The organism is Nocardiopsis listeri NBRC 13360 (genome assembly GCF_001570765.1).
GTDB lineage: Bacteria > Actinomycetota > Actinomycetes > Streptosporangiales > Streptosporangiaceae > Nocardiopsis > Nocardiopsis listeri.
Map to the genome: position 1 here is coordinate 53544 of NZ_BCSH01000007.1, position 56664 is coordinate 110207.

The following is a 56664-nucleotide window of genomic DNA, read 5'->3' on the forward strand; positions in this document are numbered from 1 at the left end:
TGCTGGCCTTGACGTTGACCCTCACCCGGGCCCGCACCCGGCTGACCCGGGACCCCGAGGGGGCGCGCGATCTCATCGCCGAGGCCCAACGCGAGTCCAAGGAGGTCATGACCGAGTTGCGCCAGGTCGCCCGGGGGTTGCATCCGCGGGTGCTGACCGATCACGGTCTGGGCGCGGCCCTGCCGGTGGCGGCGGGCCGCTCACCCGTACCGGTCCGGCTCGACCTGGAACTGGAGGAGCGTCCCTCCTCCCGTGCCGAAGGGGTCGCCTACTACGTGGTCAGCGAAGCGCTGACCAACGTCGCCAAGCACGCCCGCGCCGGCCAGGTTCGGGTGACGCTGGAGCGGATCGCGGATCGACACGGTGATTCCCTGCGTCTGACCGTCACCGACGACGGCGTGGGTGGCGCCGACCCCGAGGCGGGCACCGGCCTGTACGGGTTGTGGGACCGGGTGGACGCCGTCGACGGGGTCCTGACAGTGCACAGCCCCGAGGGTGGAGGAACCGTCCTGACCGCACACATCCCATGGGAGGCCTGACCGTGAGCGCTGAAGAGACCGTGCGAAGTGGGCCCCGAGTGATCATCGCCGAGGACTCGGTGCTGCTGCGCAGCGGGATGGCCCGGCTGTTGGAGGACGCCGGGGTGGAGGTGGTGGACTCGGTGGGCGACGCCGACGCGCTCATCGGCGCGGTTGAGGCACACCCGAACGTGGACCTGTGCCTGGTGGACATTCGTATGCCGCCCACCTACTCCGAGGAGGGCATCCAGGCCGCGGTGAGGATCCGTCGCTCCCATCCGGAGGTGGCGGTGCTGTTGCTGTCCCAGCACGTGGTCAGCCGCTATGCCGCCGACCTGCTCGGAGCGGGCGCGTTCAAGGTCGGTTATCTGCTCAAGGACCGGGTGGCCGACATCGAGGAGTTCACCGAGGTACTGCGCCGGGTCGCCGACGGCGGGGCCGCGATCGACCCCGAGGTGGTGTCCCAGTTGCTCAGCGGCAACCGTGACCGCTCCCTGGAACGGCTCACCCCGCGCGAGACCGAGGTGCTGGAGGTGATGGCCGAGGGGGTCAACAACGCGGGCATCGCCGACCGGCTCACCATCACAGAACGAGCGGTGGAGAAACACATCCGCTCCATCTTCCTCAAGCTCGACCTGGGCCGGGACGACCACGACCACCGCAGGGTGTTGGCGGTGCTGCGCTATCTGCGCGGTTCGGCCCGGGACCGACCGACCACATCAAGGAGGGCCGAGCCTTCCGGAAGGAGAACGACGTGACTTTCAGGGCACGGGGTCTGTACGCCTCGTCCAGCAAGGAACCGAGGCGGTTCCGGTGGGGCCCGTGGATGCTCCTGGGCGGAGTGCTCGTGGTGGTCCTGGTGGTGCTCACCGGGTTGTCCGTGCTGGGCAACGTGGTGGCCCATCAAAGCGACAGGACCGACTCCTTCGACGGTGCGAGCACACTGAACGTGAACAACCACACCGGTGGGCACATCGAGGTCGGTGCCGCCGAGGGCGACGAGATCGTCATCGAACGCACCCTTCGGGGAGGGCCGCTGTCCGAACCGATCGAGCGCATCGACGAGGGCGGTGACGGCCTGGACGTCGATGGCCGCTGCGGAGGATTCCCGCTCTTTTCGGCCTGCTCCATCGACTACACCATCCAGGTACCCGAGGACGTCACGGTCGCTTTGGAGAACAACAGTGGGAACGTGGAGGTGCGCGACCTGGCGTCGGAGCTGTCGGTGAACTCCGTCAGCGGGGCGATCGAGGTCTTCGACCATGAGGGGTCGGTCGATGTCGAGGCCACCTCGGGCACGATCTCCCTGTCCGACATCACCGGTTCGGTTCGGGCCCACAACGTCAGCGGTGACATCGAGGCCGGCGGTGAAGGAGAGCGGTTGGAGGTGTCCACCACCTCCGGGAGCGTGGACGTGGAGGACTTCACCGCCGAGGAGGTCGTGGCCGAGTCGGTGAGCGGCTCCCTGGAACTGGGTGGCGGGTTCACCACCTTGGAGGCCGACACCACCTCCGGCGGAGTGGAGATCACCACCGATACCCCCTTCGAACTGATGGAGGTGGAGACCGTCAGCGGCGGTGTCGAGGCGAGCGTGCCGGCGGGAACCTACGAGATCGGTGGGGAGTCCACCTCCGGCGACCGTGAGTTCGACGTGGACACCGCACCGGAGTCCGACAGTCGTATCGAGGTGAACACCACCAGCGGTTCGGTGCGGGTGGGTCGTTAGGAGGCCGGGCCCCTGACCCGGGCCCGGGACGGCTCACTCCCTGGTTCGGCGTTCGAAACGCAACGCCGCCCAGTCCGAGTCGATCGGTTCCCGGGCCGTGGGGCGCCACCCTGCGTCGGTGAGGGTGTCCCAACCCTTGTCCGCGGTCAGGTCGGTGATGATGGTGCCGCCGCGTTGGGGGAAGCACACCCACCACCGGGTGGCGGGGCCCACCAGGTCCGACACCGCCGGCCCCTCACGGTCCACCGTGCCCCGATCGAGGGCGAACAGGTGCACGTGATCGTAGTCCACGCCCTCGATCACCCCCAGGTCGATGTGGACGTCGGGCGGGGGTTCCAGCAGACGCAGATAACGTTCGGGCGCGTTGAGGACGAGCAACCGGTCCCCGGCCCCTACCCCCAACTTCCGGGCGAGTGTGGACGACATTCCTCCTCCGTTCACGTTCCTTGCCCGGCCACCGTATGTTTTCCGGGCACGGAAACCGAATACCTTCCCCGCCCGGCCCCGGAGAAGACCGTGTTTTTAGGATGTCTTCATGACACAACACAACGGTGGCCCACGCTGGGGCGTGGTCGGTACCGGAGGCATCGCCCACGCCTTCCTGGAGGGCCTTCGGGCCGTCCCCTCCGCAAGGGTCGTGGCGGTGGGTTCCCGGACCGCCGAACGCGCCGAGGAATTCGGGTCCGCCTGGGACATCCCCCACCGCCACGCGAGCTATGAGTCATTGGCCGAGGACCCCGAGGTCGACGTGGTCTACGTGGCCACCCCCCACCCCTGGCACCACACGGTCACGTTGCAGATGCTCCACGCCGGCAAGCACGTGCTGGTGGAAAAGCCCATGGCGATGAACGCCCTGCAGGTCACCGAGATGGTGGCCGCCGCAAAGACCAACGACCGCTTCCTGATGGAGGCGATGTGGACGCGTTACCTGCCCGTGCACGAGTTGGCGCGCACCCTGGTGGCCGAGGGCGCCATCGGGGAGCTGGGCGCGCTCTCGGCGGACTTCGGGATCAATGCCCCCTACGACCCCGATCACCGGTTGTTCAACGCCGATCTTGGCGGTGGTGCCCTGCTCGACCTGGGGATCTACCCATTGGCGTTGGCCTCCCAGTACCTGGGTGAGCTGACCGTGGTGGGGGCGACCCGACGACTTTCACCGGATCGCATGGTGGACGTGCACACGACCTTGTTGGTACGTGGCGAGGACGGGGTGAGCGCCACGGTGGAGTGCGCCTCGCGTAGCGCACTGCCGGGCCGGGCGGTGCTCTCCGGTACGGGCGGATGGCTCGAGATCGAACGGTTCTGGGCCGGAACCGACCTGGTCCTGCATCGGGATGGTCACGAACCCGAACGATTCCACCGGCCCTTCCGCGCCAACGGCTATGAGTACGAGGCCGAGGAGGTCGCGCGCAGGATCGCCGCGGGGGATCGGGAGAGTCCACGAATGCCGTGGTCGGAGAGCCTGAGCCTGGCCGGGATCATGGACCAGGTCCGTGACATGGGCGCCCTGACCTACACCCGACCCACGGTCAAGGCCGTCCCCCTGGGATGAGTCCGAAGGCTCCGGTCCCGGTGGGGGTGGCCTGAACGGTCGACCTCGCCGGGGCCGCCCCACGTAGGGGCCGGCCGCCGGTGGGTGCGGGGGAAAGGCCGCCCAGGTAGCGGCCCAGCAGGATGCCGGCCAGGGGTAGGGCGCTCATGCGCACCACCATCAACACGGCGTCCTTGGGCCCCACCTGTTCGGCGAAGTAGGTGTCCAGGTCGACGTGGCCGCTGCGCGGGGCGACACCGTAGACGCATCCTTCGAACATGCGGTAGGCGTCGCGCACCAGCAGGGTGCGAGGGTCCAGGCGAGGACCGTCACCGAGCCAGCGGGCGGCGTCGGTGGCGATGCGGGCGATCATGGCGGGCACGGGTCGGTCGCGTCGGGGGTGCACACGGGTCCGCCCCAACCCCTTGCGCCAACCGGAGTAGACGGCCGGGTGGCGGGTGCGCAGGACGACGTAGGTGTTGCCCCAGGGGCGGGCGATGAGCTCACGGGTCAGGAAGTGGGTCATCAGGGCGCTGGAGAGTCCGAACCTGCGGTGAGCGGGAACCACGCCCGCGGCGTCCAGGTACAGGGCGCGGCGTGAGGCGAAACGGTGCCGGTGGTAGCCGCCCCAGCCCACGGGTGTGCCGGCCGGGTCCAGGATCAGGGCCAGGCAGGAGATCTGGTCGAAGAACCCGGAGTCGTCCCGGGCATGCCAGTAGTCGGAGTGGTCGGCGCCGAAGGACCGGGCGGCCAGGTCGCGCAGGAGCGTCAGCATCCTGTGGCGACCGGGCCCGGTGAGCTCGGCGGGGGTGTCCCAGCGGGCGACCTGGTAGCCGTTGACCAGAGGTCGAACGGTGGGGGGAGCACCGAGGTCACGCAGGTCCTGGTTGATGGTTCGGGTCTGTTCGGGCACGCGGAAGCCCTACTTTCATTACTCTTCGAAAGCGAACGACTCCTCAACGTAGCGCCTAGGGAGGTTTCGGGGGTCGGGTTCCATCATTCGGAGGTTTCCCCGGCTATCGGGACAGGGCTCCCTGGACCGGTTCTCGATGTCGGTCGGGAAGCACGGCCGGCCGATGGTGACGATGCCCAGGGCGTAGGCGACCACGAACAGGTGCGGCCAGACCATGCGCGGCCACCGCAGCGACAGGAAGCCGCCGAAGACGACGTAGGCGCAGAACGGGTGGTGCACGACCATGGCGGTGTGGCCGATGAGGAGGATGCCGAAGCGGTCCATTCCCAGAACCCAGGGATGGATGACGGGGCCCTACATCGGTGCTCCTACCCGGTATCGACGGGTAGGAGCACTCAGGGACTCAACCGAGCGTCTCCCCGTCCAGGAGGACACGAGTGCGCTCTCGTGCCTCGGGCAGGTCCACGTCCAGTGCCCGCAGCACACGCAGGGCCGTGCCCTCCTCGACCCGGACCAGAGCCCACACCAGGTGGTGGAGGCCCAGGTGTGGTCGTCCTCGGCGCCGGGCCTCCTCTCGTGCCAGGCGCAACACCGTGCGCACCCGCGGGGTGAAGGTCGGGGCCTGCGCGCAAGTGGCCCCACCGGGTGCGATGGCGCGCACGACCTCGCGTCGCAGCAGGTGCGGGGCCGGTTCCAGGGCGGTGCGCCGCCCCGTCTCCTCCGCCTGACCGGCCACTCCGATGACCAGGTGTTCGGTGCCGAGGAACGGATGACGCAGGGCCATGGCCTCACGCCCGGCCAGTTCCACGGCCCGCAGTACGGCTGGGGAGGGTTCGGGTTCGCCGGGTGGGTTCTCGGACACGGGCGCCTCCACGTCGAGGGTCGGATCCTCAGCGATAACACACCGCGATGGGCCCTAGCCCGCGGGCCGAAGGACTCAGTTCCTCGGTGTTCGGTCCTCTCCGGCGGTGCGCAGCAGGCGCCCGCCCAGGTGGGCCATCGCCTCACGTAGCTCGTCGGGTTCCTCGACCTCCATGTCCACGTCCAACATCGCCAGGTAGCAGGCCATGGCGACCATGTCCTCACCGGCGCACAGCAGCACACAGGAGTGTTCGTCCACGGCCTCGATGGGGCCGTAGTGAGCGGCCCGACCGCGCAGGGCCTCCTGTGCCGGCATCTCCAGTCGCACCCTCGCCTTGACCGGCCACATGTGCAGGTTCATCCGTTCGGCCAGGTAGGAGGCCACTCCCCGGCCGGGCGGATCGCGAGGGGGCACCCTGGGGCCGGTGGGGGTCAGGGGACGCATCCGATCCACCCGGAAGGTCCGCCAGTCCTCCCGCGTGGTGTCCCAGGCCACCAGGTACCAGCGCCGCCCCCGCGAGACCAGGCGGTGCGGTTCCACCATCCGTCGGCTCAGAGCGCCCTGGTGGCTCTCGTAGTCGAATCGCAGCCGTTCACTGTCCCGGCAGGTGGCCGCCACCAAGGCCAGGATGTCGGCGTCCACGGTGGGGCCTTCGGAGGGCATCGGCACGGTGAAGGTGCCCAGCGCGTCCACTCGGCGACGCAGCCGGGAGGGCAGGACCTGCAAGAGCTTGGCCAGGGCGCGCACCGAGGTCTCCTCGATCCCCGAGACCCCACCCTGGGCGGCGGTGCGCAGCCCCACCGCGACCGCCACGGCCTCGTCGTCGTCCAACAGCAGCGGGGGCAGGGAGGCGCCGGCACCGAGTTGGTATCCGCCGCCGGTACCCATGATGGCGTGGATGGGATAACCCAGCTCGCGCAGTCGGTCCACGTCGCGGCGCACGGTCCGCGGACTCACCGCCAGGCGTTCGGCCAGGTCGTTGCCGGGCCAGTCCTTGCGGGTCTGGAGCAGGGACAGGAGTTGGAGCAGTCGGGCCGAGGTCGACTTCATGTCTTGAGTGTGCCGGCAGTGGCGGTCAGGAACCGTCCTCCACCCTGAGGGGATTCGGTGTGGGGCGGGGGCGGCTCAGGAGCAGGTGTGCCAGGGCCGCGGTGACCTGTAGTGCCACCGCCAAGACCAGACAGAGCGTCAGGGAGTGGTCGGCCAGGGGGCCGGCCGACGCGGCGCCGACGGCGAAGGCGCTCACCTTCAGGCTCGCCGCGGTGGTGAACACCTGGGTGCGCAGGCGCTCGGGGGCCTCCCGGTGACGGACCGTGAACAGAGCGGTCAACTGAGGCCCCTCCGCGGCACCCACCACCGCTACCGCGAGCAGCAGCCACGGCGCGGAGGGAGCAACCATGGCCCCCACCACGCCCACCGCCTGCACCAGAACGCACAGCGGCACCATCGAGTCCGGGGCGAGCCGGGCCGGGCGACGGGCCAACGCCAAGTTGGCGACCAGCGAGCACACCGCCATCACCGACAACGACATCGCGCCCTGGGCCGCCCCGCCCAAAGAGCGTTCCCCCAACAGCGGAGCGGCCACCACCAACACCCCGGTCCCGGCGATGGAGACTGTGGAGACCACGGTGACGCGCAACAGCGCCCGGTTGCCCAGGACCACGCGCGCCCCCGCGACCAGGTCGGTGAGCAGGGGGGACGGCACGGGCGGTGTGCTCCGGGCGGGCAGGGACCAGGCCACCGGGGCGGCCAGGGCGATGAGGGCCACCGCGACCGCGATAGCGAAGCCGCTGCCCGCTCCCAACGCCACCGTTCCGGCCAGCGCCGGACCGAGCAGGGATGCGGTGCTGAAGGTCATCGCGTCCAAGGCGTTGGCCCGTGCCAGGTGGGTGGGGGCCACCAGGCGCGGCAGCTGGGCGGTCCATCCTCCCGACAGGGCCGGACCCAGCAGTCCCACGACCAAGGCCAAGGCCAACACCGGTGCGAACGGCAGGGGTTCCAGGAACAGGGCGAGGGCGATCAGCCCCAACGCGTTCAACGCCAAGATGGCGGAGAGCAGCCGGCCCGGGCGCACGGCACGGTCCAGCAGCACCCCCACCGCGGGCCCGCCGATCGCCGCGGTGGCGGTGACCCCCGCGAGCAGGGCCGAACCGGTGGTGGCGCTCCCCGTGACGGCCACCCCCAACAACAGAAGGGCCGGCCCGGAGGCCTCGTCGCCGGTGCGGGCGGCGGCCGCACCGCACAGGTAACGCACCAGAGCGTAACGGTCACTCATGCACAAGACGCTACGAAGTAACCAGTGAACACACCATGGGCGTTACCTTGGAGGCATGACCACAGCACCCCACCCGGTGGGTTCCACCCGTGCACTGGCCGAACGCACCACCGACCTGCTCAACGCACTGGCCGAGGAGGACGTGGACACGAAGCGGATCGCCGACCTGTTCACCGCACACGGCGAGACCGACCCGGATCTGACCTCGGAGGACGTCAGCGCTCTGCGCGAGGTCGCCGTCGAACTGCGCAATGTCCTGGCCGCTCCGACCCTGGACCAGGCCGCCCGACGCGTCAACGTCCTACTCGCCCGGGAAACACACCCGCCCCGACTGTCCGACCACGACGGCACCCACCCCTGGCACCTGCACGTGGACAGCGACGACGAAGCTCCCTGGGACGAATGGTTCGTGGCCTCCACCGGCCTGTTCCTGGCCCGCCTGATCAGCGAACGCCAACGCCACCCAGGCGGAGTGTGCGCCGCGCACGCGTGCGAGCGGGTGTTCGTCGACACCGCGCACGGCGGCGCGCGACGGTTCTGTTCCCGCCGCTGCGCCACCCGCGCACGTGTGGCCGCTCACCGCCGCGCCCACGCCTAGCCGTTTTGTCAACCACGGGGGGTTACCGTTCGAGCACCGTCAGGCCCCGTTCCTCGGAAACCCGGGGAGGTGCCGCAGGTGGGATCCGAGGAGCTGACGGCGAGCGGGGTGCGGGTGGGCGTGCGTCCGGTACGCGGTCAGTCGACGCACTTCGCCCTTCCCGGGCACAGCACCCGCGCCTGGCCGGTGGTGCGGTTCGGAGAACGCGACTACTTCGTGAGCGCCGCCGCCCCCGACCGGGTGATCACCGCCGACACCTGGGAGCCCGAGGCGGGGTTCGACCACCGGGCGACGGCCTCGGGGCTGCTGAGCAATCTGTCCACGGCCCTGGAATTGGCCGAGGCGACCGTGGTCCGGACCCGGGTGGGGTTCCGTCCGGGCACCCACGATGGAGTGCAGTTGTCGGGGTCGATCGAACGGCTGCCCGGTGTGGTGGTGGCCACCGGGCTGGGCTCTCAGGGGCTGACCTTCGGGCCGTTCCAGGGGACGGTGGCCGCGCGGCCGGCGATGGGGGAGGACCCGGGCCTGGACCTGTCGGCCTTCGTGCCCGATCGCACGCAGAAGCCGGGCCGAGCGATCGGGTCCGGGTTTTGAGTAGGCGTACTCAAGCCCGGCAGTCGGGTGTTCGCGCACCATGAAGGCATGAACACACCCCTCCCTCAACCCCGGTCCACCTCACAGTTCTACCTCCAGTCGATCATCGCCTTCGCGGTGTCCACCGTCGGTGTCGGTGCCGGAATCATCTTCTTGCCCGTCGACCTGTGGATGCGCGCCTTCCTGGGCATGAGCGTGCTGTTCGTGATCACGTCCGCGTTCACCCTGGCCAAGTGCGTGCGGGACCGCCAGGACGACGAGATCGCGGCCGAGCAGGCACAGCTGTACCAGCAGATGCCGATCTGGCAAGGAGACCCCGCCCGACAGCGCGGTTGAGAGGTCCCAGCAGTGGGCACCGTGGGGAAGCGCGGTGCCCACACGCGTGTCCCGGGACGGGATTCCCGCGGGGACCGCCGATGAGATCGCTATCAGGCAGGTGAGGACTACCCTCTGCACGGTTATGGAAAGTATTCGTAGTAAAGTCCCCGCAGTCTGTTGAAGGCCAAACATCGGAGCGTGTTCGGCCACGTCAGCGTTGCGTTCTCGCATGCCTTGGACCCGTTGGGCACCGTGGTGCCCGACGGGAACTCAGGTGTGCCCGGGGGAAGGAGCTCCAAGTGAGCCATGCCAGCACGGGCGGGGTGGGCCACCAGGACGGTGGTGCCAACCTCGCCCACGTGACCATGATCGCGGCGGCCGCCGCGATGGGCGGTTTCCTGTTCGGTTACGACAGCGCCGTCATCAACGGCGCCGTCGACGCCATCCAGGAACGCTTCCATGTGGGTCCGGGGGTCCTCGGATTCACCATCGCCGCCGCTCTGCTCGGATGTGTGGTGGGCGCGGGCACGGCCGGCAACATCGCCGACCGCCTCGGCCGCATCCGTGTCATGCAGATCGCCGGTGTCCTCTTCGCGATCAGCGCGATCGGCTCGGCGCTGCCCTTCAGCGTGTGGGACCTGACCGTCTGGCGGATCGTGGGCGGTGTGGCCATCGGTATGGCCTCGGTGATCGCGCCCACCTACATCGCCGAGGTCTCTCCGGCGGCCTACCGCGGACGCCTGGCCTCACTGCAGCAGCTGGCCATCGTGCTGGGCATCGCCGCCTCCCAGCTGGTCAACTACGCCATCGCCGCGGGAGCCGGTGGCAGCGCGCACAACGCGATCGGCCCGATCCAGGCCTGGCAGTGGATGCTGGCCGTGGAGGTGCTGCCCGCCCTGATCTACCTGGGGCTGAGCCTGGTCATCCCCGAATCGCCCCGATACCTGGTGCGGGTCGGCAAGACCGATCAGGCCCGCAAGATCCTGGCCGAGGTCGAGGGCGGCGGAGACGAGCGCGTCGACGGGCGCATCAACGAGATCCGCGAGGCGCTGGGCTCGGAGGTGCGGCCCAAACTCCGCGACCTGACCGGACGCTACGGTCTGTTGCCCATCGTGTGGATCGGTATGGCCGTCTCCGCCTTCCAACAGTTGGTGGGCATCAACGTCATCTTCTACTACTCCAGCTCGCTGTGGCAGTCGGTCGGTGTGGCGGAGTCCGACTCCCTTTTGTTGAGCCTGTTCACCTCGATCGTCAACATCGTGGGTACCGTGATCGCGATCATGCTGGTGGACAAGATCGGCCGCAAGCCGTTGCTGCTGACCGGTTCGGCCGGTATGACGGTGGCGCTGGCCGGCGCGGCCTTCGCCTTCAGCAACGCCCGGGTGGAGGGTGACGAGGTCACGCTGGCCTTCGGGTGGGCCGCGACGGCGCTGGTCGCCGCGAGCTCGTTCGTGCTCTTCTTCGCCCTGTCATGGGGTGTGGTGGTGTGGGTGCTGCTGGGGGAGATGTTCCCGCTGCGCATCCGCGCGGCCGCCATGGGCGTGGCCACCGCCACCCAGTGGTTGGCCAACTGGTTGGTCACCGTCAGCTTCCCCTCGCTGCGCGACTGGAACCTGTCGGGGGCCTACCTGATGTACGCGGCGTTCGCGCTGATCTCGTTCTTCCTGGTGCTCAGGTTCGTCAAAGAGACCAAGGGCAAGACCCTGGAGGAGATGCAGGGCTGAGGCACGCGGCCTGATCCGGTGCGATAACGGGGGTGACCGGACATCGGTCACCCCCGTCGCGCATTACTACGAACAGTGGTCCCCGGACTGTCGGCGTGGGTGTCGTGGGCAGCACGAAACCGCATCCGGCCTGGGATTTCACGGTGCGAGACCCCGAGGGCGACCTGTGGTCCTTCGGCACCTACCCGGGGGAGCCCGCGCCCTGGTCCGACTCACGCGACCGGCACGACGGCACCTTCGAAGGTGCACCGCACCGGCCGCGTGAGTGCGACGATCGGGGCTCAGTCCCGTTCGGGCTCGCGCCCCTCCAGCAGGTCGTGGACCTGCTCGGCGGTGGTCTCGCGTAGTTCCTCGCCCAGGAACAGCCAGCGGGTGATCCCCACCGATTCCAGGAACGGCAGGTCGTGCGAGGCCACCAACAGGGCGCCCTCGTAGGCGGACAGGGCGTCGGTCAGCTGCCGGACACTGGACACGTCCAGGTTGTTGGTGGGCTCGTCCAACATCAACAGCTGTGGGGCCGGGGCGGCCAACATGGTCATGGCCAGGCTCGCCCGGAAGCGTTCCCCGCCCGAGAGCGTGCCGGCCGGCTGCGCGGCACGCGCACCACGGAACAGGAACCTGGCCAACTGGGCGCGGATGTGCTGCCCCGACACACCGGGGGCGGCGTCGGTGACGTTGTCGACCACCGACCGTTCCTCGTCCAGCAGGTCCAGGCGCTGGGGCAGGAATCGCAGTGGCACCATCACCCGCGCTTCGCCCTCCAACGGGTCGAGTAGCCCGGCCAGGGTGCGCAACAGCGAGGTCTTGCCCGCACCGTTGCGGCCCACCAGGGCGACCCGCTCGGGACCGCTCACCAACAGGTCCGCCCCACGCAACCGGCCATGGGCCGGACGCAACCCGCTGACGCGCACCACGTCTCGCCCGTTGGGCACGGCGGTGTGCGGCAACTCCACCCTGATCTCGGCGTCGTCTCGGACCGCTTCGGCGGCCTCCTCCTTGCGTTCGCGTGCCTCCTGGAGGCGGTCTTCGTGCGTCCCCTTGAGTTTGCCCGCCGACTCCTGGGCGGCCCGCTTCAGAGCGCCTTGGACGATCTTGGGGATGCCCTTCTCCGCGGCGGCCTTCTTCGCGGTGCGTTGACGTCGGGCCAGCTTGATCTGGGTCTGGGCGAGTTCCTTCTTCTGTTTTCGCACGTCGGACTCGGCGGCGCGCAGGGTCCGCTCGGCGGCCTCCTGTTGGACGCCCAGGGCCTCCTGGTAGGCGGACCATCCGCCGCCGTACCAGGTGACCTCGCCCTTGCGCAGTTCGGCGGTGCGGTCCACGCGCTCCAGCAGGTCCAGGTCGTGACTGACCACGATCAGGGTGCCCGAGCGCCAGGAGTCCACGGCCTCGTACAGGCGTCGGCGGGCGAACAGGTCCAGGTTGTTGGTGGGCTCGTCCAGCAACAACACGTCGGGGCGTTCCATGAGCAGTGCGGCCAGGCGCAGCAGGACGGTCTCACCGCCGGAGAGTTCGCCGACGGTGCGGTCCAGGCCGATGCCGTCCAACCCCAGTGTTCCCAGGGTGGCCAGTGCGCGTTCCTCCACGTCCCAGTCATCGCCGATGACCTCGAAGTTGGCTTCGGAGGCGTCGCCGGACTCGATGGCGCCCAGGGCGACGCGTTTGTCCGCGATGCCCAGGGCGTGGTCGACGGCCGGTTCGGTGTCGAGCGTGATGTTCTGCGGCAGGTAGGCCAGGCGGCCGTGGACGGTCACCGAGCCGCGGGCCGGGCTCAGGTGTCCGGCCAGGAGCTTGAGCAGGGTGGACTTGCCCGAACCGTTGGCACCGACCAGGCCGATGCGTCCTCGGCCCGTGGACAGGGACAGCCCATCGAAGACGGTGGTGCCCTCCGGCCAGGCGAAGGTCAGGTCGGAACAGGCCACCGAGACGTCGGTGGTGACGGGTTGAGACATGGTTTTCTCTCGCAGTCGGAAGCGTTGTGGAAAAGGGCTTCGTATGCGAGCACCACGCGGCCTGGGGCCGGGCAGAAGGCGAAAGAGGTCCTGTGGAACGGGGACGGCTCATGCACCGAGGTTGCAACCACGCTGAACAGACGGCCAGTGGCCGTACCGCGTGATGATCGCGAACCTCAGATGCGCAACGTCCACCTCATTCGTCGACGACAGGACGTTCGTACCCTACCCATCCACCGGTGGGTGTCAATCCTTTTCGCGGTGGCAGGCGGGTCCTCAGCGTTCCAGGTCGATCTTGCGCTGTAGGAACTCCTCACGATCGATCTCACCCCTGGCGTAGCGCAACCGCAGCTCGTTCTCGGCCGCGTCCAAGGGTGGGGGAACGGGCGGATACGGACGCGTCCGCGCGGCCCGCCCGGACCGGTGCTGTTGGGTGACCCGCCCGACCTCTCCGATGGTGAGCACGAAGAAGAAGGCCAGCGGCAGGACGATCAGGATCATGATCATCGCGGTGAAGACGGCCATGTGCCACTCCCTGGTCCGCACGAGGGGCCGGACCCCTCGTCCTCTATCTTCCTGTGTACCCGGACAGGAGCCCGCGCACCAGGGCTCGCGCCGGATCTGTGGACGACCGACACCGCGCGCAGGTGAGGACATCGACCGCCGTAACCTGGAATGTCGCAATCCGGCCGCACCGGCCGCACCGGCCGCGAACGCCGCGCCGATTGAGAACGCTGCGCCGATTGAGAACGAAAGGGCGGGATGCGGGTCCTCCTCGTGGACAACCACGACTCCTACACCTTCAACGTCTTCCAACTCCTGGCCCGTGTCCTGGGCCAAGAGCCGCTGGTGTTGACCAACGACGATCCCGCCTGGGCCGGTTTCGACCCGGGCACGGTGGACGCCGTGGTCGTCTCTCCAGGCCCCGGACGCCCACAGACCACCCGTGACCTGGGGAGGGTCCCCGACCTGTTGGCCCATACCCACCTGCCGGTGTTGGGGGTGTGCCTGGGTCATCAGGCCATCGCCCACCTGGCCGGAGCCTCGATCGAATCCGCGCCCCAGCCCCGGCATGGCCACCTGAGCCGGGTCCGACACGACGGCGACGGGCTCTTCAACGGCATCGCGCAGGACTTCACCGCCGTGCGCTACCACTCCCTGGCCGTGGCCGAACCCCTGCCGACCACGTTGAGGGTCACCGCGCGGGCCGAGGACGACGTGATCATGGGGCTGGAACACCGTGAACTGCCCCGCTGGGGGGTGCAGTTCCACCCCGAGTCGGTTGCCGGTGAACACGGCGCGGAGTTGATGGCCAACTTCCTGGACCTGGCCCGCCCGCACAGGCGCTCACGCGCCCTCCCCGTACCGCCGCCACCCACGCGTGACCCGCGACGACCCACGCAGGCCCCCGAACCCGTGGTGGTCGAACTCGACCACATGGTCGACACCGAAAAGGCCTTCGCCCACCTGTACGCCGACGCCGAGTACGCGTTCTGGCTGGACAGCTCCCGGCCCGAGGGACCGGCTCGGTTCTCCTTCCTGGGCGCGGCCCAAGGCCCCACCGCCGAGGTGCTCACCTACGACGTGGGGCGGGAGGGCGTCCGTGTGCACGACGCCCATGGAACCCGCACCGAACCGGGCACCGTCTTCGAGGCCCTGGAACGCCGCACCGACGCCGCCCCCTCCCCGCACGGGCTGCCCTTCGACTTCACCGGCGGCTACGTGGGCTACCTGGGCTACGAACTCAAGGCCCACACCGGGGGAGAGCGCGCCCACAGCGCACCCACCCCGGACGCGGTGTGGATGCGCTGCGATCGTTTCGTGGCCGTGGACCACCACCAGGGACGCACCTACGTGGTGTGCGCCGACGGGGCACCTGACGCCCACTCCTGGGTGGAGCACACCCGCACGGAGTTGCTCGACCTTCCCGACCCGCACGAACCCGCCCCACCCGCCGACCCGGTGGACCTGCCCGCCCTGTTGGAGCGCCCCCACGCCGGATACGTCGACGACGTCAAGGAGTGCCTGGCCCACCTCACCCAGGGAGAAAGCTACGAGATCTGCCTGACCAACCGGGTCCGTCTGCCCGAGCGGGGCGGGGACCTGGACTTCTACCGAAGGCTGCGCGCGGCCAACCCCGCTCCCTACGCCGCCTACCTGCGCCTGGGCGAAGTGAGCGTGCTCAGTGCCTCCCCTGAACGCTTCCTGCGCGTTGACTCAGACCGCGTGGCCGAGAGCCGACCCATCAAGGGCACCGCGCCGCGCCACCCCGACCCGCGCGTCGACGCGCGGGCGGCCGAGCGACTGCGCACCGACGCCAAGACCCGAGCCGAGAACCTGATGATCGTGGACCTGCTCCGCAACGACCTGGGCCGGGTGTGCGAGGTGGGTTCGGTGCGGGTACCGGCGTTCATGTACACCGAGTCCCACACCACCGTGCACCAGCTCGTCTCCACCATCGAGGGCCGGCTCCGACCGGAGGTGTCGACGATGGCGGCGGTGCGCGCCTGCTTCCCCGGCGGCTCGATGACGGGCGCGCCCAAGGTGCGCACCATGGACATCATCGATCGGTTGGAGTCCTCGGCGCGCGGGGTGTACTCCGGGGCGCTGGGGTACCTGTCGCACTCCGGTGAAGCGGATCTGAGCATCGTCATCCGCACCGCCGTGCGCGCCGGCGGGGAGCTGACCATCGGGGCGGGCGGGGCGATCGTACTGGACTCGGATCCGGAGGAGGAGTACGAGGAGATGCTGTTGAAGGCCCAGGTCCCGGCCCGCGGCCGGTGAGACCGCACGGGGCCGCCCCCGGCCACCGGGCGGTGCCCGACCGACGTGGCGAATGAGAACACGTTCCAGTTCGGTGTTAGGTTCCGGGCATGCGAGTTGACGAGTATCTGCGACACGACGCCGTCGGACTGGCCGAACTGGTCCGGGCCGGGGAGGTCACCTCCACCGAACTGCTGGACGTGGCCATCGAACGCGCCGAGCAGGTGAACCCCGCGCTCAACGCGATCATCCTGCCCATGTACGAGGAGGCGCGCCGCCTGGCCGCGACCGCGCCCGAAGGCCCCTTGGGCGGGGTGCCCTTCCTCCTCAAGGACCTCTTCCAGGACTACGCCGGATACCCCACCTCCTGTGGGAACCGTGCCCTGCGCCACGTTCCCGCCTCCGGCCACGCCGAGGTCGTGCACCGCTGGCTGAAGGCCGGCCTGGTGCCCTTGGGCAAGACCAACGTCCCCGAGTTCGGCGCCAAGGCCGTAACCGAGCCCTTGGAATTCGGCCCCACCCGCAACCCCTGGAACACCGGCCACACCCCTGGCGGCTCCTCCGGTGGTTCGGCGGCGGCGGTGGCCGCGGGGATCACCCCCGCCGCCGGAGCCAACGACGGTGGCGGCTCCATCCGCATCCCCGCCGCGGCCTGCGGCCTGTTCGGGCTCAAACCCGGGCGCGGACGGGTGCCGTTCGGACCACTGCGGGGCGAACCCATGAACGGTGCCTCGGTCAACGGTGTCCTGACCCGCACCGTGCGCGACAGTGCCGCGCTGCTGGACGTCATGGCCGGTTCCGAACCGACCTCGCCCTACCCCATCGCTCCTCCCGAACGCCCCTACGCCCAAGAGGTGGGCCACCCCCCGGGCCGACTTCGGATCGGATTCAGTCAACGCTCACCCCTGGGCACTCGGGTGCACCCCGAGGCGGTGCGCGCCGTACGCGAGGCGGCGGCGCTGTTGGAGGAGTTGGGCCACGAGGTCGTCGAGGCCGAGCCCGCCATCGACGGCCGCTCACTGACCGAGGACTTCCTGACCATGTGGTATGGGTCCATGGCGGCACTGGTGGACGGCATCAAGGCCGACACCGGCTGCGCCGACGACGACTTCGAACCCGACACCCTGATGTTGGCCGCCATGGGGCGGGCCCGCAGTTCGGCCGACTACGTGCGCGGTCACGACCGCTGGAACCAGCACATCCTGGCACTGGCCGACTTCCACTCCCGTTACGACCTGCTGTTGACACCCACCATCGCCGGGCCCCCGGTGACCATCGGCCGCCTGGACCCGCCCACCTGGCTGCGCACCGCCGAACGTCTGTTGGTGCGCACCCGCACCGAACGGATCGTCACCGCCACCGACATGGTGGCCACCGAGGTGATGAACAACCTCACCGCCACCCCGTTCACGATGACCGCCAACCTGACCGGTACCCCCGCTATGTCGGTGCCCCTGCACTGGACCGACTCCGGGCTGCCGTTGGGCGTACAGTTCATCGCCGCCGCGGCCGGTGAGGGCCTGCTGCTGCGCCTGGCCGCCCAACTGGAACAGGCCCGCCCCTGGGAACGGCGTCGTCCCACCGGGGTACCGTTCCCCACCTCTGTCAGCTCCCGCGACGGAGCAGCCTCCTGAGGACCACCGCGGCCAGTACCGCCCACACCGCGCAGTAACCACCGAAGAGCGCCCCGCCGGAGTCGGTGAACACGGCCCGACCGGTCATGCCCACCGCTCCGGCCACGGCCACGACCGTGAACAGACCGACCGGCACCGCGAGCGGCCACCTGGGAAGCCTTGCGGCGAAGGGGAGGGCGCACAAGACGAACAACGCCAGCACCGCGACGCCCACACCGGCGTTGGCCCACTGCGCCGCGGCCACTTCCCCCGGCCCGTAGTCGGCGTAGGAGGCCGCCTCGACCTCGGGCCCACCGGTCACCCCCAACCGACCACTCAGGGCGTAGACCACCTTGGAGACCACATACGGCAGGGTCCAGGCCGCGGTGGCCCAGGCCCATGGCGCACGTGTCCGGTGGCCGGGTTCGACACTTTCGTTACCGGTCGGGGTGTCCATGCACCCAGTCTCCACCGTTGACTTCCTCCCCACGGCTGAAGCAGGGCGTGTGCGCCACTAAGAAGGATCACCCCGTCTCTACCCCCCGATCGCAGGGGATCGTGCGTTCGTGCCTCCCTCGCGCGGGGCAAGCACCGACCCGTTCCAGGGCGGTCAGTCGTTCTCGGCGACCAGGACGATCTTGCCGGTGGTGTGCCCCTTCTCGCCCAGGGCGTGCGCCTTGGCGGCCTGGTCCATCGGGAAGGTCGCCTCCACATGGGCCCGCAAGGCGCCTCGCTCCACGAGGTCGGCGATGGAGCGCATCCCCTCATGGTCGGCCTCCACCAACATCGTCTCCGCCCGAACACCCGACTCCTCGACCTTGGCCGCCTCGTCGGGGTCCTGACCGGGCAGCAGCGAGACCAGGACACCACCCGGGCGCAACAGGTTCAGGGATCGGACCCGGGTGTCGCCCGACACCGGGTCCAGGACCACGTCCACCTCATCGACCACCTCGGCGAAGTCGACCTCGCGGTAGTCGACGACCTCGTCCGCGCCCAACTCGCGCAGGAAGTCGTGCTTGGGCGTGCTCGCGGTGCCGATGACGTGCGCCCCGTGCGCCTTGGCGATCTGCACCCCCAAGTGGCCCACCCCACCGGCGGCCGCGTGCACCAGCACCCGCTGTCCGGCACCGACGCGGGCGGTGTCGACCAGGGCCTGGTGGGCGGTCAACGCGGCCAACGGAAGCGCCCCGACCTGGACGTGGCCGACCCCGGAGGGCTTGTGGGTGAAGGCACGCGCCGGGCCCAGCGCGTACTCGGCGTGCGAACCCACCCCGTGCGGGTAGGGCAGCATCCCGAAGACCTCCTCGCCGGGCTTGAACAGGGTGACGCCATAGCCCACCTGTTCGACCACACCGGAAACGTCCCAACCCAGGACGAGGGGGAGCCGGTTCAAGAACACGCCCTGGGCGCGATGCTTCCAGTCGGTGGGATTGACCCCGGCGGCCCGGACCGCGACCAGGATCTGCCCCGGCCCGGGCTCGGGTCGAGGCACCCTGGCCCATTCCAGCACCTCGGGACCGCCGTAGGTGCTCTGTCTGTTGGCGAACATGGTCGCCGTGGTGTGCTCGCTCATGTTCCCCAGGCTGCCCGAACGCACCCGCGCGAACACCTTGACCTTGCTCTCCGGCGATCCCATTGGCCATCGGTGGGCCCGCACCGCTACGTTCGAGAACCCGTGGCACAACCGCCCGAACCACAAACCAGAGCACACGTTCGGAAGAGTGCGAGCACCATGTCCAAGATCCTGTTCGTGATGACCGGTGTCGACCACTGGACCCTGGCCGATGGAACCCGGCACCCCACCGGTTTCTGGGCCGAGGAGGCCGTGGCGCCCTACGAGATCCTCACCGAGGCCGGACACCAGGTCGTCGTGGCCACCCCTGGAGGGGTCGAACCCACCGTCGACGAGGCCAGTCTGACCGCCGACGCCAACGGTGGCGTCGAGGGCGCCGAACGCGTCGCCTCCGCCCTGGCGTCCATGACGGAGTTGGGCACGCCGATCCGATTGGAGGAGGTCGACCTGGACGACTACGACGCCGTCTACTACCCCGGTGGGCACGGGCCCATGGAGGACCTGGCGGTCGACTCGCTCTCCGGTGACCTGCTCACCGCCGCCCTGGAATCGGGCAAACCGCTGGGCGTGGTCTGCCACGCCCCTGCCGCGTTCTTGGCCGCCGAACGCCCCGATGGCACCAACACCTTCGCCGGCTACCGGGCGGCGGCCTTCACCAACGCCGAGGAGACCCAGGCCGGGCTGGCGGACAAGGCCCGCTGGCTATTGCAGGACCGCCTCACCGAGGCCGGCGTCCAGGTCGAGGAGGGCGAACCGTGGGCGCCCCACGTCGTGGTCGACCGCACCCTGGTCACCGGCCAGAACCCGGCCTCTTCCGCGCCCCTTGCCCGGAAGCTGCTCGAACGCCTGGGCTGAAGGCGCCCGCCCGCACCGGAGCGGAGCGGGAAGCAAGAGGACGCCCTGGCGCGCCCACGCCCGACGGCCAGGGCATCGGCCCGGTCCGTCCACCCACGAAGCGCCGATCGACGTGGGAAGACGGACCCGGCCGGGAGAGGGTCAGGGATGGGCCCGTGTGATGGCCCGGGAGGTACTGCGGTCGTGCGTGGACACCCAGGCCACCCCGCAGGTGAAGGGCATCTCCACACACCCCTTGGACAGACACGGCGCCCAGGATCGGCGGCGGGGGACCGGCGATTGGGCGGCCACGCATTCGGGGTCGGTCTCGACCGGGCCCAGGGTCGCCAGCAGCGCGTGCGCCCGGTAGGGGCCGAAGGCGGCCACCGCACGGTCGCGCAATCGTTGTTCCAGTACCGGACCCAGCCCGTCACGGAAGACCTGTTCCTCGGAGAAGGTCACCATGGCCAGATCCAGGGCGGCGCGCTGATCCCGCGTCAGGTCCGGATTGGCCAGGTCGAAGCGGCGCAGGTGTTCGGCCCACAGGTCGCGTCGTCGTTCGGGGGAGAGCTCGGCGAAGATCAACCTGCGTCGCACCAGGGGATGGGCGGCGAACTCGTCGAAGTCGGTGGGCAGCCGGGAACGGTGCTCCTCCACCCACTCGCGGGCCAACGCCTGGTCCGATCGGGCCAGCTCCGGGGTACGCCGGGCCAGGGTCAGGTCCCACACGGCACGCAGGCCGGCGATCACCCGCCCCCACCGGTGGTGGTCCTCATGGGGCGCCCGCCGACTGCGACCGAGTTCGCCCAAGACCTCCACGACCCGCAGGCTCGTCCGCGCGCCCAACCCGCGCACCAGCGGTGCGATCATCGCCGCCCCGCGCCAACAGCGCACCCGCCGCCCGTACCTGCGGATCAGTGTGGGCACCCACGGGGCCGTCGGTCCCCACTGCCCGGCCCGCCAGGCCCGCACGTCGGTATGGGTGAGCGGCAGGGTCTCCAACCTGCCCGCCGAGGCCCTCGCCACCGCGGTGGAGATACTCGCGCACCGCTCACACGAGGAGTCGAACGCCAACACGTACCGAACCCGAACGTCGTCCATCTGCTCCCTTCCTAGCGTCACCACACAGTCTTGTGGCCGGGAAGGCCATTTGGTGCGGGTTTTCGGAACTCGACTTCGACAATCGAGAACGCCTCAAGCGCAAAACGGCGCGAACTCGGACCAATTCGCGCTCGTTCTGTTCTCGAGAGAATGATTTTCCGAGTTACGGTCGGTCCCTGGATCCTCGACCGACACAGCGCGAAATCCAGTGGCACCCGAACACGAAGGGAACACCATGGGCCGAGAAGCCGGCGAAGTGGACGAGGCCATGGCGGCCGAACGCGCCCTGCTCTCACCCCGAGTGCGCGCCTCACCGGAGTCGTCACGGGAGTTGCTGGACCCCGGGTTCGTGGAGGTGGGCAAATCGGGTCGAAGGTGGGACCGCGAGACCATGCTCGCGGAACTTCCCTCGATGACCCCTGCCGAGCCGATCGAGGCACTGGACATGCGCGGGGAGCAGATCGCACCGGGCGTGGTCCACCTGACCTACGCCACCGAGTTCGAAGGAGTGCGTGCCCTGCGCGGCTCGCTGTGGCGACACGATGGCCATGGGCACTGGCGTCTGTACCATCACCAGGGCACCCCGGCAGCCGAACGGCGCTGAGCCCTCTGGCCCGCCCACACCGGTGATCGACGGATGTGCACGCGAGCCGGCCCGGATGAACACCAGCGGTTCGCGCGACGGAGCGTGCACATCCTCCGACCGCACCCGACGCATCGGCGTCTCCGACGCCGAGCACCTGACCCGGGGACGCCCCGCCCGCATCCCACAGAACCCGCCTTGCGCCCTCTGATGGGCGAAACGGCGTTGTCCACAGGTGCCGGCGCGGAAATCGTGGCCTCGAAGCGGTCCACGGTACGGTTACGGGCATGGGGCACACACCGGCACGGCCGTCCACATCGGCCGAGGACTACGTGAAGGTCATCTACGACCTCCAAGAGCGCGGCACCGGACCGGTGACCATCTCCGGGATGGCCGAGCGACTGGCGGTGTCCAACTCCTCGGTTTCGGGGATGCTGCGCAAGCTCAACGAACTCGGGTTCGTCCAACACCAGCGCTACGGCAACGTGAGCCTGACCGAGATCGGAACCAAGGCCGCCTTGGCGGTACTGCGCCGACACCGGCTGCTGGAGACCTACCTGGTGGCCGAGCTGGGCTACTCCTGGGACGAGGTGCACGACGAGGCCGAAATCCTCGAACACGTGGTCTCGGACAAGTTCGTCGACCGCATCGCCTCCCACCTGGGAGATCCGGTGGTGGACCCGCACGGTGACCCCATCCCCACCCGCGAGGGCACCATCGTTCAGCGCGAGACGGTGTTGTTGTCGGAGGCCGAGGCCCACACCCAAGGGGTGATCGTCCGGGTCAACGACATCGACCCCGAACTGCTGCGCTACCTGGCCGACATCGACATCGGCATCGGCATGCGCGTCACCGTGGTCGAACGCCAGCCCTTCGCCGGGTCGATCCAGATCTCGGTGCGCCCGGAGAAGGGCGGCGAGGAACGCGACCAGGCTCTGGGACTGGTCGCGGCCGAAGCCCTGTGGATCAGCCCCGAGGATTGACCGCCCCGGCCCCACTGTGGCCCTGGTGGTTTCGCCCTCGAGGACCTGCCGGTGATGAAAGCCCCGCCGCGTCGAAAGCTCCTCGGGGTAAGAACTCGCCCAGACCGCCGGAGAGCACGGGGCCGGCAGGGATCTCCCGCCCGGCCCCGGATCGGGTACGACCTAGGCCAAGGGCCGGGCACCGGGTTCGCCGGACTCGATGACGAAACGCGCCCGGTCACGAATCGGGGCGTCCGGTTCACTCACCCGGTCCACCACCCGGAAGTCGGCCGTCCACTCGGTGGGGGTGACGGTGTTGCGCACGTATCCGCGTTTGCGGTTGATGAACTTGATGTGGGGGTTCTCCCGCAACTGGATCGCGTCACTCGGGTCGTTCTGTTCGACGCCGTCGCGGCCGCTGGTGAAGGACGTCCCCACCAGTTCGGTGGCCACCGTCGCCGAGTCGGGGTCGTCGAAGTCGGCCTTGACGTCGACCACGTAGTTGGCGTGCACGTCCCCGGTGAGCACCACGGCGTTGCCCACCTCGGCCAGTTCATCGCGCACCGCGTCGCGTTCGACCCGGTAGTTGTCCCAGGCGTCGTCACTGAAGTCGGTGAGCGCGCCTTCGGCGAAGTCACGCTGGGAGAAGAACACCTGCTGGGCCAACACGTTCCAGGTGGCGGTGGAATCGCCCAGTCCCTGGGAGAGCCAGCGTCGCTGATCGGCGCCCAGCATGCTGCGGTCGGGGTCCCCGCGCTCCTCGTCCGCCACCTGCACGTCCCGGTACTGGCGGGTGTCCAACAGGTGCATGTCGACCAGGTTCCCGAACACGAGCCGGCGGTACAGGTGCAGGTCGGGTCCGGCCGGGCGTTGGGCCGCGCGCAGGGGCATGTGCTCGTAGTAGGCCTTCAACGCGTTCTCTCGACGCTGCATGAACTCCTCGGGCGGGACGTCCTCCCCGTAGGAGGTGTCGTCGGCCCAGTTGTTCTCGAGTTCGTGGTCGTCGAAGACCACCGCCCAGGGGAAGGCCGCGTGTGCGGCCTGCAGGTCGTGGTCGGTCTTGTACTGGGCGTGCCGCAGACGGTATTCGGCCAGGGAACGCACCTCCACCGGGGGCAGGTGGCCGCGTCCGATGTCGCCTTGGTCCCCGGTCTCGTAGATGTAGTCGCCCAGGAAGGCCACCAGGTCCAGGTCCTCCCGGGCCAGGTGGGCCTGGGCCGTGTAGTGGCCTTGTGTGTAGCTCTGGCAGCTGGCGATGGCGAACGCGAAGTGGTCCAGGCGAGTGCCCGGGGCCGGGGCGGTGCGGGTACGTCCGACGGGGCTGATCTCACCGCCGACGCGGAACCGGTAGAAGTAGTCGGCGCGAGGACGTAGACCCTGTGCCTCCACGTGCACGGAGTGGGCCTGATCGGGACCGGTCTCCACCGTTCCGGCGGCGACCGTACGAGAGAAGTTCTCGTCCTGGGAAATCTGCCATTGGACCTGGACCACACGATCGGGCATGCCGCCCAGGCCGTCCTCGGCCAGGGGGTCGGGGGCCAGCCGAGTCCACAGGACGACGCTGTCGTGGAAGGGATCACCGGAGGCGACCCCCAGGGTGAAGGGGTCGGAGATCCTGGGGCCTCGGAGGGTCGAGGTGGCCGCTGACGCGGATGACGCACCGAGGGTCGTACCCAGCGCCGCGGCACTCAACGTGACGGCGCCCATGAGCGCCTGCCGTCGGGTCGCGTTCACTCCTGGTTCGGGGGAGGAGACGGAAGGGGTACTGAAGTGGGGGGTACCCGGCATGTGGGGACTCCTGGGGGGATCGGAGGAAAAGGACCGTTGACCATCTCGCCATGAGTCCGAGGAGGTTCCAACCACCGGAGAATGAACATCTCGCGACTTTCCGTGTTTTTCTCGTGACTTAAAGTAACGAACTTGGTCCGTAGGATCCTCAATGCCCCTCGTCCTCATGGGAGCCCTTTCGTGGGATACACGCTCGAAGCCGTCATCGCCGGTGCCGCACTGATACGCGAGGCGACGGTCGACCTGCCCCGAGCCCAACGATTCGGACTATCGCAGGGGTTGGCCCTGGTTCCGTTGACCGACGCGCTACACGATTCCCGGCCTTTGGGTGAGCGTCCCTTCCGTGAGTTCCACCTGTTGCCCGCGTGGCTGTCGCGATGGGCGACCGAGTGGTCGCGTGGTGGGCCACTCGCCTATGTGGAGATCGACTCCTTCGGCGGAACCATGGCCCAGGCGGCCGCCGTGTGGGAGCACGGCGAGCTCACCCTGGGGCCATTGCGCGTGGGCGCGGACGAACCCGCTCCTGCCGAGGGATTCCCGCTCTCCAAGGCCCTGCGCCGATTGGGCGTGACCGTGGGTCCCCACGACCAGGACGAGTTCACCGCCGTGGGGTTGGGCGCCCATCGCCACACCGAGGACTGGGCCGAACACGCCTGCGACTGAGCCGGGTCAAAGGCCCTCACGCGCGCGTCCCGGGATTTGGCCGACCGCACCACCACGCTCCCGGCCCCGCCCGTGGCGCCGCGCACCAGCACACGCTCAACCCTGGTCATGATGGCCGACAGGGGGATCACGGTCGCCACCGAAGCCCAAGCCATGGCCGCATCTCGCTGGCCGAGCACCTACCTGATCCAGGCCTTCGAGGCCGGACCCGGGAGAGCGCCCCTACCTCCGGTGCCACCTCTGGAGTCGCACCCGGACCCGCCCACCGGCCACTGACGTCGCAAGGGCCTTCGTCCACGGGTCGAAATCCACTCGCGCCGAACCGACCCGCTGTTCTAGCCTGGTGGCATGCGCAAGCGACGTTAAGTCATAGCCACAGGTCGATCCGCGGCGAACGTTCGAGGACCGCCGGAAGCACTGAACACATCCGGCTATCCCCGAACCGTTCGACGGAAAAGGCCTCCATGACCACCGTTAACCCACGTGTGTCCCGCACGCGTCTGATCCGGCTGACCTGGCCGGTCTACGGTTACGCCTTCTTCGAGGAGTTCATCCTCCTCTACCCGCTCTACGCCCTGCTGTTCACCGAGAACGGCCTGACGGTCACCCACATCAGCGCGCTGTTCGTGCTGTGGTCCCTGACCTCGGTGCTGCTGACCGTGCCGGCCGGTGCCCTGGCCGATCTGGTATCGCGCCGCCACCTGCTCGCGACCGCCCCGCTTCTGACCGGGTCCGCGTTCGCCCTGTGGTCGCTCCTGCCCTCCCCGTGGGTGTTCGCCCTGGGGTTCGTGCTCTGGGGAGCGGCCGGAGCCTTGTCCTCCGGTGCCTTCGAAGCACTGGTGTACACCGAACTGGACCACCACGAGGCCACCGACGCCTATCCCCGCGTGATGGGCCTGACCCGGGCCTTGGGAGTGGCCGCGGTGGGCGTGGCCACCCTGGTGGCCGTTCCCGCCATGACCCATGGCGGCTACCTGGTCATCGGTCTGGCCAGCGTGACCGCCTGTCTGCTGTGTTCGGTGTGCGCTTTGGCCCTGCCCGAACATCGCGTGCGTGAGCGCGACCCCGGCGACGAACCCGGCTACCTTCAGACCCTGCGCTCAGGTCTGGCCGAGGTGCGCCACAACCCGAGGGTGCGTCCGGCCTTGCTGTTGGTGGTGCTGGTCAGCGCTTTTTGGGGGGTGTTGGAGGAGTACGTTCCGCTGCTGGCCCGTGACGCGGGGGTCCCCGTGCAATCGGTGCCGTTGGTGGTGCTGGTGGTGTGGACCGGGGTGACCCTGGGCGGCCTCTCCGCCGGTCCCCTCTCCCGGCTCCCGAGCCTGGCTCTGGCCGCGCTGATGACCCTGGCCTCGCCGGCCATCGCGGCCGGAGCCCTGTTCGCCGGCCCCGCGGGTTGGGTGCTGCTCGGTTTCGGGTTCGGGGTGTGCCAGGCGATGATGGTGGTGACCGATGCCCGTCTGCAAGAGAGCATCACCGGCCCTGGCCGGGCCACGGTCACCTCGTTGGCGGACCTTGGCACCGAGGCCCTCGGCGTCACCACGTTCCTGGTGTACGCGGGGGTGTTCACCGCCATGGGCCACGGCGCGGCCTTCGCTCTTTTCGCCACGCCCAACCTGCTCGCCGCCCTGCTCTTGGCACGTCGAGACGGCTGAAGGCAGATCCTACGAAGTTCTGTACAGATTTTCCCGTTCCTTGGGATTTCCGTACGAACCCGAACGCTCCGATGAGCGTCTCCCCAGGTGTCGGGCCGTTCGCGCTCCGGCACCGGCGCGAGTGGCAGGGCCCACCGTGCCGCACCATGCCCGAGGACGGCGGGCCGTGGTGCACGGGCCGTAGGTGTCGAGGGACCACCTACGGCCCGCCGCTCTTCAAGACGTGCCCTATTACTCCCCTTGACCCGGTGAATAGCATCGATTGTTGTGGCTCACCAGATGACGAACACCGCGAACCAGGACGACCTGGATACCGCGTCCGTGCGCGGGATCAGCATCGGTTACACCGATCGTGGGGCGGGATGTCCCGTCCTGTTCCTGCATGGGCATCCCTTCGATCGGACGATGTGGAAACCCCAGGTCCGGGCGCTGGCCGGACGTGGTTATCGAACCATCGTTCCCGATCTGCGCGGTTACGGCAGCTCCACGGTCGTACCGGGGGTCACCCCCCTGGACGTCTTCGCGCGGGACATGACCGCGCTGCTCGATCACCTGGGGCTGGACGTGGTCAACGTCGTTGGTGTGTCCATGGGCGGCCAGGTCGCTTTGGAGATGTGCCGCCTCTTCCCCGACAGGGTCGACTCCCTGACCCTGGTGGCCACCAACCCCCTGCCCGAGACCGAACAGGGTTGCCTGGCCCGTGAACGATTGGCCGCACGACTGCGCGAGGAGGGCATGCGCGGCTACGCCGACGACATGCTCGTGGGCATGATGACCGCGGACAACGTTCGCGACCTGCCCGCGGTCGCCGACCACGTGCGCGACATGATGTGCGCCGCACCTCCCGAGGGGGCGGCCGCCGCCCAACTGGGCCGGGCCCGGCGCCCCGACCACACCCTGCTGCTCAAGCGCATCTCCGCCCCCACCCTGCTCGTGGTGGGCCAACACGACGGGTTCACCCCACCAGAGGGCGCCGAACTCATGCACGTGCGCGTCCCGGACTCGATCATGGAGATCATCGAAGGGGCCGGTCACCTTCCCAACCTGGAGCGCGCCGGCCGCTTCAACGAGGTACTGCGGCGTTTCCTCGAACAGAACCGCCTGCGCCCTCGCCCCTCCGAGGTCGGCTGAGGGCGGCCCCGACCACCTGGCCGAGCCCGCGCCCCAGAGCGGGCGCACATGTGCCCGTGCCCGGATCAGACCTTCTCCACCGGCATCCACAGCTCCCCGCAGGCCAGGCCCTCCTCCTGCTCGTCGTAGTCCACCTTCAGCATGTCCGGCCCCTGCCGGTGCTGGTAGGCGGGGTTGGAGGGAAACCACTCGGAGAAGGCGTACGACCAGATCCGCTGGATCTGCTCGGGGAAGGTGTACCGCTCGAAGGGGAAGACCACCCAGGTGCCCGCCGGTACCCGAAGCGACTCCATCCCTTCGGGAACCTCGGTGGAGGAGGTGACGGCCGCCTGGTAGTAGTCGACGTCGCCGCCCTCGCCATCGCCCGTCTCCAGGGCGTGGGTGACACCCAGCAGACCGTGTGGCTCCTGGTCGGAAAGTTCCTCGACCCTCTCGCGGGTGGCCTCGTCGATGCCCTTGACGAACTCGATCATGGTCTCGTTGGGGCCCTCACAGACCAGTGGTACCCGGGCCTTGGGACCGGTGACGGCGAACGCGTCCTTGTCGACGATGCGGTAACGCATGATGGTGTTCCCTTCGATGGTCAGGTGGAAGGTCAGACGCGATTGGGAGCCGAGCGCGGCGGCGCCGTGGCGGGCCTCGCCCGGGCCGACCCCGTGCACGGACCGGAACGCCCGACCGAACGCCTCGGCCGAGCCGTAGCCGTAACGCACCGCGATGTCGAGCAAGGTGTCCTTGCCCTGGATCACCTCGGCCCCGGCCAGGGTCAGGCGTCGCCGGCGCACGTACTCCGAGATCGGCATCCCCGACAGCGTCGAGAACATCCGTCGGAAGTGCTGCTCGGAGACGAACACCGAACGCGCCATCGCGGCCACGTCCACGGGCTCGTCCAAGTCCCTTTCGACCCGCTCCAGCGCCTCGTTCAACCGGTCCAGCATCGGTTCCTCCCTTGCTCTCACCACCCAAGTTACGGACGCCCCATCCACCTCGACCCGACAGTTGCGGTGCGGTTTCGATCGGGTCGATGCATGCTCCGCACCGCCGTTTCCTCCCACGGAGAAAGGACCTGTCCGGACCACCGGCCCTGTGCCAGTCTGATCGGCGACCCCCTCACCGAAGGACTCCATGGCCGAAAAATCGATCCGAACCGGTGCCGAACATCCCCCTGGTCAACCGCTGGGCCGCCGATTCGGCATGCTCCTGGGCGCCGTGGGCCTGGGAAACCTGGGTGATGGGATCGCGGTGGTGGCGCTGCCCTGGTACGCCGCCACCCTCACCGACGACCCCTTCCAGGTGGCACTGGTGGGTGCCGCCACCCGCCTGCCCTGGCTGTTGCTCGCCCTGATCGCCGGGGTGGTGGGCGACCGGGTCGACCACCGTCGACTGATGGTGGCCGCGGCGGGAGTCAAGACCGTACTGCTGGTGGGACTGACCACCGCGGTCGCCCTGGGCGCGGGCTCGATCCCGTTGCTGGTCGGCGTCGCCCTGCTGGTGGGGGCCTGCGAGGTGTTCTTCGACAACACCGCGCAGGCCATGGTGCCCACCCTGGTCCCACGTCAACGGTTGGAGCGGGCCAACGGCCACCTGCAGGGGGTGGAGCGGGTGCTCAACAAGTTCCTGGGCGCCCCGATCGCCGGCATGCTGCTGGCGGCCTCCACCGCCTGGGCCTTCGGTGCGCAGGCCGCGCTCATCCTGTCGGCGCTGGTCTGTCTACTGGGTCTGAGCGGCGATCACCACCCGGCGACGGACGGGCGGCGACGCCCCGGCATTCGCGTCATGCTGGGCGAAGGACTGTCATGGCTGTGGCACCACCCGGTACTGCGCTTGACCACCCTGGTCAGTGGGGCCTCCAATCTGGCCGCGGCGATGATGGCGGCGGTCCTGGTGCTCTTTGCCCAGGAGGTGCTGGGGGTGGGACCCCAGGGTTATGGGTGGTTGATGACCGTGACCGCGGTGGGCGCCGTCCTGGGCGCACTGGTGGTCCCCTCCTTCTCCCACCGTGTGCACCCGGCCACCGCCTTGGTCGTGGTCCTGGTGATCCTGGGCATGACCGCTGTGACCGTGGGGCTCACGCGCGACGTTCCGATGTTCGTGCTCTGCTACCTGTTCACCGGGTTCGCCGCCACCTGGTGGAACGTCACGCTGATCAGCCTTTTCCAACGTCTGACCCCCGACCTGCTGCGTTCACGGGCCTTCAGCGCCCACCGGACCCTGTCGTGGGGGATGCTCTCGGTCGGTATGGCCCTGGGCGGCACACTCGCCTCCGCCCTGGAAGGGACGTTGGGTCGCGAATGGGCCCTGGCCGTCCCCTACCTGGTGGCGGGAACGATCGGTCTGATCCTGGCCGTGGTCGTCACCCTGAGACTCACACGGGGAGTGATCGACCGAGCGCTGGACGAAGTCGAACCGGCCTGACTTAGGGCGAACAGGAAAATACTGGAAATCTCCGGGCAACTTCCGTGTCTGATTCGACGTGGCGCCCTTTCGGAAACCACCATGGACCTTCAGGATCGTCGACAGGCCGACCCCGAGAAGGAGGTGGGCGGGGCGGGGGTACACGCGTCCCGCGAACTTGATGGATCTTGGTTTTCTGCGACCTCTGTACGAGAGCGACGGCCCCGTGGCATCGGTGCACCTGGACACCAGCCGGGACACCACCGACGCGGACAAGAAGATCGAGTTGCGCTGGCGGCACCTGCGCGAGGAACTCAAGGCCCTGGGCACCGACGAGGCCACCCTCGACGTCCTGGAGGAAGCCATCGGGGAGGGCAACTCCCGTGCCTACGGTGACCACGGCCAAGCCGTCTACGCCTCCGAGGGACGGCTGTTGGGCGAGTACACGCTGACCTCCCCACCCGGGCAGGACCGCGCCTCGTTCCTTCCGATCCCCGACGCCCTTCCGTTGACCATCGACCGCGGCCGCCGACTGCCCTACGTGCTGGTGGCCCTGGACCGGGTCAAGGCCAAGGTGTACGCCTACGGCGGCCATCCCAGTGAAGGGCCGGTTCTGGAGTCCGAGAACATCGGCGAGAACATGCAGAACATCGACGGGGCCACCCGGATCTTCCCCGGCCAACGCGGGGACGCGGGTGGACGCCGAGCCGACACCGGCACCGCCCAGGACATCTGGCGTGAGAACGCCGCAGGGGTCGCCGAACTGGTCCGCAAGGCCGTGGCCAAGGTCGGGGCCCAGGCCATCATCGTGGGCGGAGACGACGAGGCCATCGCCTACCTGCGTGACAATCTCGGCCCACGGCAACTCACCATCCCCATCAAGGTGGTGGCCGGGGGCCGCGGAGGAATCGACGCGGAGGAGCGCCTGCAGGAGAGCGCGGAGGAATGCCTGCGCGAGCTGGTCCAGCGGGAACAGGAACAGACCATCGACGACTACCACCGCAAGCTCGCCCATGACCAGGCGGTTCGCGGTACCACTCCCACCCTGCCGATGCTGTCGGAGGGCCGAGTGGACACCCTGCTGTTGGGATCCGACAGGGAGGACGAACCACACCTGTGGGGCTCGACAACCTCCCCGATCCTGGTGGACACCTCGCCTCGAGGACTGGACGACCCGAACTCCGCTTTCCAAGCTCCGGCCAGCGCCCTGATGCTGCGCTCGGCCGTCCTGTCGGACGCCCGGTTCAGTGAACTGCTGGAGGAGGGCGAACCCAGCGGCGATTCCGGGGCCACCCTGCGATTCCCCAAGTAACCGCCACCGACCGACACAGTGCCCCGCTCCCACCCAAGGGGAGCGGGGCACCGTTTCGGTCGGGTGACCCTGCGGTCGAGCCCACCCCATCGGTCGATCGGCGCCTGGCATCGATGCGCAACCTTCGACCCGAAGCCGGTGCGACAACCACCCGCACGCACCCCCGAACCGACCCGCTGACCACGCCCACCCGCGGTGAGCCCGACGTTGGGAGGGGAACACGGGTCGGGCCCCGCTGGGAGTGCTCCCATCGGGGCCCGAGCTCGACCACGTGCCGCGTCCGGTCTCCTACTGGGAACCGGTGGCGGCCTCCACCTCGGTGATGAACTGCTCGGCCGCCTCCTCCGGCGTGAGGTTGCCGAAGGCCAGTTCATCGGACGCCCGCTTGGTGATCTCCACGACCTCACCGGCACCGATCGGCGGCGGCGGGTTGCCGTCGACGATGTCGCCCTCCACATCCGACAGGAAGATCGCGCTGCGCTCGTCGGCCGCGGACAGCGAGCTCAGGATGTGCGCCCGCACGTCGATGTTGGCAGGCAGTCCCAGGTCGGCCAGGATCAGCTCCGCCGCCTGATTGTCGTTGAGCATGAAGTCCACGAACCGGGCCGCCTCCTGCGGGTGCTCGCTCCCGGCCGAGACGGAGTAGAACATCGCCGGCTTGAAGTACATGCCGGTACGCTCGCCATCGCTCTCACCCGGGTAGCGCAGCAGCTCCAGGTCACGGTCGGAGGACGCGGTCAGCCCGCCCAGCTGGTTGCTCCAAAAGTGCGCCATCGCGCCGGTGTTGGTGGCCAGCACCGACTGATCGGGGCCACCCGCCTCGATCTCCACGCTCTGCGAGGCGCCCGGCTGCCCGCCGCTCTCCAGCAGGTCCTCGGTGATCTGGAACCACTCGGCGAGGGTCTCGGATGAGAACGCGAGCTCACCGTCCTCGCCGTAGAGGTTCTCCCCGTGCTGACGGGCGAAGATCTGGAAACCGCTCTCGTTGTAGGCCATGCTCTGGGTCCCCACGATCTCACCGTCGGTGGCCTCGGTGATCTGCGTGGCGATCTCGACGTAGTCGTCCCAGGTCCACGTGGTGTCGTCGGGCATCTCCACCCCGGCCTCGGCGAAGGCCTCCGGGTCGGCGAGGATGGCGTAGACGTTCACGCCGGAGGCCACCCCGTAGGTCTGACCGTCCAGGTCACCGCTGTCGGCGATCAGTGGGTCGATCTTGGTCAGGTCCAGCTCGTCAGAGAACTCGTTGAGGTCGGCCAGCGCACCCCGGTCACCGTACTCGCGCAGGTACCGCTCCTCCTGCATCATGATGTCGGGGGCGTCGTCGGCGGCGGTGCTGGTGGCCAACCGGTCCCAGTACGAGCCCCAGTCGGTGTAGTCGGGGCTGATCCGGATGTCGGGGTTGTCGGCCTCGAAGATCTCGATGACCTGCTGCATGTTCGAGTGTCGATCGTCCGCTCCCCACCAGGAGAAGCGCAGTTCCACCACACCGTCCTCGGCGGAGGAGCCGCCCCCGCAGGCGGATGCGAGCAGTGTGACGGCGGCGGCCAAGGCCAAGGGAGCGGCCGTGCGGCGTGTGCGTACGCCGCCGGAGGGGATGTTCATCGGGGGGTCCTCAAGGTCTCGTTCATCGGGTGGGTAGGGTGCGCGGGCGGGGCCACGCCGGGGGGTCGTTCGGGTCAGGTTCCCGAACCGACCGCGCTGCGCAGTTCGGACACGAACTGCTCGGCCGCCTCACTCGCGGTGAGATTGCCGAAGCTGAATTCCTGGTAGGCGCGCCGGTTGATGTCGACGATCTCGCCCGAGCCCACGGGCGGGGGCGGATTGCCATCGACGACCTCGTCCTCGATGTCGGCGAGGAAGTCGGCACCCCGGGTCTCGGTCTCGGGCAGGTCGGACATGATGTGCTCACGCACCTCGATGTTGGCCGGCAGGCCCAGGTCGGCCAGTACGGTCTCGCCCACCACATCACTGTTGAGCAGGAAGTCGACGAATCGGGCCGCCTCCCGGGGGTGGTCGGTCCCGGCCGAGACCGCGTAGTACATGGCGGGCTTGAAGTAGGTGCCGGTGCGCTCGTTCTCGGTCTCTCCGGGAAAACGCAACAGCTCGATGTCACGCCCGGAGGCCTGTGCGACGGCGCCCAGCTGGTTGCTCCAAAAGTGCGCGGTGGCGCCTGTGTTGGTGGCCAGCACCGACTGGTCGGGGCCACCGGCGGCGATCTCCACGCTCTGGGAGGCGTCCGGTTGCCCGCCGCCCTCCAAGAGCCGATCGGTGAGCTCGTACCAGGACTGCAGGGTCTGTTCGGAGAAGGCGACCTCACCGTCCTCGTCGAAGAGGTTCTCCCCGTGCTGGCGGACGAAGATGTGGAAGGCGTTCTCGTTGGTCAGGCCCTGGGTTCCCACGATCTCACCGTCGGTGGCCTCGCTGATCTCGATGGAGATCTCCACGTAGTCGTCCCAGGTCCACGTGGTGTCGTCGGGCATCTCCACCCCGGCCTCGGCGAAGGCCTCCGGGTCGGCGAGCATCGCCGAGGCGTTGACACCGGTGGGAGCGCCGTAGACCGCACCGTCCACCACCCCGCTCTGGGCCACCAACGGGTCCAGGCCCGACAGGTCCAACCCCTCCAAGGTGCTCAGATCCGCCATGGCGCCCCGCTCGGCGTACTCGCTCAGGTAGGACTCGTCCTGCATGAGCACGTCCGGGGCGTCGTTGGCGGCGACACCGGTGGCCAACCGGTCCCAGTAGGCGTCCCAGTCGGTGTAGTCGGGGCTGATCCGGATGTCGGGGTTGTCGGCTTCGAAGACCTCGATGACCTCCTGCAGGTTGGCGTGCCTCTCGTCCGACCCCCACCAGGAGAAGCGCAACTCCACCACGTCCCCGGAGCCACCGGAACAGGAGGTCAGGGCCAAGGCCAACGCACCGGTGGCCGCGGCGACCATGGCCGCAGGCGGGTGTCGTCGTGTGGAGCGGACGCGGGTGAGGGGTGGCACGGGGGGATCCCTTCTGTGGTGCGGCTCTACTTGATGCCGGTGGTGGCGATGCCCTTGACCAGGTAGCGCTGACCCGCGAGGAAGAACCCGAACACCGGCCCCAGCGCCACCACCGACATCGCGAACAGCGGACCCCAGGAGGTCTGGGAGCTGGAGTCGACGAAGGTGCGCAGCGCCACCGGAACGGTGTACATGTCGGGGCTGGTCAGGAAGATCAACTGACTGAAGAAGTCGTTCCAGGTCCAGATGAAGGTGAAGATCGCGGTGGTGGCCAGGGCCGGCAACGACAGCGGCAGGATGATCTGGCAGAAGATCCGCACGTGCCCACAGCCGTCGATACGCGCCGCCTCGTCCAGGTCACGAGGCAACCCGCGAATGAACTGGACCATCAAGAAGATGAAGAAGGCGTCGGTGGCCAGCAGCTTGGGGACGATGAGCGGGTAGAAGGTGTTGATCCAGTCCAGCTGCGCGAACAGGATGTACTGCGGCACGATCACCACGTGGATGGGCAGCATGATCGTGGCCAGCATGATCGCGAAGAACAGGCGCTTGCCCCGAAACTCCAGGCGGGCGAAGGCGTAGGCCGCCATGGAGCACCCGATGAGGTTGCCGACGATGGAGCCGGCCACCACGATCGCGGAGTTGAGCAGGTAGTGGTGGAAGGGGAACTGCAGGGCGCCCCAACCCTCGGTGTAGTTGCTCGGGGTGAAGCTCCAGGGGATGAGCCCGGGTTCGCGGAAGATCTCCGCGGTGGGCTTGAAGGAGCTGGAGAGCATCCACAGCAGCGGGTAGAGCATGATCAGGCCGAAGCCGATCAAGCCGATGTGGGTGAGTAGTCGTCGCGTGCGCGCGGACCGGGTCCGAGTGGGGGTGGGAGCCGGTGCCTTGGTCTCAGTCGCCATAGAAAACCCAGTACTTGGAGGCCAGGAAGTTCACGGCGGTGAACCCCCCGATGATCATCAGGAGCAGCCAGGCCATCGCCGAGGCGTAGCCCATGTCGAACGAACCGAAACCGCGTTGGTACAGGTAGAGCGTGTAGAAGAGGGTGGAGTCCGAGGGGCCGCCGGTGCCACCGCTGACGATGAACGCCTGGGTGAAGGTCTGGAAGGCGTTGATGATCTGCAGCACCAGGTTGAAGAAGATGATGGGCGTGAGCATCGGAACGGTGATGTTCCAGAACCGGTGGAGGGGACCGGCTCCGTCCACGGCGGCCGCCTCGTAGTACATCCGGGGAACCTGACGCAGCCCGGCCAGGAAGATGACCATGGGGGCACCGAAGGTCCACACGTTGAGCACGATGAGCGTGCCCAGGGCGTAGTCGGGGTGGGACACCCAGCCGTACCCCTGTACCCCGAAGAAGGCCAGGACCTGGTTGACCAGCCCTTCGGCGCCGAAGACCTGCCGCCACAGGATGGCGACGGCCACGCTGCCGCCCAGCAGCGAGGGCAGGTAGTACACCGAACGGTACAGGGGCAGGCCGCGCACCCCTCGGTCCAGGACCATCGCCAGCGCCAACGCCAGCGCCAACTGGAGCGGCACCGACACGAACACGTACACGAAGGTGACCCGGAGCGCGCTGAGCAGACGGTCATCGCTCAGCATGCGTTCGTAGTTCTCCAGCCCCACCCACTGGTGGTCACCGATGAGGTTGTAGTCGGTGAAGGAGAAGTACAACGAGGCCAGCAACGGGCCCGCGGTGATGACGATCAGGCCTAGGAACCAGGGTGCCAGGAAGGCGTAGGCGGCCAGGTTCTCCTGGCGGCGCCGACCGGTGCCGCGCCCTGCGGACCCTTTGGCGACGCGGGCCTTGGGCGGGGCGGGATCGACCTTCTTGGGGCTTCGCTGGAGCAGTGCGCTCACGGCGCACCACTCCCGGGGCGCACCTGCGTCCGTGTGGGGCACAGGCGGCGGCTGAGGAGGCTCATGGTCGGGGGACCACCAATCTGGTCAGGGCGGATGCGGAGGACGTGGGGCCGTCTTCACCGACGTGGCCGAGAACACGTGGCGAACTCGCAGGTTATGGCCTGGTAAGCGCTATCCATAGTTTAAGATGTTCAGTTTCTAGCACCGGGCCAGATGGGTGTCAACAGACGATCATCCCCACGGGAAACCCCCTCTCCGGATCGTTATCTTCGCCCCGGGCGACTTCGCGAAGCCGAAAAAACAACTCCGGAACCGCGTTCCAGCCGGTCCGAGCCGCTTTTCCCGCCTTCACGCCCAAGGTAAATCCATGGGCGATCATTGAGTTTCACCCTGGAAAGCGTTTACCCTGGCCGCGTGAACGACACCTCCCCACGCAGATTCGCCATCATCGGCACCGGGTCCAGAGCGCGCATGTACACCCGCGCCCTCACCGACACCCATCGGGACCTGGGCCTGCTGGTGGCCCTGTGCGACACCAACGCCACTCGCATGGCCGTGCACAACCGGATCGTCACCGAGGCGGGGCTGGACCCCGTCCCCACCTACCCGGCCGAGGCCTTCGGCCGCATGCTCCACGAGCAGAAGGTGGACGAGGTCATCGTGTGCACGGTCGACCACACCCACGCCGACTACGTCGTGGCCGCCCTGGAGGCCGGCGTCGACGCCATCACCGAAAAGCCCCTCACCGCGGACCTGGACGGGCTCGAACGCATCAACGCGGCCCAGGCCCGCACCGGCCATCGCGTCACCGTCGGATTCAACTACCGCTACAATCCCGTCCACCTCAAGCTGCGCGAACTCATCGCCTCCGGAGTCATCGGCGAGGTCGGTTCGGTGCACTTCGAGTGGCTGCTCGATCTGCGCCACGGAGCCGACTACTTCCGCCGCTGGCACCGCGACAAGGCCAACTCCGGCGGTCTACTGGTGCACAAGGCGAGCCACCACTTCGACCTGGTCAACTGGTGGATCGGCGCCCGCCCCGAAGAGGTCTACGCCTCGGGTCGGCTGTTCTTCTACGGCGCCGAGAATGGCCACCGCCACGGTGTGGGCGGCGACTACGCGCGCGGGCACGCCTCACCCGAGGCCGCTCAGGACCCCTTCGCCCTGCACATGGCCGACAGCCCCGACCTGACGGCCCTGTACCTGGAGGCCGAACACGAGGACGGCTACCGGCGCGACCTCAACGTCTTCGGTGAGGGCATCACCATCGAGGACGACATGTCGGTGCTGGTGCGCTACGACAGCGGGGTACGGCTCAGCTACCACCTGGTGGCCTACGCGCCCTGGGAGGGCTACCGGATCTCCATCACCGGCAGCAAGGGCCGCCTGGAGCTGGACATGACCGAGTTCGCGCACACCTCGCCCGAGCAGGACGAGCGGCACCCCGTCCGCGGCATGCCCGCCCCCAAGGAGAACAGCACCGCCCGACTGTGGCTGCGCCGTCACTGGCAAGAGCCCGAGGAGATCCCCGTGACCGTGGGCGGTGGCGGACACGGCGGCGGTGACGTCGCCATGCTCACCGCCCTGTTCGGCCGAGTCGACGACGGTGTCCGCCCCGATCACGCCGACGGTGGCAACGCCCTGATCACCGGGCTGTGCGCCAACGCCTCCATCGCCTCGGGGCGCCCGGTGCGCGTGGACGAACTACTGGGGCAGGAGGGCCGGTGAGCACCCGCCCGCTGCCCGAGGGGCCCGTGCCCGTGCTCTTGGTGGGCCTGCACGGGCACGGGCGCTCCCACCTGCGTGCGCTGCGGTCCCTGGGCGAACAGGGGCTGGTGCGCCTGGTCGGTGTGTGCGATCCCCGCCCACCGGCCCCCGACGACGACCTGGAGGGGCACGGCCCCCTGCCCCACTTCGACGACCTGTCCCGGGCACTGGAGGAGACCGGCGCCCGGATCACCGTCCTGGTCACCCCCATCCACACCCACCTGCCACTGGCCCGCACCGTACTCGCCCACGGCTCCCACCTGCTGTTGGAAAAACCCACCACCGCGACCCTGGCCGAACTACACGAACTCACCGACGCCGTCACCGCCTCCGGCCTGGCCTGCCAGGTGGGCTTCCAGAGTCTGGGATCGACCGCCATCGACCACGTCCGTGGGCTGCTGACCCAAGGAGTCGTGGGCGAGCTGCGCGGCATCGGCGGCGTGGGCACCTGGAAACGCACCTCGGCCTACTACGACCGCGCCCCCTGGGCCGGACGTCGCCGCATGGGCGGGCACGACGTGGTCGACGGGGCGCTGACCAACCCCTTCGCGCACATGGTCGCCACCGCCCTGGCCCTGGCCGACGGCGGCGACCACGCCCCGAGCGAGATCGTCCCCGAACTCTTCCACGCCCACCCCATCGAGGCCGACGACACCTCCTGCCTACGGTTGCGCACCCACCAGGGCACCCCGGTGTGCCTGGCCGTGACCCTGTGCTCGCCGCGCAGTCTGCCGCCCGCGCTCCACCTGCACGGTGAACACGGGCACATCACCTTCGAGTACACCCTGGACCGGGTCACGGTGCACCTGCCCGGACAGGACCCGCACACCACCACACACCCGCGCACCGGCCTGATGGAGAACCTCATCGCCCACCTGCGCGAGGGGACGCCCTTGCTGGTTCCCCCCACAGCCACCCTGGGGTTCACCCACGTGCTGGAGGCGGTGCGCACCGCCTCCGACCCCCGCCCCATCCCCGCCCACCACCAGGACGTGTGGCGCGAAGCGGGCATCACCCATCGCACCATTCACGGCATCGACGCCCTGGTCCACCGAAGCGCCCGGCACATGAGCGGCTTCACCGAGCTCGGAGCCGCCTGGGCCGTGCCCGAACCCACCGCGCGCCCGTTGGAGGCCCGACCGTGAACCTGTCCCTGAACGGCACCACCGTGGCCGTGCACCGCGACGGCACCGACCTGGACCCGGTGCTCTCACCACGACCGTTCCTGCACCCGGTGACCACCCTGGCCGGCACCACCGTCACCGAACTACGACCCCAGGACCACGTCCACCACCTGGGGTTCGGCCTGGCCGTACCCGACGTGGACGGCACCAGCTTCTGGGGCGGGCGCACCTTCACCCCGGACCGCGGTTCGGTACTGCTGGACAACCACGGACGCCAACGGCACGTGCGCACCCTGGAACAGGCCCCCGACCACCACACCGAACTGCTGTCCTGGACCGACCCACAGGGCCTGGAACTGATCGCCGAGGAGCGTACGCTGCGCGCGCTACCCCTGAACGAACACACCTGGACACTGCACGCGCGTACGGTCCTGCGCAACACCTCGGGACGGGATCTGAGCATCGGCAGCCCCGCCACCAACGGCCGCCCCGGCGCCGGCTACGGCGGCCTGTTCTGGCGTGCCCCCCTGGGCCCACGCCCACCCGCGGTCACCGGCCCCCACGACCTGAGCGGCGAAGCGGACCTGCACGGTGCACGCGTGCCCTGGCTCGCCATGGCCGGCACCACCGACCAAGGCGCCCGATGGACCCTACTGCTGCACCAGGTCGGCCCGCACCCGGAACCGTGGTTCCTGCGCGCGCACGAGTACCCCGGAACGGGACCGGCCCTGGCCTGGGACGAACGCCTCCCCCTACCGGACGGCGCCCACCTGGAACGCGGCCTGCGGGTGGCCATCGCCGACGGCCACCCCCACGACCTTCCCTCCCTGGCCAAGGCCGTGGCCGACCAACCCTGACCCACCCCCGGGCCGGGCCACCGCCCCTCACCCGGACCCGACCCACCAGGGGCCGCGCCGTCCCCTCTGCGGCGTGGCCCCGCTCCCGTTCTCAACACGCCCCGAATCCGCTCGGGGCCCGGAAAGGAAACCCCGCCATGCGCGTGCTCGTCACCGGAGGTTCGGGAAGGCTCGGCCGTAGCGTGCTGTCGACCCTGGCCGAACGCGGACACCAGGTCACCTCGGTCGACACCACCCCGGCCACCCCACCGCAGGGGGTCGACGCGATCACCGCCGACCTGCTCGACGCCACCGCGCGCGAGGACGCCTTCACCCGCACCGCGCCCCAGGCCGTGATCCACCTGGCCGGGATCGCCGTCCCCTTCGCCCACCCCGACGTACGAACCCTGCAGGTCAACACCGGTCTGGCCTGGGCCGTGCTGACCGCGGCCATGGAACACGGTGCCCACTCGGCGGTGGCCGCCTCCAGCCCCACCGTCTACGGCTACAACACACCCACCTGGACCCCGCGCTACCTGCCCCTGGACGAGGACCACCCCGTCGAGCCCTGGCACGCCTACGGGCTGAGCAAGCAGATCATCGAACAGACCGTCCGGGCCCTGGCCCGCACCACCGACACCTGCGTGCTCTCCGCGCTGCGGCCCGGCTACGTGGTGGCCCCCGAGGAATGGGCCGGTGCCCTCACCCAACAGGGACACACCATGGCCGAGCGCCTGGCCGACCCCGCCCTGGCCGCCGGATCCCTGTTCAACTACGTCGACGCCCGCGACGCCGCCGAACTGTTCTCCCTGGTCATCGAACACCCCGAACGGGTCCGTCACGGCCAGGTCTACAACGCCGTGGCCGACGACCCCCTGGCACCCGGCCCCGTCGACGAGCTCATGGCCCGTCTGCACCCGACCACCGCACCGCACAGCGCCGCCCTGACCGATGGTCGCGCGGTCTTCTCCAACCGGCGGGCCCGCACCGAACTGGGCTGGAATCCCACCCGAACCTGGCGCACACAACTGAGCGAAGGGCGGGTCGGCTAGGTGCGCGCCCAACCACCTTCCCCCTACGACGACGGTCACCCCCATTCTTCCACTAACCTGGGAAAGAGTTTTCCCACAAGTCATGGCAGAAAGGGCAGGGGCGTGAGTTCGTCGTATGTGACGCTGGAACAGGTGGCACAACACGCGGGGGTGTCGCTGGCCACCGCCTCCCGAGTCATCAACGGCAGCACCCGCCAGGTCAGCGAACGCCTGCGCGAGAAGGTCAACGCCAGCGCCGAGGAACTGGGCTACCTGGCCAACGCCTCCGCCCAGACCCTGGCCCGCAACAGCAGTTCCCTGGTCGGCCTGCTCGTCCACGACATCGCCGACCCCTACTTCTCCTCCATCGCACGCGGGGTCACCCGCCACACCGAGGAACAGGGACTGGTCACCGTCCTGGGCACCACCCACCGATCCACCCAGAAGGAGAGCACCCTCCTGGCGACCCTGCGCGCCCACCGCGCCAAGGCCATCGTCCTGGTCGGTTCGCGCTCCACCGACGAGGAGAGCAACACCCGACTGATCCGCGAGATCGAAGCCTTCCAACAACAGGGCGGACGCGTGGCGTGCGTGTCCCAACCCGGGCTGCCCGCCGACACCGTCAACCCCGACAACCACACCGGAGCCGCGGAACTGGCCCGCCACCTCATCGCCCTGGGACATCGACGCTTCGCCATCCTGGCCGGCCCCACCAACCTGAGCACCGCACGCGAGCGACTGGACGGCTTCCACTCCGCGCTCTCCGCCGCCGGCATCGAGCTGGAACACCACAACATCGTGCACGGCGACTTCACCCGCGATGGCGGATTCGAGTCCACCCGACGCCTGATGCGCCTGGGCACCGACGCCACCTGCCTGTTCGCGGTCAACGACGTCATGGCCACCGGCGCCATGGCCGCCCTGCGCGATTCGGGCATCCGCGTACCCCAGGAACTGTCCGTGGCCGGGTTCGACGACATCCCCACCCTGCGCGACCTCACCCCCGCCCTGACCACCGTGCGCCTACCCCTGGAACAGATGGGCGAACGCGCCGCGCAGATGGCACTGGAGACCGACCACGAAGGCCAGGACCGCACCGTCAACGTCCAAGGCGAGGTCCTCATGCGCGAGAGCACGCAGCGCCCCGCCCTGTGAATCCCCAGCGGGGGTGGTGGAGCGATTCCGCTCCACCACCCCCGTTCGCGTCCCGTGCCAGAGGACGCGTCCCGTGCTAGGGGAGTGGGGACAGATCCCGGGCGAAGGACAGACCGTGACCAAGGCCGGTCTCAGCGCTCAGCCACCCCTCACCGATCCGCACCCCGCTGGGGGCGGCCAAAGCCCCCAACGCCTCGAACGAGGCGTGGTCGATGTCCTCGACCATCGCCACCCGGGGCACGCACAACGCCAACTGCCCCGACAACTCCGGCAACAGGTGCGGCGCCACCGGCACACCACGCCGCGCCATCGACTCGGCCACCCGCAGGAACGGGGTGATGCCACCGACCCGCACCACATTGGGCTGGGCCACATCGCACACCCCCGCCTCGACGAACCGGTCGAACTCCTCGACCTCGCGCAGGTTCTCACCCAGGGCGAAGGGCACCGCGGTACGCGCCCGCAGGCGTTCATGCGCGGCCAGATCCCGGGCCGGCAACGGCTCCTCCACGAAGAGCGGATCGTGTTCGACCAACCGATCCAGGGCCCGCACGGCCGTGGGCACGTCCCAACGCTGATTGGCGTCCACCATCAGCGTCCGCTCCGGGCCCAACACGCCGCGCACCGCGGCGACCCGCTCGACATCGCGCGTCACCTCGGCCGACCCCACCTTGATCTTGGCGGCCCGATGCCCGGACCCGACCCAGGAACCCACCTGTTCTAGCAGGTCGGCGGAGTCGTAGTCGAGATTGACCCCGCTGCCATAGGCGGCGACCCTATCGCGACGCCGACCGATCAGGTCCACCAGCGACATCCCTGCCACCTTGGCCTGAACATCCCACAGGGCGATGTCCACCCCGGCCAGGGCCATCAGGGTCAACCCGGTGGTACCCGCCTCGCGCAGATGCCATCGCAACTCCTCCCACCGGCTCGGGTGGGCGAGCCCGCCCACCACCACCGGCGCCAGGTCGGTGTTGACCAAGGACACCACCGCCCCCGCCCCGATCAACGGGGTCCAAGAGAACCCGGTGCCCACCACCCCGGCGTCGGTGGCGACCTGCACCACCACGATGTCGTTGTGATCCACACCGCCGTCCCAGGCCCGCCGCAACGGCAAACGGAACGCGCGAGCCGCCACCTCGGTGACACGCACTCGCTCAGCCCTTCCCGATCAAGGACAGACCCGTCTGGATCAACGCCGACAGCTCGGCCTCCTCCGCCGAGGTCAGATCGACGAAGGGAGCGCGCACCGCACCCGCCCGCACCCCGCGCAGCCGGGCCCCGGCCTTGACCAACGACACCGCGTACCCCGGGGAACGGTCACGCAGCCGCACCAGCGGGTCGTAGAACTCGCTCACCAAACGCCCAGCGAGCGGGTCGGCGGAATGGAAGGCCTTGTAGAAGGCGTCGGCCACCTCCGGGACGAACGCGAAGGCCGCCGAGGAGTACAACGGAACACCCACCCCGGAGTAGGCCGCCACGGTCAGCTCCGCGGTCGGCAACCCGTTGAAGAAGGTGAAGTCCGCACCGCGCACCGCGCGCACCGCCAACACGACCTGGTGCATGTTCCCCAGATCACCCACACCGTCCTTGATGCCCACCACCCGTGGAATGGCCGCCAACTCCGCCGCCGAGTCGGGGGAGAACACCATGGAGCCGCGCTGATAGACGATGATGGGGATCTCCACCGCATCCGACACCGCCCTGACGTACTCCACCAGACCCCGCTGGGGCGCCGAGACCAGGTAGGGCGGCAACAACAAGATGGCGTCCGCGCCCGACTCCAAGGCGGTCCGCGCCTGCTCGATGGCGGTGCCCACGCTGCCACCGGCACCGGCCACCACCGGCACGGCACCGTCGACCACCTGAACCGTACGACGCACCACCGCGGCGTGCTCGGCCGCGGACAGGGCGTGGATCTCACCGGTGCCACATGCGGTGAAGACCCCACCGGCCCCATGGGCCACCCCCGAGGCCACGTGCTCGGCGAGCACCTCCTGGTTCACCGCTCCGGCGTCGTCGAAGGGTGTGAGGGGAAAGAACAGGATCCCGTCGAAGTTCATGTGCTTTGCTCCTTGTCACGAGGGCGCCGCCCCTGGCGGCGGGGTCGGATGTGGTTCACAGGACGTGCTGAACGTGGCGGCGGGCCATGGTCGCGATGACGTCGTCACCGTCGGCGGCCCACACATCGGCGTTGAAGACCTCCCACTCGACGTCGCCCTCATAACCGGCGGCCCGCACCGCCCGGTACAGGGAACGAACATCGATGTGGCCGTCGCCGACCATGCCCCGACCCAACAGCGGGTCGGCGGGCAGGGGAAGGACCCAGTCGCACACCTGGAAGGAGGCGATGCGTCCACGCGGACCCGCCCAGGCGATGTGCTCGTACACCGTCGGGTCCCACCACACGTGGTAGGTGTCCACCACCACGCCCACCTGCTCCGCGGGGAAGGGTTCGGCCCACTCCAGGGCCTGGCCCAGGGTGGACAACACCGCACGATCGGCACAGAACATCGGATGCAAGGGCTCCAACCCCAACCGCACACCGCGTTCGGCCGCGTAGGGCGCCAACACCTGTAGGGCCTCGGCCACCCGCTCCCGGGCGCCGACCAGGTCGCGGTCGCCTTCGGGGAGGCCTCCCACCACCATGACCAGGACGGGGGCACCCAGCTCGGCGGCCTCGTCCAGTGCTCGGCGGTTGTCGTCCAGTGCCGCCGCGGGGTCGGGGCCGGTGAGGAACCCGCCCCGACAGTAGGTGGACACCCGCAGACCCGAGTCGCGCAGCAGACGAGCCGACACCGCGAGCCCGGCCTCGGCGACCTGTTCGCGCCAGGGACCGATAGCGGGCACGCCCGCGCGCAGGCAGCCCTCCACCGCCTGCCGCAGACTCCAGTACTTGGTGGTGGCCTGATTGAGGGAGAGCCGCGACAGGACCGCGTCGCCCGGGACCGGGGTGGGCACCGTGGCCTTGCTCCCGGAAGGCACGTCCACGTCGGTGACCTGAGGGACGATGGTCATCGCTCCACCCCCGAAACACGCAGCAACCGGCCCATGCGCTCCATCGCCAGGTCGGGGTCGCTGAGCGCCCCGGCCCGATCCGCCAGGCGCAGGATCTGCGCCAGGTGGGGCAACGAACGCGCGCTGTGCAGCCCACCCACCATGTGAAAGCCCTTCTGGTGGCCGTTGAGCCAGGCCAGGAAGGTGATCCCGGTCTTGTAGTAGAAGGTGGGAGCGGAGAACAGGTGCCGGGCCAAGGGCACGGTGGCGTCCATAAGCTCGCGGTAGCGAGCCGTGTCGCCGTCGTCCAGCGCCGCAAGGGCACGACCGGCCACCGGGGCGATGGCGGCGAAGACGCCCAGCAGGGCGTCGGAGTGGCCGTACTCATCACCTTGGATCAGCTCGGGATAGTGGAAGTCGTCGCCGGTGTACAAGCGCACCCCTTCGGGGAGCAGTCGACGCAGACGCACCTCCAGGTCGGCGTCGAGCAGGGACACCTTGATGCCCTCCACGCTCGCGGCGTGATCGGAGATCAGCTCGGCCACCGGTTCGATCGCCTCGGCCGGGTCGCGGTACCCCCAGTAGCCGGCCAGGGCCGGGTCGAAGGCCTCACCGAGCCAGTGCAGGATCACCGGACGCTCGGCCCGCTCCAACAGTGAGGCGTAGACCTTGGTGTAGTCGTCGGGGCCCTGGGCCGCGGCGGCCAGCGCACGCGAGGCCATCAGCACCGGAGCGGCCCCGGCGCCCTGGACGGTGTCGAGTTGTTCGCCATACGCCTGGACAACGCTTTCCAAAGACTGCTGCGAAGACCCCAGCTGGTCGGTGCCCACCCCACAGGCCAGGGCGGCACCACGACCGGCGGCCTCGGCGCCCGAACGGCGGATCAGTTCGGCGGTGGCGGGCCAGTCCAACCCCATGCCGCGCTGGGCGGTGTCCATCGCGTCGGCCACGCCCAGCCCCTGGTCCCACAGGTGGTGCCGGAAGGCCAGGGTGGCGTCCCAGTCCAGGCGGGCCGCTTCCCCCGGCGCGTTGACGGCGGTGGGGTCGGCGACCACGTGGGCGGCGGCGTAGGCCACACGGGTGCGTGCGGGGGACAGGGGAGCGGTCTCGGCGCGGGGTCCGGTGGGGGAGAAGGGTGTGGTGCCGCCTTCGGGGGAGGGCAGCATCAGGTCGCTCATCGGGTCGTCACCTCACTCAGTTCCACGGTGCGTCCGGTGCGAGCGGAGTCCAGCCCCGCCTCGGCCATCTGGATGCCGCGCGCCCCGGAGAGCAGGTCGTGGGGGAAGTCGGTGCCCAGCACCACGTGCGCCAGGAAGGCCTCCCACTGGGCCCGGAAACCGTTGGGGAACTCGGTGTTGTCGGGAACCTGTTCCCACTGGTCGCGGTAGCCCCCGGCGTCGGCGGTGTCGGGGTCCCAGGTCGCCTTGGGGGTGGTGGAACGGTGCTGGATACGGCAGTGGCGCAGGCCGGCCACGGCGCTGCCGTGGGTGCCGTCCACCTGGAACTCCACCAGCTCGTCGCGGTCCACCCGCACACTCCATGAGGAGTTGATCTGGGCGATGGTGCCGTCGGTGAGTTCGAAGATGCCGTAGGCGGCGTCGTCGGCGGTGGCCCCGTAGGCCCGCCCCTGCTCGTCCCAGCGATGGGGGATGTGGGTGGCGGTGCGGGCGGTGACGGTGCGTACCGGGGAGAACAGGTGCTCCAGGACGTAGTGCCAGTGCGGGAACATGTCCAGCACGATGCCGCCGCCATCCTCGGCCCGGTAGTTCCAACTGGGCCGCTGTCCGGGCTGCCAGTCGCCCTCGAAGACCCAGTAACCGAACTCGCCTCGGATGGAAAGGATCTTTCCAAAGAAACCGCTGTCCACGAGTCTGCGGAGTTTGAGCAGACCGGGCAGGAAGAGCTTGTCCTGGACCACACCGTTGCGCACCCCCGCCTGCTCGGCGAGTTTGGCCAGCTCCAGGGAGGACTCCAGGGTGTCGGCGGTGGGCTTTTCGACGTAGATGTGCTTGCCCGCGGCGATGGCCGAACGCACCGCCGCCTCGCGTGCGTGGGTGATCTGGGCGTCGAAGTAGATCGAGATGCTGTCGTCGTCCAGCACCGTGTCCAGGTCGGTGGACCAGCGTTCGATGTCGTGTCGACGGGCGATCTCGCGCAGCTTGTGCTCGGAACGCCCCACCAGCACCGGTTCGGGGATGACTCGGGTGCCGTCGGGCAACTCCAGGCCACCGGCGTCACGGATCGCCAGGATCGACCGGGTCAGGTGCTGCCGATAGCCCATTCGGCCGGTGACGCCGTTCATCGCGATGCCCAGCACGTGCTCTGCCATGGGTTGTTACCACCTCTCTTTGAAAGCGCTTTCCAAAGCGTACGGCAAACACGACGATCACACCAGACCCACCTCGAGCGAGGGAGGATCCGCCGATCCGTCTGCGGACGACCGTACGAGCGGCCGGGACACACCCCTTACGCCACTCGGCTGGCGGCACCACAGCAGGGCGGACCGGGCCATATCGACGAGCAAACGCTTGCCAAGGGTCTCTGAGCGTGATCGGCCCTGTGCGAACACCCGAACGTGCGGGCCGCACGGAAAGATCATCCGAAAGGACCCGCTTCGAACTGCCGCTACGCGAGGAAAGAGCGGTCGTGGGCGAACCTTTCGCGTTACCGGTACTGACTGGGATGCAACCGGATCACAGCTTCTTGCGCACGGAAAGCGTTTGCACGAACGCGGGCCACATTCCCGTCCGGTGCACGGGCCCATTCCCAAGACGCCACCGACCGCACAGCGTTTCCGTTCAGGGGCGTCCCGCGCTTCCCGCCTCCCGATTCCGAAGGAAATCCGTCATGCGATCCCCGTGACCGACGAACCCCGGGCCCCGTCCGCACGATCCTGCCGGCCGGCAACGCCGCCCGGCAGGCCTCTCGGGTCGCAGAGAACGGCGGCAGCACCGGCGGTGAGGGTGGCGACGTCGTCACCGTCCAGGAGGGCGGCACCAACGTGGGGAACGACCACGACAGCTTCACCGGCGGCTACGACGGCGCCGTGGACGTCGAGCGCGAGTGGGACTTCGTGACCGTTTCCTGGAACCACTGCTTCGACCACGACAAGGCGTCCCTGGTCGGGAGCACTTGCGATGTGCGCTTCGAGCAGGCGTGCCGGCCTCGCCCGGTCCCTCTCAGGCCGAGGCCATGCCCAGGCGGACCATCAGCTCCGAGCCGGTGATGATGTCGATGCGCTGGCCCTTGGCGATGTAGGTCTCCGCCTGACGGTGCTTGGAGGTCTTGCCTCCATGGTCGCTGTCGCCGACCACCAGCACGTCGGTCTTCTTGGTGACGTTCTTGGCGGGGTGTCCGCCGGCCTCGGCGATGCGCTTCCAAACCTCGGGCTTGTCCATGCCGTTCAGGTCACCGGACACGCACACCGTACGACCGAACATCGGGCCGGCCGGGTCGGCGTCGGGGGAGGGCTCGGGCAGCGGGGACTGCGCGGCCCGCTGCCAACGACCGAACCTGTCCTCGGTGGCCGCCGCCCGTACCGTCGCCGGCGCGATGGGTGCGGGCAACATGGTGGCGGCGACCGCCTCGGCCCGGCGCAATGGCATCCGAGAGGCCCGCGCCAGTTCGGGCAGTGAGGTGGTGCCGTAGTCGCGCATGGCGGCGATCATGATGTGGGCGGCCGCCTCGGCGTCGGCGTCGGCCCGGTGGTGCTGGGTGATCCGGTGGCCGATGTGCGCGCACACCGTGGGCAGACGGTGGTCCGGCAATTCCCAGGTGCGTCGGGACAGGGCCAGGGTGCAGGCGTAGTCCAGGGCGGGCAGCTCTTGGCCGGTGTGGGCACAGGCCTGACGCAGCGCACCCATGTCGAAGGCGGCGTTGTGCGCCACCAGTGCCCCGCCCTGGGCGAACTCCAGGATCCGGTCGCGCACGCCGTGCCAGGTGGGCGCACCGACCACGTCGGCGGCGGTGATGCCGTGCACCGCGGTGTTGTGCCGGGAGAAGAACGAGACCTGCTCCGGTGGGCGGATCAGGGTGCTGTAGCGGTCCACGACCCGGCCTTGGTCGACGCGCACCAGACCCACCGCGCAGACGCTGCCGCGGTCGGCGTTGGCGGTCTCGAAGTCGATCGCGGTCCAGGTGTGGGTCACCCTGGTCCCTCCTTCTGCGCTCAGGGACGAACGCATCGAGGGTACCGCCGCGTGCCCACCGCCGTGGTCACGACGGGTCGAAGGAGGTGATGGCGTTCTCGCGCAGGTCGCCCTGCCGGGTCCAGCGGCTCTCCTCGGCGGCGAACAGCACCGTGTAGTAGTCACCGTTGGTCACCGTGATGTTGCGGGCCAGCAGGTGCCGGGGCACTCCGTTCTGAGACCAGGTGAACTCCCAGTCGGCGGCCGAGTGGAAGTCGGTGGCCTCGGTGACGTCCTCCACCCGGACCCGCTCGTAACCGGGGAAGCGTTCGGCGCCGCCGGAGACCTGCTCCTGGTCCAGTACGTGTTGGTGCTGGTCGTCGGTGGGATGGGGGGTGCGGTCCACCTGCAGGTAGGAGTTGTCGGTGTGGGAGTCGTAGAAGACGCTGTCGCCCTCGGTCCGGCGGACCCATCCGTCGGGAACGAGCATCGAGAAGCCCTCGGGGTCCTGGGTCCAGGTCATGCCCGTGGCGGTGGGGTCGCCTTCTGCGTCGGTCTCCACCACGGGGGTGGAGGGCGAGGCCTGGGGTTCCTCGGCCTCGGTGGGTTCCTCGTCGGACTCCTCCTCGGAGGCGCCGGTGCCGGCCGACACCACACCCTCCTCAGCGCTCCAGGGGTTGAACACGATCAGGGAGGCGGCCACCACCAGGGAGGCCAGCCCCAGGGTGAGCACGACCACCGGCCAGGACAGGCGACGTGGGCTCTGTGGGGTCACGGGCATGGTGCCCGCGCCGTTCATCTGGGTGGTGGGGATCGAAAGGTGCGGGGCCACCTGTTGGTGCCCCATCTGCTGCGGTGGCGGCCCATAGGGGTGTGGTGGTCTGGTGCCCGTGGGCGGGGTGCCCGGGGCGATCATGGTGGTGGGGGGTGTGTCCGCGCCGAGCGCGGCCGTGCCGGTACGGGGGCCGGTGGCGGGTCGTGGTCCGTTGTCGCCACCGTGTGCGTCCCCGCGTGCCGCGGCCTCCAGTAGGGTCCGGCAGCCGGCCTCGTCCAGGCGTCGGGCGGGGTCCTTGACCAGCATTCCCTGGATCGCCCCTCCCAGTGGGCCGGGCAGGACGTCGGGAGGTTCGGCGTTGAGCACCGCGTGCAGGGTGGCCGGGATGCCCTCGCGTTGGAAGGGGGAGAGGCCGGTGGCGGCCTGGTAGAGGGTGGCGCCCAACGACCACAGGTCACCGGCGGGGCTGGCCGGGGACGAGGCCAGGCGTTCGGGGGCCAGGTAGGCCGGTGAGCCCATCACCCCGGCGGTCTGGGTGACCGCGGCGGTATCGGCGATGGTGGCGATGCCGAAGTCGGTCAGGACCACCCGGCCCGAGTCGGCGACCATGACGTTCTCGGGTTTGACGTCGCGGTGGGTGATGCCCTGGGCGTGGGCCGTGCCCAACGCGTCGAGCAGGGACAATCCCCAGGCGGCGGCGCGCTCGGGCTCCAGCGGGCCCTGATCGCGCACGATCCGGTGCAGGGATTCCCCTTCCAGGAACTCCATGACGATCCAGGGGCGGCCGTCGTCCTCGATGATGTCGTGGACGGTCACGATGTTGGGGTGCCGGCCCATGGCGGTGGCCTGGGCCTCACGGCGGGCCCTGGCGGCCATGCGGGTGCGGTCGTCCTCGTCCAGCCCGGGGCCCAGGAGGATCTCCTTGACCGCCACGGTGCGGTTGAGCCGTGTGTCGTGAGCCTTCCACACCCGCCCCATGCCGCCCCGGCCGACCTCTGCACGCAATTCGTAGCGTTCGTGCAGTGTGCGTTGGGAATCGGCCACCGGATTACTCCTGACGGGGGTTGTGGGGCGTGGGGCCCAAGGGGAAGGGAAGGGGGCGCGCGGGGGCGCGGCGCGGTGGGGAAGTCCAGTTTACGGATTACCGGCCCTGCCTTGCCCAACGATCCCATGAGCCTCCGACCCGCCGTGCGTTCCAGGCCTCACGAACCGGGTTCGGTTTCGGTGAGGAAGTCGCGCACCAGGCGCCCGACCCGTTCGGGGGACTGGCGGTTGGCCCAGTGCCCCTGACCGGCGAGCAGTTCGACGCGGGCTCCGGGGACCGCGCGGGCGGCGGCGATGGTGGTGGCGGGCTTGACGCCGATGTCCTTCTCACCGGCGATGAACAGGGCGGGACAGCAGATCTCGCCCAGGCGTGGCCGCAGGTCCACGTTCATGCGCCAGGGGCCGATGGAGGTGTTCTGCCAGTCCGAGGAACCGGCCCCGTTGGCCTCGATCTCGGCCATGACCTCGTCGATGACCTGTTCCTGGTCGGGTGCGGGGCCGGCGAACAGCGTCTTGCGGACGAAGAGCCCCACCTTGTGCCGGTCACCGACCATCAAGCCGGGCAGCGTGGTGTTGAGCAGGCGGCTCTTGGCGGTGAGCCACAGGAGTTGGTGGTATCCGGGGGCGAAGGAGAGCACACCGCCCGGGTTGATGGCCACGATGCGTTCCACCCGCTCGGGGTGTTCGATGGCGGTGTCCAGGGTCATCGCCCCACCCTGGGACATGCCCACCACCCCGGCCCGATCCACGTCGTAGTGGTCCAGGACCGCCGTGACGCAGCGACGCAGGGCGGCGTGGTGGGCGATCCCCTTCCAGTCACGACTGTGTCCCTGCTTGGGCCAGTCGGGGGCGATGACCCGGTGGTCGCGGGCCAGGTCGGGGATGAGGTGGCGCCAGCTCAGGGTGGCACTGTCGGCCCCGCCCCCGCTCAGCAACAGCACCGGTGGGGCGTGCGCGGGGCCCCGGGTGATGACGCTCAGGCGCCCCTCGGGCATGTCGACGTGGTCGCGGTGGAAGTCATGGGTCTTCGGGCCGCTCTCGCTCACGAGGTGTCCTTTCGCTGTCGGTCCCGCCAACGGTCGAGCAGGGCGGGTAGTTCGGTCTCCAGGAACCCGTAGAGCTCGTGCACGTTCTCCAGACGCTCGCGTCGCTGCGGTGGGGCGTCCTCCAGTGCGGCCAGTCCGCGTTCGGTGACGCGACGAAAGTCCGTGGTCTGCGCGTAGCGGCGTTGGAGCATGCGGCTCCAGCCGTCGGCGGCGATACGGAAGTACTCCTGGCGGTGGCCGCGTTTGCGCACCCCCTCCACGAGCCCGCTGGGGGTGAGCATCCTGGTGGCGCTGCCGATGGAGCTACGGCTGACCTGGAGCACCTCGGCCAGACGGGCCGCGCTCTGTTCGGGCGGGTCACAGACCAGCAACCAGCCGATGACGCGTCCGGCGATCAGCGGCATGCCTTCGCGTTCGAAGAAGACCGCGAGGTCGTCGACGAAGGCGAGTTCGGCTTCGGTGGGTTCACTCATGCCTTCACCGTACAGTCATTGCAGTAATTACTGCAATGACTGCACTCCCTGCAACTCATCCGAGGGGCGCGAAACGGCCGTATCCCACACCGAGAAGTCGACAGTGGCATGTGTGGGTTCGTCTCGACTGTGGTAAAAGTTAGGCGTGCCAAACATTAGAGATGGGTTGTCTTCAAAGACCTGGTTGGTCACGGTTTGCGCCCTGGTCCCCGCTCTCAGCCTGACCGCCTGTACCTCCTCCACCGGACAGGCCTCCGACGACGACGGCCGCCCCCTGGTCCTGACCACCTTCACCGTTCTGGCCGACATGACCGAGAACATCGCCGCCGACCGTGTACGCGTGGCCTCCCTGACCCGCCCCGGCGCCGAGATCCACGGCTACGAACCCACCCCCGACGACCTCGTCCGCGGCCAGGACGCCGACCTCATCCTGGAGAACGGCCTGGGACTGGAAGCCTGGTTCGCCCGGTTCACCGAACGCGTCGAAGCCCCCACCGCCCTACTCACCCAAGACGTCGAGACCATCCCCATCTCCTCCGGCGACCACCAGGGCCAACCCAACCCCCACGCCTGGATGTCACCCACCAACGCCCTGACCTACGTCGACAACATCCAGACCGCACTGACCGAACTCGACCCCGAGGGCGCCGACGACTACGCCCGAGCCGCCCAGGACTACAAGGACGAGATCGGCGAGGTCTCCACCTACCTGGACACCGAACTGGCCGAGGTCCCCGACAACGCCCGCGCCCTGGTCACCTGCGAGGGCGCCTTCTCCTACCTGGCCCGCGACGCCGACCTGACCGAGCGATACCTGTGGCCGGTCAACGCCGAACGCGAAGGCACCCCCCAACAGATCGCCGCCGTGGCCGACTTCGTCCAAGACAACGACGTTCCCACCGTCTTCTGCGAGAGCACCGTCAACGACGGCGCCCAACAGTCGGTGATCCGCGAGACCGGAGCACGGATGGGACAGACCCTCTACGTCGACTCACTCTCGGAGGCCGACGGCCCCGTCCCCACCTACCTGGACCTGCTGCGCCACGACGCCGAGGCCATCGTCGAGGGACTGACCACCACATGAGCCGCCCACCCGCACAAGGCAAGGAGGAGACCGTGAGCGCCGCCATCGAAGTCCAAGGCGCCACCGTCCGCTACGGCGAGGTCCTGGCCCTGGACGACGTGAGCGTGTCCGTGCGACCAGGGCGGGTCTGCGGCCTGCTCGGCATGAACGGATCGGGAAAATCCACCCTGTTCAAGACCGTGCTCGGCCTGGCCACACCCGACCGCGGCCGCGTGCGCGTCCTCGGCATGAAGAGCGCCGCCGCCCGCCGCAAAGGACTGCTCGGCTACGTCCCCCAATCCGAACAGGTCGACTGGGCCTTCCCCGTCCGCGTCCGCGACGTGGTCATGATGGGCCGCTACGGCCACATGGGACACCGACGCCGACCGCGCCCCGACGACCGTGAGGCCGTCGAGCACGCCCTGGCCCGCACCGACCTGACCGATCTGGCCGACCGCCAGATCGGCGCGCTCTCCGGCGGCCAACGCAAACGCGCCTTCGTCGCCCGCGCCATCGCCCAAGGCGCCGACGTGCTGCTGTTGGACGAGCCCTTCGCCGGAGTGGACAAACGCTCCGAGGCCACCATCACCGACCTGCTCCTCCAACTGCGCCGAGCCGGGCACACCCTGCTGGTGTCCACCCACGACCTGTCCCAGGTGCCCGCGCTGTGCGACGAGGCACTCCTGTTACAGGGCCGGGTCATCGCCCACGGCCCACCCGAACAGGTACTCGAACCGGACGTGCTGCTGGAAGCGTTCGGCGTCCCGACCTCGAAAGGGGCCACATGGACACGGTGACCGCGCTCGTGGAATGGTTCACGGTGCCGATGCAGTTCGAGTTCGTCCAACGCGCCCTGCTGGTCAGCGTGGTCGCCGGGCTGGTGTGCGCCGTCCTCTCGTGCTGGATGACCCTGGTGGGCTGGTCCCTGATGGGCGACGCGGTCTCCCACGCCGTCCTGCCCGGGGTGGTGCTCTCCTACATGTTGGGGCTGCCCTTCGCCCTGGGGGCCCTGGTCTTCGGCGCGGGTTCGGTGGCGTTGATCGGGGTGGTCAACCGCACCTCCCGGGTCAAGGAGGACGCCGTCATCGGGGTGGTCTTCACCGCCCTGTTCGCCCTGGGACTGGTCCTGGTCTCCCGGGTGCCCAGTCAGACCGATCTGAGCCACATCCTCTTCGGTAACGTCCTGGGGGTCTCCGACACCGACATCCTCCAGGTGCTGGTCCTGGCCGCGGTGGTACTGGCGGTGGTCTGGTACAAGCACCGCGACCTGACCATGTACGCCTTCGATCCGGTCCACGCCCACGCCATCGGCGTCAACCCGCGCCTGCTGGAGACCCTGCTGCTGGGCCTGTTGGCGGTGACCGTGGTGGTGGCGCTACAGGCGGTGGGCATCGTTTTGGTCGTGGCCATGGTGATCATCCCCGGCGCCACCGCCTACCTGCTCACCGACCGCTTCGAGCGGATGCTGCTCATCGCCATGGCGGTCTCGGTCACGGCCTCGGTGAGCGGGGTCTTCACCAGCTTCCACCTGAACGTGTCCACCGGCGGGTGCATCGTGCTCGCCCAGGCCGCCCTGTTCACCGTGGCCTACCTGTTCTCACCCCGCCAAGGGGTGCTCTGGCGCGGTCGCACCGCCCGTGCCCTGCGCAACCGGGCTTGAACAATCCATTTTGAACATTCTGTTGACAACACTCTCTTGTCAACGCATGGTTGGACCATGAGCACCGAACAGCACCCCTTCAGCCGACCCGACCCCGAACGGGCCCGCCGCGCCCGCGCCCCCGAGGCCCTCTTCCGCATCACCGAACGCCACGCCACCGGAACGGCGCGCGACCTGTGGCAGGAGCGCCGCCTGCCCATGTTCGCCCACGAGGCCATCCAACGCGTGTGCGACCTGGCAGCCGGCAGCGCCGTACCCGACGAAGGCGCCCCGACCGTGGACGAGGCCGACCTGGCCGCCGCCCTGACCCTGGTGCCCCTGGCCCGCGCCGAGTTCGACCAGATGGAGGTCGGCCTGCTCACCATGGCCAAGGGGCGCGGAATGACCTGGCAGGAACTGGCCTACGGGCTGGGTCTGGGTACCGCCCAGGCCGCCCGCCAACGCCACGAACGCCTACAGTCCCGCACCGAGCACTGAACCCACCCGGGTCTGACCACGAACGGGCGGGCCCCGAAGGGTGCCCGCCCCCACACGCGAGTAGCCCTCAGACCAGCATGGCCAACTGGCGGGCCTGGGCGACCAGGGTGCCCTGACCGTCCCAGATCTCCATGTCCTCCTCGTGCAGACCATGGGACAGGTGCCTGGTGAACACCCGACAAGCCAACCAACCGGGGGCCGGCCGGGCGCGCACGTGGGTGCTCAACTCCACGGTGATCGTGCCGAACTCACCGATCTCCAGCACCGCCGGGACCGCGAAGTCCACCATGGCGGGCAGGGAGTGGGTGTCGGCGTCGCGACCGTCGGCGAAGCGCATCCAGAACTCGACCTCGGGACGGCCGTCCTTGCGCCCGTCCAACCAGGCGGGACGCCGCGGGTAGCGGTACTCGACGCGCCTGGCGATGGTGATGCCCTCCACCTCGCCGGAGAACTCGCTCGGCACCCGACACTCCTCGGGGGCCGGCAGCTCCGGGGGACCTTGAAGGTGCATCTCGCGTCCCTCCACGCTCAAATCGCCGTAGGTGGCGGTGGCGCGCAGGATCTCCTTGCCGCCCTGCTCGACCACGACGGCGCCGGTGGCCGTGCGGCGCCCCTCACGGATGGTCTCGGTTCGCAGGTTCGCCGGGCCGGGGACGGCGGGGCGCAGGTAGAAGGCGGAGACCGCCAGGGGGTCGGGCTGGGCGAGGGTCTGGCCCAGGGCGTTGAGGGCGGTGCCCAACACGTAGCCACCGTTGGGGTGGGAGGTGAAGGTGGTCCACCCGTCGGTGAGGGTGGCGGTGAACCCGCCATCGGCGCTCTTGTGGACACGGGTGTCCCGGTCGAACTCGTACTCTTCGGCGGG

The 56664-nt window shown here is 69.2% G+C and carries 54 protein-coding genes and 1 pseudogene (2 of these 55 running past the window's edge); 28 read left to right on the plus strand and 27 right to left on the minus strand.

What is annotated here, in order from left to right:
* The 3 genes in view from NLI01S_RS02805 to NLI01S_RS02815 are tightly spaced (each overlapping or abutting the next) and all read left to right on the plus strand, a layout consistent with a single transcriptional unit that may run on beyond the window.
* Nucleotides 1-539, plus strand: partial view of a sensor histidine kinase gene (locus tag NLI01S_RS02805; RefSeq protein WP_371850599.1) — the end only. The gene continues 850 nt to the left of window position 1, outside the view; only the last 539 of its 1389 coding nucleotides appear in the window; the start codon falls outside the window, past its left edge; it ends in the stop codon at nucleotides 537-539.
* Nucleotides 527-1276 carry a response regulator transcription factor gene (locus NLI01S_RS02810; RefSeq protein WP_067598616.1) on the plus strand — a complete coding sequence of 250 codons (750 nt, stop codon included), beginning with the start codon at nucleotides 527-529 and terminating at the stop codon, nucleotides 1274-1276. Before NLI01S_RS02805 ends, NLI01S_RS02810 begins: the two co-directional genes overlap by 13 nt.
* The gene (locus NLI01S_RS02815) at nucleotides 1273-2244 is read left to right on the plus strand and encodes a DUF4097 family beta strand repeat-containing protein (RefSeq protein ID WP_223809084.1); all 972 of its coding nucleotides are present in this window, start codon (nucleotides 1273-1275) and stop codon (nucleotides 2242-2244) included. The genes NLI01S_RS02810 and NLI01S_RS02815 overlap by 4 nt, the downstream gene beginning before the upstream one ends.
* A gap of 33 nt (nucleotides 2245-2277) precedes the next feature.
* On the opposite strand, the gene NLI01S_RS02820 is transcribed toward NLI01S_RS02815, so the two are convergent.
* A complete protein-coding gene (locus NLI01S_RS02820; RefSeq protein WP_067598622.1) occupies nucleotides 2278-2670 on the minus strand; it encodes a hypothetical protein in 393 nt (130 codons plus the stop codon).
* A 109-nt stretch (nucleotides 2671-2779) separates the two neighbouring features.
* Between NLI01S_RS02820 and NLI01S_RS02825 the strand changes: the two genes are divergently transcribed.
* Complete coding sequence (locus NLI01S_RS02825; protein WP_067598624.1) at nucleotides 2780-3796, plus strand: Gfo/Idh/MocA family protein; 1017 nt, start codon at nucleotides 2780-2782, stop codon at nucleotides 3794-3796.
* Here the strand turns inward: NLI01S_RS02825 and NLI01S_RS02830 are convergent.
* The 5 genes from NLI01S_RS02830 to NLI01S_RS02850 form a co-directional block, all read right to left on the minus strand.
* Complete coding sequence (locus NLI01S_RS02830; RefSeq protein ID WP_067598627.1) at nucleotides 3774-4688, minus strand: GNAT family N-acetyltransferase; 915 nt, start codon at nucleotides 4686-4688, stop codon at nucleotides 3774-3776. The two genes, NLI01S_RS02825 and NLI01S_RS02830, sit on opposite strands and share 23 nt — an antisense overlap.
* Before the next feature lie 18 nt (nucleotides 4689-4706).
* On the minus strand, nucleotides 4707-5012 hold the full coding sequence (locus tag NLI01S_RS02835) for a DUF2784 domain-containing protein (protein WP_084392264.1): 306 nt from the start codon (nucleotides 5010-5012) through the stop codon (nucleotides 4707-4709).
* A gap of 79 nt (nucleotides 5013-5091) precedes the next feature.
* Complete coding sequence (locus NLI01S_RS02840) at nucleotides 5092-5550, minus strand: Clp protease N-terminal domain-containing protein (protein WP_157090928.1); 459 nt, start codon at nucleotides 5548-5550, stop codon at nucleotides 5092-5094.
* Nucleotides 5551-5625: 75 nt separating this feature from the next.
* Nucleotides 5626-6600 carry a helix-turn-helix transcriptional regulator gene (locus NLI01S_RS02845; protein WP_067598633.1) on the minus strand — a complete coding sequence of 325 codons (975 nt, stop codon included), beginning with the start codon at nucleotides 6598-6600 and terminating at the stop codon, nucleotides 5626-5628.
* Nucleotides 6601-6625: 25 nt separating this feature from the next.
* Entirely contained in the window at nucleotides 6626-7825 is a 1200-nt protein-coding gene (locus NLI01S_RS02850) for an MFS transporter (protein WP_067598636.1), read from the minus strand.
* A gap of 55 nt (nucleotides 7826-7880) precedes the next feature.
* Here NLI01S_RS02850 and NLI01S_RS02855 point away from each other — a divergent pair, with 55 nt between their 5' ends.
* The 4 genes and pseudogenes from NLI01S_RS02855 (at nucleotide 7881) to NLI01S_RS02870 (ending at nucleotide 11059) form a co-directional block, all read left to right on the plus strand.
* Complete coding sequence (locus NLI01S_RS02855; RefSeq protein ID WP_067598639.1) at nucleotides 7881-8423, plus strand: CGNR zinc finger domain-containing protein; 543 nt, start codon at nucleotides 7881-7883, stop codon at nucleotides 8421-8423.
* Between the two features lie 105 nt (nucleotides 8424-8528).
* A pseudogene (locus NLI01S_RS02860) lies at nucleotides 8529-9017 on the plus strand (NAD(P)/FAD-dependent oxidoreductase); the annotation flags it as partial.
* Nucleotides 9018-9065: 48 nt separating this feature from the next.
* Nucleotides 9066-9353, plus strand: coding sequence for a YiaA/YiaB family inner membrane protein (locus tag NLI01S_RS02865; protein WP_067598641.1), 288 nt, complete (start codon nucleotides 9066-9068; stop codon nucleotides 9351-9353).
* A gap of 281 nt (nucleotides 9354-9634) precedes the next feature.
* Nucleotides 9635-11059, plus strand: coding sequence for a sugar porter family MFS transporter (locus NLI01S_RS02870; protein ID WP_067598644.1), 1425 nt, complete (start codon nucleotides 9635-9637; stop codon nucleotides 11057-11059).
* Nucleotides 11060-11340: 281 nt separating this feature from the next.
* Here NLI01S_RS02870 and NLI01S_RS02880 read toward each other — a convergent pair whose 3' ends face one another.
* On the minus strand, nucleotides 11341-13008 hold the full coding sequence (locus tag NLI01S_RS02880; RefSeq protein WP_067598649.1) for an ABC-F family ATP-binding cassette domain-containing protein: 1668 nt from the start codon (nucleotides 13006-13008) through the stop codon (nucleotides 11341-11343).
* A gap of 276 nt (nucleotides 13009-13284) precedes the next feature.
* A complete protein-coding gene (locus NLI01S_RS02885) occupies nucleotides 13285-13533 on the minus strand; it encodes an SHOCT domain-containing protein (RefSeq protein WP_067598652.1) in 249 nt (82 codons plus the stop codon).
* A gap of 237 nt (nucleotides 13534-13770) precedes the next feature.
* Here NLI01S_RS02885 and pabB point away from each other — a divergent pair, with 237 nt between their 5' ends.
* Together pabB and NLI01S_RS02895 are read left to right on the plus strand one after the other, a co-directional pair.
* Nucleotides 13771-15792 (plus strand): aminodeoxychorismate synthase component I, encoded by a 2022-nt coding sequence (gene pabB, locus NLI01S_RS02890; RefSeq protein ID WP_067598655.1) that lies wholly within the window; start codon nucleotides 13771-13773, stop codon nucleotides 15790-15792.
* 89 nt (nucleotides 15793-15881) lie between these two features.
* A complete protein-coding gene (locus NLI01S_RS02895; RefSeq protein ID WP_067598658.1) occupies nucleotides 15882-17405 on the plus strand; it encodes an amidase in 1524 nt (507 codons plus the stop codon).
* Here NLI01S_RS02895 and NLI01S_RS02900 read toward each other — a convergent pair.
* Nucleotides 17377-17841 (minus strand): hypothetical protein, encoded by a 465-nt coding sequence (locus NLI01S_RS02900; RefSeq protein WP_067598661.1) that lies wholly within the window; start codon nucleotides 17839-17841, stop codon nucleotides 17377-17379. The genes NLI01S_RS02895 and NLI01S_RS02900 overlap by 29 nt on opposite strands.
* 153 nt (nucleotides 17842-17994) lie before the next feature.
* Nucleotides 17995-18933, minus strand: a complete 939-nt coding sequence (locus NLI01S_RS02905; RefSeq protein ID WP_067598932.1) for an NADP-dependent oxidoreductase — start codon at nucleotides 18931-18933, stop codon at nucleotides 17995-17997.
* A gap of 183 nt (nucleotides 18934-19116) precedes the next feature.
* Here NLI01S_RS02905 and NLI01S_RS02910 point away from each other — a divergent pair, with 183 nt between their 5' ends.
* Nucleotides 19117-19812: a type 1 glutamine amidotransferase domain-containing protein gene (locus NLI01S_RS02910; protein WP_067598664.1), complete on the plus strand. Its 696-nt coding sequence runs from the start codon at nucleotides 19117-19119 to the stop codon at nucleotides 19810-19812.
* A 141-nt stretch (nucleotides 19813-19953) separates the two neighbouring features.
* On the opposite strand, the gene NLI01S_RS02915 is transcribed toward NLI01S_RS02910, so the two are convergent.
* On the minus strand, nucleotides 19954-20892 hold the full coding sequence (locus NLI01S_RS02915) for a bacteriocin fulvocin C-related protein (RefSeq protein WP_067598667.1): 939 nt from the start codon (nucleotides 20890-20892) through the stop codon (nucleotides 19954-19956).
* Nucleotides 20893-21127: 235 nt separating this feature from the next.
* Between NLI01S_RS02915 and NLI01S_RS02920 the strand changes: the two genes are divergently transcribed.
* Both NLI01S_RS02920 and NLI01S_RS02925 read left to right on the plus strand, forming a co-directional pair.
* Nucleotides 21128-21496: a nuclear transport factor 2 family protein gene (locus NLI01S_RS02920; protein WP_067598935.1), complete on the plus strand. Its 369-nt coding sequence runs from the start codon at nucleotides 21128-21130 to the stop codon at nucleotides 21494-21496.
* A 266-nt stretch (nucleotides 21497-21762) separates the two neighbouring features.
* Complete coding sequence (locus NLI01S_RS02925) at nucleotides 21763-22458, plus strand: metal-dependent transcriptional regulator (protein WP_067598670.1); 696 nt, start codon at nucleotides 21763-21765, stop codon at nucleotides 22456-22458.
* A 162-nt stretch (nucleotides 22459-22620) separates the two neighbouring features.
* Here NLI01S_RS02925 and NLI01S_RS02930 read toward each other — a convergent pair whose 3' ends face one another.
* The gene (locus NLI01S_RS02930) at nucleotides 22621-24225 is read right to left on the minus strand and encodes an alkaline phosphatase D family protein (RefSeq protein ID WP_067598672.1); all 1605 of its coding nucleotides are present in this window, start codon (nucleotides 24223-24225) and stop codon (nucleotides 22621-22623) included.
* A gap of 180 nt (nucleotides 24226-24405) precedes the next feature.
* On the opposite strand from NLI01S_RS02930, the gene NLI01S_RS02935 reads away from it, so the two are divergent.
* The 4 genes from NLI01S_RS02935 (at nucleotide 24406) to NLI01S_RS02950 (ending at nucleotide 27671) form a co-directional block, all read left to right on the plus strand.
* Nucleotides 24406-24888: a hypothetical protein gene (locus NLI01S_RS02935; RefSeq protein WP_067598674.1), complete on the plus strand. Its 483-nt coding sequence runs from the start codon at nucleotides 24406-24408 to the stop codon at nucleotides 24886-24888.
* A gap of 111 nt (nucleotides 24889-24999) precedes the next feature.
* A complete protein-coding gene (locus tag NLI01S_RS26205) occupies nucleotides 25000-25164 on the plus strand; it encodes a hypothetical protein (RefSeq protein ID WP_157090929.1) in 165 nt (54 codons plus the stop codon).
* Between the two features lie 188 nt (nucleotides 25165-25352).
* Nucleotides 25353-26540, plus strand: a complete 1188-nt coding sequence (locus NLI01S_RS02945) for an MFS transporter (RefSeq protein ID WP_067598683.1) — start codon at nucleotides 25353-25355, stop codon at nucleotides 26538-26540.
* Nucleotides 26541-26807: 267 nt separating this feature from the next.
* Nucleotides 26808-27671, plus strand: coding sequence for an alpha/beta fold hydrolase (locus tag NLI01S_RS02950; protein ID WP_067598686.1), 864 nt, complete (start codon nucleotides 26808-26810; stop codon nucleotides 27669-27671).
* A 65-nt stretch (nucleotides 27672-27736) separates the two neighbouring features.
* Here the strand turns inward: NLI01S_RS02950 and NLI01S_RS02955 are convergent, their stop codons facing one another.
* On the minus strand, nucleotides 27737-28609 hold the full coding sequence (locus NLI01S_RS02955) for an AraC family transcriptional regulator (protein WP_067598689.1): 873 nt from the start codon (nucleotides 28607-28609) through the stop codon (nucleotides 27737-27739).
* 187 nt (nucleotides 28610-28796) lie between these two features.
* Between NLI01S_RS02955 and NLI01S_RS02960 the strand changes: the two genes are divergently transcribed.
* Both NLI01S_RS02960 and NLI01S_RS02965 read left to right on the plus strand, forming a co-directional pair.
* A complete protein-coding gene (locus tag NLI01S_RS02960) occupies nucleotides 28797-30086 on the plus strand; it encodes an MFS transporter (RefSeq protein WP_067598692.1) in 1290 nt (429 codons plus the stop codon).
* A gap of 160 nt (nucleotides 30087-30246) precedes the next feature.
* The gene (locus NLI01S_RS02965; RefSeq protein ID WP_067598938.1) at nucleotides 30247-31377 is read left to right on the plus strand and encodes a baeRF2 domain-containing protein; all 1131 of its coding nucleotides are present in this window, start codon (nucleotides 30247-30249) and stop codon (nucleotides 31375-31377) included.
* Nucleotides 31378-31665: 288 nt separating this feature from the next.
* On the opposite strand, the gene NLI01S_RS02970 is transcribed toward NLI01S_RS02965, so the two are convergent.
* The 4 genes from NLI01S_RS02970 to NLI01S_RS02985 form a co-directional block, all read right to left on the minus strand.
* Nucleotides 31666-32979: an ABC transporter substrate-binding protein gene (locus NLI01S_RS02970; protein WP_067598694.1), complete on the minus strand. Its 1314-nt coding sequence runs from the start codon at nucleotides 32977-32979 to the stop codon at nucleotides 31666-31668.
* 74 nt (nucleotides 32980-33053) lie between these two features.
* On the minus strand, nucleotides 33054-34313 hold the full coding sequence (locus tag NLI01S_RS02975) for an ABC transporter substrate-binding protein (RefSeq protein ID WP_084392267.1): 1260 nt from the start codon (nucleotides 34311-34313) through the stop codon (nucleotides 33054-33056).
* A 77-nt stretch (nucleotides 34314-34390) separates the two neighbouring features.
* Nucleotides 34391-35266 (minus strand): carbohydrate ABC transporter permease, encoded by an 876-nt coding sequence (locus tag NLI01S_RS02980; protein WP_067598700.1) that lies wholly within the window; start codon nucleotides 35264-35266, stop codon nucleotides 34391-34393.
* Complete coding sequence (locus tag NLI01S_RS02985; RefSeq protein WP_067598703.1) at nucleotides 35256-36224, minus strand: carbohydrate ABC transporter permease; 969 nt, start codon at nucleotides 36222-36224, stop codon at nucleotides 35256-35258. Before NLI01S_RS02985 ends, NLI01S_RS02980 begins: the two co-directional genes overlap by 11 nt.
* 417 nt (nucleotides 36225-36641) lie before the next feature.
* On the opposite strand from NLI01S_RS02985, the gene NLI01S_RS02990 reads away from it, so the two are divergent.
* From NLI01S_RS02990 to NLI01S_RS03010, 5 genes are all read left to right on the plus strand, one after another.
* Nucleotides 36642-37955, plus strand: a complete 1314-nt coding sequence (locus NLI01S_RS02990) for a Gfo/Idh/MocA family protein (RefSeq protein WP_067598706.1) — start codon at nucleotides 36642-36644, stop codon at nucleotides 37953-37955.
* On the plus strand, nucleotides 37952-39139 hold the full coding sequence (locus NLI01S_RS02995) for a Gfo/Idh/MocA family protein (RefSeq protein WP_084392269.1): 1188 nt from the start codon (nucleotides 37952-37954) through the stop codon (nucleotides 39137-39139). Before NLI01S_RS02990 ends, NLI01S_RS02995 begins: the two co-directional genes overlap by 4 nt.
* Nucleotides 39136-39975: a DUF6807 domain-containing protein gene (locus tag NLI01S_RS03000; protein WP_067598709.1), complete on the plus strand. Its 840-nt coding sequence runs from the start codon at nucleotides 39136-39138 to the stop codon at nucleotides 39973-39975. The genes NLI01S_RS02995 and NLI01S_RS03000 overlap by 4 nt, the downstream gene beginning before the upstream one ends.
* Before the next feature lie 137 nt (nucleotides 39976-40112).
* The gene (locus tag NLI01S_RS03005; protein ID WP_067598712.1) at nucleotides 40113-41006 is read left to right on the plus strand and encodes an NAD-dependent epimerase/dehydratase family protein; all 894 of its coding nucleotides are present in this window, start codon (nucleotides 40113-40115) and stop codon (nucleotides 41004-41006) included.
* Nucleotides 41007-41108: 102 nt separating this feature from the next.
* Complete coding sequence (locus NLI01S_RS03010; protein ID WP_067598715.1) at nucleotides 41109-42140, plus strand: LacI family DNA-binding transcriptional regulator; 1032 nt, start codon at nucleotides 41109-41111, stop codon at nucleotides 42138-42140.
* A 76-nt stretch (nucleotides 42141-42216) separates the two neighbouring features.
* Here NLI01S_RS03010 and NLI01S_RS03015 read toward each other — a convergent pair whose 3' ends face one another.
* The 9 genes from NLI01S_RS03015 to NLI01S_RS03055 all read right to left on the minus strand — a co-directional run bounded on the left by NLI01S_RS03015 (nucleotide 42217) and on the right by NLI01S_RS03055 (nucleotide 52602).
* Complete coding sequence (locus tag NLI01S_RS03015) at nucleotides 42217-43293, minus strand: mandelate racemase/muconate lactonizing enzyme family protein (RefSeq protein WP_067598718.1); 1077 nt, start codon at nucleotides 43291-43293, stop codon at nucleotides 42217-42219.
* Between the two features lie 4 nt (nucleotides 43294-43297).
* Nucleotides 43298-44203, minus strand: a complete 906-nt coding sequence (locus tag NLI01S_RS03020) for a 5-dehydro-4-deoxyglucarate dehydratase (RefSeq protein WP_067598721.1) — start codon at nucleotides 44201-44203, stop codon at nucleotides 43298-43300.
* Between the two features lie 55 nt (nucleotides 44204-44258).
* Nucleotides 44259-45158, minus strand: coding sequence for a sugar phosphate isomerase/epimerase family protein (locus NLI01S_RS03025; RefSeq protein WP_067598724.1), 900 nt, complete (start codon nucleotides 45156-45158; stop codon nucleotides 44259-44261).
* Nucleotides 45155-46315, minus strand: coding sequence for a dihydrodipicolinate synthase family protein (locus NLI01S_RS03030; protein ID WP_067598727.1), 1161 nt, complete (start codon nucleotides 46313-46315; stop codon nucleotides 45155-45157). The genes NLI01S_RS03025 and NLI01S_RS03030 overlap by 4 nt, the downstream gene beginning before the upstream one ends.
* Entirely contained in the window at nucleotides 46312-47466 is a 1155-nt protein-coding gene (locus NLI01S_RS03035) for a Gfo/Idh/MocA family protein (RefSeq protein WP_067598730.1), read from the minus strand. The genes NLI01S_RS03030 and NLI01S_RS03035 overlap by 4 nt, the downstream gene beginning before the upstream one ends.
* Nucleotides 47467-48316: 850 nt before the next feature.
* A complete protein-coding gene (locus NLI01S_RS03040; protein WP_067598733.1) occupies nucleotides 48317-49285 on the minus strand; it encodes an exonuclease domain-containing protein in 969 nt (322 codons plus the stop codon).
* 67 nt (nucleotides 49286-49352) lie between these two features.
* Nucleotides 49353-51083: a serine/threonine-protein kinase gene (locus NLI01S_RS03045; protein WP_067598739.1), complete on the minus strand. Its 1731-nt coding sequence runs from the start codon at nucleotides 51081-51083 to the stop codon at nucleotides 49353-49355.
* Nucleotides 51084-51241: 158 nt separating this feature from the next.
* Nucleotides 51242-52078, minus strand: a complete 837-nt coding sequence (locus NLI01S_RS03050; RefSeq protein WP_190318342.1) for an alpha/beta fold hydrolase — start codon at nucleotides 52076-52078, stop codon at nucleotides 51242-51244.
* Nucleotides 52079-52125: 47 nt separating this feature from the next.
* Nucleotides 52126-52602 (minus strand): GbsR/MarR family transcriptional regulator, encoded by a 477-nt coding sequence (locus tag NLI01S_RS03055; RefSeq protein WP_067598745.1) that lies wholly within the window; start codon nucleotides 52600-52602, stop codon nucleotides 52126-52128.
* A 145-nt stretch (nucleotides 52603-52747) separates the two neighbouring features.
* Here NLI01S_RS03055 and NLI01S_RS03060 point away from each other — a divergent pair, with 145 nt between their 5' ends.
* Genes NLI01S_RS03060 through NLI01S_RS03075 form a run of 4 tightly spaced genes read left to right on the plus strand, consistent with a single transcriptional unit; the run spans nucleotide 52748 to nucleotide 55802 of the window.
* On the plus strand, nucleotides 52748-53686 hold the full coding sequence (locus NLI01S_RS03060) for a metal ABC transporter substrate-binding protein (RefSeq protein ID WP_067598748.1): 939 nt from the start codon (nucleotides 52748-52750) through the stop codon (nucleotides 53684-53686).
* 32 nt (nucleotides 53687-53718) lie between these two features.
* On the plus strand, nucleotides 53719-54462 hold the full coding sequence (locus NLI01S_RS03065; RefSeq protein WP_067598752.1) for a metal ABC transporter ATP-binding protein: 744 nt from the start codon (nucleotides 53719-53721) through the stop codon (nucleotides 54460-54462).
* Complete coding sequence (locus NLI01S_RS03070; protein WP_067598755.1) at nucleotides 54450-55325, plus strand: metal ABC transporter permease; 876 nt, start codon at nucleotides 54450-54452, stop codon at nucleotides 55323-55325. Before NLI01S_RS03065 ends, NLI01S_RS03070 begins: the two co-directional genes overlap by 13 nt.
* A 57-nt stretch (nucleotides 55326-55382) precedes the next feature.
* The gene (locus tag NLI01S_RS03075) at nucleotides 55383-55802 is read left to right on the plus strand and encodes a DNA-binding protein (RefSeq protein WP_067598758.1); all 420 of its coding nucleotides are present in this window, start codon (nucleotides 55383-55385) and stop codon (nucleotides 55800-55802) included.
* A 67-nt stretch (nucleotides 55803-55869) separates the two neighbouring features.
* Here the strand turns inward: NLI01S_RS03075 and NLI01S_RS03080 are convergent, their stop codons facing one another.
* A protein-coding gene (locus tag NLI01S_RS03080; RefSeq protein ID WP_067598761.1) for a thioesterase family protein crosses the window boundary here: on the minus strand, nucleotides 55870-56664 show its 3' portion. 15 nt of this gene lie beyond the right edge of the window; 795 of the gene's 810 nt are visible here — the last part of the coding sequence; its start codon lies off the right edge, out of view; its stop codon occupies nucleotides 55870-55872.

Coding starts and splice junctions, on each gene's coding strand:
- NLI01S_RS02980 (WP_067598700.1), bottom strand. CDS start 35,266: ATGGCGACTGAGACCAAGGCACCGGCTCCCACCCCCACTCGGACCCGG.
- NLI01S_RS03050 (WP_190318342.1), bottom strand. CDS start 52,078: ATGCCCGAGGGGCGCCTGAGCGTCATCACCCGGGGCCCCGCGCACGCC.
- NLI01S_RS02855 (WP_067598639.1), top strand. CDS start 7,881: ATGACCACAGCACCCCACCCGGTGGGTTCCACCCGTGCACTGGCCGAA.
- NLI01S_RS02825 (WP_067598624.1), top strand. CDS start 2,780: ATGACACAACACAACGGTGGCCCACGCTGGGGCGTGGTCGGTACCGGA.
- NLI01S_RS03075 (WP_067598758.1), top strand. CDS start 55,383: ATGAGCACCGAACAGCACCCCTTCAGCCGACCCGACCCCGAACGGGCC.
- NLI01S_RS02895 (WP_067598658.1), top strand. CDS start 15,882: ATGCGAGTTGACGAGTATCTGCGACACGACGCCGTCGGACTGGCCGAA.
- NLI01S_RS03055 (WP_067598745.1), bottom strand. CDS start 52,602: ATGAGTGAACCCACCGAAGCCGAACTCGCCTTCGTCGACGACCTCGCG.
- NLI01S_RS03020 (WP_067598721.1), bottom strand. CDS start 44,203: ATGAACTTCGACGGGATCCTGTTCTTTCCCCTCACACCCTTCGACGAC.
- NLI01S_RS02845 (WP_067598633.1), bottom strand. CDS start 6,600: ATGAAGTCGACCTCGGCCCGACTGCTCCAACTCCTGTCCCTGCTCCAG.
- NLI01S_RS02880 (WP_067598649.1), bottom strand. CDS start 13,008: ATGTCTCAACCCGTCACCACCGACGTCTCGGTGGCCTGTTCCGACCTG.
- NLI01S_RS02930 (WP_067598672.1), bottom strand. CDS start 24,225: ATGCCGGGTACCCCCCACTTCAGTACCCCTTCCGTCTCCTCCCCCGAA.
- NLI01S_RS02970 (WP_067598694.1), bottom strand. CDS start 32,979: ATGAACATCCCCTCCGGCGGCGTACGCACACGCCGCACGGCCGCTCCC.
- NLI01S_RS02955 (WP_067598689.1), bottom strand. CDS start 28,609: ATGCTGGACCGGTTGAACGAGGCGCTGGAGCGGGTCGAAAGGGACTTG.
- NLI01S_RS03035 (WP_067598730.1), bottom strand. CDS start 47,466: ATGGCAGAGCACGTGCTGGGCATCGCGATGAACGGCGTCACCGGCCGA.
- NLI01S_RS02865 (WP_067598641.1), top strand. CDS start 9,066: ATGAACACACCCCTCCCTCAACCCCGGTCCACCTCACAGTTCTACCTC.
- NLI01S_RS03005 (WP_067598712.1), top strand. CDS start 40,113: ATGCGCGTGCTCGTCACCGGAGGTTCGGGAAGGCTCGGCCGTAGCGTG.
- NLI01S_RS03070 (WP_067598755.1), top strand. CDS start 54,450: ATGGACACGGTGACCGCGCTCGTGGAATGGTTCACGGTGCCGATGCAG.
- NLI01S_RS26205 (WP_157090929.1), top strand. CDS start 25,000: ATGGCCGACAGGGGGATCACGGTCGCCACCGAAGCCCAAGCCATGGCC.
- NLI01S_RS02945 (WP_067598683.1), top strand. CDS start 25,353: ATGACCACCGTTAACCCACGTGTGTCCCGCACGCGTCTGATCCGGCTG.
- NLI01S_RS02920 (WP_067598935.1), top strand. CDS start 21,128: ATGGGCCGAGAAGCCGGCGAAGTGGACGAGGCCATGGCGGCCGAACGC.
- NLI01S_RS02835 (WP_084392264.1), bottom strand. CDS start 5,012: ATGGACCGCTTCGGCATCCTCCTCATCGGCCACACCGCCATGGTCGTG.
- NLI01S_RS02810 (WP_067598616.1), top strand. CDS start 527: ATGGGAGGCCTGACCGTGAGCGCTGAAGAGACCGTGCGAAGTGGGCCC.
- NLI01S_RS02965 (WP_067598938.1), top strand. CDS start 30,247: ATGGATCTTGGTTTTCTGCGACCTCTGTACGAGAGCGACGGCCCCGTG.
- NLI01S_RS02900 (WP_067598661.1), bottom strand. CDS start 17,841: ATGGACACCCCGACCGGTAACGAAAGTGTCGAACCCGGCCACCGGACA.
- NLI01S_RS03025 (WP_067598724.1), bottom strand. CDS start 45,158: ATGACCATCGTCCCTCAGGTCACCGACGTGGACGTGCCTTCCGGGAGC.
- NLI01S_RS02820 (WP_067598622.1), bottom strand. CDS start 2,670: ATGTCGTCCACACTCGCCCGGAAGTTGGGGGTAGGGGCCGGGGACCGG.
- NLI01S_RS02905 (WP_067598932.1), bottom strand. CDS start 18,933: ATGTTCGCCAACAGACAGAGCACCTACGGCGGTCCCGAGGTGCTGGAA.
- NLI01S_RS02925 (WP_067598670.1), top strand. CDS start 21,763: ATGGGGCACACACCGGCACGGCCGTCCACATCGGCCGAGGACTACGTG.
- NLI01S_RS02915 (WP_067598667.1), bottom strand. CDS start 20,892: ATGGACGACGTTCGGGTTCGGTACGTGTTGGCGTTCGACTCCTCGTGT.
- NLI01S_RS02910 (WP_067598664.1), top strand. CDS start 19,117: ATGTCCAAGATCCTGTTCGTGATGACCGGTGTCGACCACTGGACCCTG.
- NLI01S_RS03030 (WP_067598727.1), bottom strand. CDS start 46,315: ATGAGCGACCTGATGCTGCCCTCCCCCGAAGGCGGCACCACACCCTTC.
- NLI01S_RS02850 (WP_067598636.1), bottom strand. CDS start 7,825: ATGAGTGACCGTTACGCTCTGGTGCGTTACCTGTGCGGTGCGGCCGCC.
- NLI01S_RS02885 (WP_067598652.1), bottom strand. CDS start 13,533: ATGGCCGTCTTCACCGCGATGATCATGATCCTGATCGTCCTGCCGCTG.
- NLI01S_RS02960 (WP_067598692.1), top strand. CDS start 28,797: ATGGCCGAAAAATCGATCCGAACCGGTGCCGAACATCCCCCTGGTCAA.
- NLI01S_RS02975 (WP_084392267.1), bottom strand. CDS start 34,313: ATGGTCGCCGCGGCCACCGGTGCGTTGGCCTTGGCCCTGACCTCCTGT.
- pabB (WP_067598655.1), top strand. CDS start 13,771: ATGCGGGTCCTCCTCGTGGACAACCACGACTCCTACACCTTCAACGTC.